The organism is Kribbella monticola (genome assembly GCF_003261635.1).
GTDB lineage: Bacteria > Actinomycetota > Actinomycetes > Propionibacteriales > Kribbellaceae > Kribbella > Kribbella monticola.
Window position 1 is genome coordinate 115,344 of record NZ_QFXK01000004.1, and the last position, 56,130, is coordinate 171,473.

Below are 56,130 nucleotides of genomic sequence, written 5' to 3' on the forward strand. Positions count from 1 at the left end.
GCGCGCGATCAACCGCAGTACGTCGGTCTCGCGTGGAGTCAGACCACCCGCCGTCGCCGGCAGCACAGGCTGCACCTTTGCAAAGTCCTCGACCAGTCGCCGCGTGATCGAAGGAGCAAGCAACGCATCCCCCGCGGCGACGACCCGAACCGCGGCAGTCAATTCATCCGGAGAGGAGTGCTTGAGCAGAAACCCGCTGGCGCCCGCTCGCAACGCGTCGTACACATACTCGTCCAGATCAAAGGTGGTGAGCATGATGACCCGAGGCGTCTCCCCAGGCGCCACGCCGGCAAGGATCTGCCGCGTCGCGGCGAGCCCGTCCAGCACGGGCATCCGGACGTCCATCAGAATCACATCGGGTACGAGCTGTTCGGCCAACTCGACGGCCTCAGCTCCGTTCGACGCCTGGCCGACCACTTCGAGATCCGGCTGCCCATCCAGCAGCGCGATGAACCCGGCCCGGACGATCTCCTGGTCGTCGACCACCAGCACTCTGACCGTCACCGACCAGCCTCCTCGCTCAACGGGATGGCTGCCTCCACCAGGTAGCCACCATCAGCAGTCGACCCGGCGTGAAAGGTCCCGTCCACCAATGCCATTCGCTCACGCATACCGATCATCCCGTGCCCGCTGCCGGGCGCCGTCGGCACCTCAGCACGAGCCGGCCCGTTCACCACCGTCAACCGCAGCTCAGCACCGATCACCCGAACAGCCACCTGTACTACGGCCTTCGGCGCATGCCTCACCGCGTTGCTGACCGCCTCCTGCACGACCCGATAGGCGTTCAACTCCACAGCCGGATCCAGCCCCACCGGCACCTCAGCCTCCAACCGCACATCAGCCCCAGCCCGCCGAGTACTAGCCACCAACTCCCCCAGCTCCCCCAACCCCGGCTGAGGCGCCAACTCCCCCGACCCGACGCTCTCCCCCCACACACCTGCTCCAGCCGAACCGGCCACTCCCTCCGACCTGCCCACTCCCCCCGACCTGCCCGCTTGCCCTGGCCGACCTGCCTTCGCCGAGCTATTTGCTACCGCTGATCCGCCCACTCGCTGTGACCTGTCTGCTCTCGATGAGGCGGCTGCAATTGTTGGGTTGCGGAGGTCAGCTGGGTTGTGTTGCGGCTGGTCTTCGGGAGTTGGCTTCGCCGGGTCTTCGCGGAGCAGGCGTAGTACTCGTCGCATTTCTGTCAGGGAGGAACGAGCGTTCTCGGCGATACCGGCGAACTCCTCGCGCGCGTCATCGGGCAAGCCGGGAAGTCGATGCGGCGCACTGTCGGCACGGACAACGACAACCGAAAGGTGATGGGCAACGACATCATGAAGCTCCCGCGCGATCCGAGCCCGTTCCTGCCACCGCGCCCGCTGCGCCCGCTCTTCCGCGCTGATCCCCTCCTGCGCGGCCAACTGGCGCCGGGTCTCCGCCCGCGATCGCAACAGGTCTCCCACGACGACCGCGACCGCGGAGAAAACCGCCATGGTCACCAGCCCTGGCCAGCTACCGCGATCCGGCGCGACGACCATCGCAACGATTCCAACGACCTGGGTCATGACCCACCAGCCGGCCAGCTCCCGCCGCGACGCACTCCGCGCACCGACGATCGCCAGGACGGCTGCATGCCCGAAGACGCTCGTCACCGGCCACGGCCACGCCTCCTCGGACGAGACCGGGACACTCACCGCCGCAATCAGCGCCGCCACCAGCAAGGAGACCGGCACACTCAACACCGGCCGCAGCCAGGCCAACGCCAACCCGACCCCGCGAGCAACCCCCAGCGCCAGTGCCGCCCCCAACGGGATCCGGTAATGCTGGCCGAGATCAGCAGTCGTCAGAACCAGCAACCCCGCAGTAGCCAGCGCGGCCCACCACCCGCCGCGTCCCTCAGGCCACCCGTCGACCGGCCCGATCCCAGCGTCGATCCGCTGAACCGGGCCGTCCGAGAAGCGCTTATCACTGCTCACAGAGCGAAGCCTAGGGTGCATGCCGCGCGCATCGACATCAGATCTGCCGGGTCCACGAGTAGAAGAACAGCATTCCGCCGACAGCGATGAAAGTGGTTGCCGGAAGCACCCACCACCCGACCGCCGACCCGTACAGCCGCCGGATCGCCGCGGCATGCAAGAGCGCGAGACCACGAAGTACGAACGGAATCAGCACGATGATCGGCAACGCGATCCCGGCATGTACCAACCACGCACCGGCCTTGGTCGGGCCGCCCCACGTCCCCGGTCCGAACGGTCCGTCCTCCACGAACCCGTAGAACGGTCCGCGGACGACCGACAGTACGAAAAGCATCAGCAGGAACAGACTCAGGAACCCGAACACCAAGCTCAGAAGCCCATGAGCAAAGGACTTCACCGCCCCCGGCCGCCGAAGCCGCACAAGTTCCGGAGCCCCTAGATACCCGGCCAGCCTGCGCCACCGCCAGTACACCGACTCCAACCGCCCCACCACTGACTCCCCCATCACCACGAGGCCAACCCCGAGCAACGCAACCCCATACCCCCCACCCCGCACCAACCGGCCCACCCTCCCGGTCAAACCAGCACCGTGGCCCGCACCCCCACCCCTCCCCGCACCACCACCGGCCCCAATCCCGTTCCCCCCACCACTCCACCCGCCGCCCCCACTCCCCACCCGTCGATCCACTCCAACTCCGCTCCCCCGCCGCCCACAACAGCTCCGCTCCCCCGCCGCCCATCCACAACAGCTCCGCTCCCTGGCCGCCCGTCGACACCGGCGCCGCTCTCCCGCCGCCCGTCCACAACAGCTCCGCTCCCCGACCGCCCGTCCACAACAGCTCCGCTTGCCGGCCGTCCGTCGACACGGGCGCCGCTCTCCCGCCGCCCACTCACGCCAGGCCCGTTCCCCAGCCGTTTGTCGGTCCCAGCTCCGCTTCCACGGCGTTCATCCACGCCAGCTCGGTTGCTCGCACCTTCGGCGGCGGCCCCCGGCTGCTGACCGGATTGCGGTTGGTTGGCGTTGGTTGGGCGGGGCCGGATGTTGTCCGTCATGGCTACTCCTCGGTCTCAGGTCTCGAGATTGAGCCTAGGAATCAGCGTGGTCGGGGACGTCGGGCCAGGGAGCCAATTCGGACCCCCTACCGGAGTACCGAGTGTGGTGTGATCTACGTCACAGTGACCACGGTCTGTGCCAAAGCGTTACACGGTCAGTGCCGATTGGTGTCAGCGGCCAACTCACGCCGTAGGCGTCAGCGGCGATGCCGCGCCTGAGAGGGAGGTTCGGACAAATGCGCATTCGGAACCTGGCAGTGACCGCCACGCTAGTCCCGGTCCTGATGCTCGCAGGTTGTGGCAACAACGAGTCGTCCGATGTCGCGGCGGGATCACCTGGCGCGCAGAAGGCGGCCAAGCACGGCCTGGACACGGTCGCCGACGGTTCCGCCCAGGTCGAGGGCTCGCCCGTCTCGGACGACCCGGTCGTCAACGCGTACTACGACTACCGCGTCGCGTTGGACGTGATGATGCGCAGCGGCGGCAAGGCCACCAAGCAACTGGTGCCGGTGATGACGAACAGTCTGTACCGGGCGATCAGCGCGCAAGCGAAGTATTACCGCACCAAGCGCCTCCACAACACCGGAGTCACCACGGTCGTCTGGGCCAAGCGCACGCTGCTGGCCGACGGCGTGATCGTCCGGGCCTGCTACGACACGAAGAAGGCCACCACCGTCGACGCGAAGGGCAAGAGCGCGCTTCCCCCGAAGACCCCGACCCGCTGGCTGGACGAGATGCGAGTCGAACAAGTCCAAGGCCGATGGATCGTCGACGGCGGCCGCACCACCCCCGTGAAGTGCTGACCCAGAGCACTGACCACCCCGGTGACGTGCTGACCCAGAGCACTGACCGCCGTCGGGAAGTGCTGGCGCTCAGCACTGACCGTCTCGGCAAGGGTCATCCCTTGACGACCGCACACGCGACACTCACTGACAGTCAGACCTTGGCGGGGCATGCACCGCACTTGCCTCCGGCGAGTGCGACTGCAGTCCCTTCCTTTGACCCCGGCGACGGGGCTCCAGACGACTCCGGTCCGCTGCCCGCCTAGGGCACACCTCGCGGCTCGGAGCCAACTCGCAGCGCGGAGAGCACACCCCTCGCTCTCCGCGCTGTCTGTTTTCCTCACACCACAGGCCAACTCAAGCCACCCACTCCGAGCGCGTCTAGAGGGCGCATGCTGGCGCCTGGCTAGGAGTGGCGGCTGTCGACGTGGATCGGCGGCTCTTGGGCGGCGCATGCTGGCGGCTGGCTAGGAGTGGCGGCTTTCGATGCGGATCAGGGCTTCTACTGCGGCGTGGAGTTCGGCGTCGTCGGCGGGGCCGGACCAGACGATCACGCGGGCCTTGGCGCCGAGTTTGGCGGCGACCAGTTCGCGGGCGGGGGTCGGATCGCCTTGATTGAGGAGTACGACGAGGCGCCGGCCGTCGCGCTGGAGACGGTCGAGCAGCGGCGGCAACGTCGAGCCGTGGAACAACCCGGGATCGCTCTTCACCTTCGTCTCAATCATCACGCCGCGCCCGCGAACCACGAGCAGAAAGTCCGCGCGGTCCCGAGTGAACTCGCGATCGTGGTACACCCGCGCCTTCGGCCACAACCGTTTCAGTGCGAGATCGACATCGGCGTCGTACCGCGCGGACAGCCGGCTCACTCGCGAACTCGTCCCGCGAGGCCGAAGCTCCTCAGGCGCGCGCCGGCCCCGGCGTCGGCGGCCCAGCAGTGGCAAGAACCAGCGGCGGAACCTGGTGTCGATCATCGGCGGACCCCCTGGACCTAGCCCGGCACTCACCGAAATTCTCTCAGCACCCAAGGTGACTGGCCACTCCAGCACTGACGCCACCCCAGATCGTGACCCCACCGCGACGAACGCCCAACAAACCCGCGATCACCCCGCAGCTGATGACCTGTCCAGACCGCGCTGGCCCTACCGGACGCCGGTCGATTCGACCGCGGGCGCCTGGTGTCGAGCCGAGGGTGCCTGGCGTCGAACCGCAGGGGGCCTGGCGTCGAACCGCGGGGTGCCTGGCGTCGAACCGCGAGGTGCCTAGTGTCGAACCGCGTGGTGTCGAACCGCGGGGTGCCTGGTGTCGAACGGAGGTGAACCGGCTGGGCCCGACAATGGGGTGTGCCGACAGTCGAGGAGGACTTGTGAGTTCGAAGCAGTGGAAGGTCCACTTCAAGTCGGCTCCGAGTGAGGTGTACCGGGCGCTCAGTACGCCGCTCGGCCGGTCGCGATTCTGGGCGGAGTCCGCCAAGGAGACCGACGGGGTGATCCACTTCGTGCTGCCGGGCGATCGCACCGACGACAGCCCGATCGAGAAGACCGTCAAGGACCGGGTGTACGCCGTCCGGTACTTCGGCCGGCTGCTCACCTTCTTCATCACTCTCGACGAAGAATCCAACGGCACCGACCTGACGCTGGCTTACGAGGCCGACGACTCTCAAGACGCCGCAGCCATCGAGGTGGACGCCGCCACCTGGGTCTCCCTCCTCCTACGCCTCAAAGCTTCCGTCGATTTCGGCGTCGACCTCCGCAACCACGACACCACCCGCACCCTCCACTACGCCGACGGCGCCTGAGGCGACAACTGCCCCTCACCGCAACTGTCGACCATACATCCACCGCCGGTAAGAACCGGGCCCACCTCGGCGCCTCGGCGGACAGGATCCATGCCACAGTTGTTGCTGCAGGCAAGGATTTATTCGGTTGCGGCCGGTGAAGCCCAACAGGTTGGGTGGTGTGGTTGATCTAGGGAAGGAACAGTTGTGGACCCGGTGAGTGCCGCGGAGATTCGGGGAGCGTTCGTCAACTCGACGAAGAGTCTGGTGAAGGCGATGACGCTGCCGCGCGACTTCGACGAGTTGCCGTGGGAGTCGCTGGACTACCTCGGCTGGCGGGATCCGAAGGCACCCGCGCGCGCCTACCTCGTCGTACCGCGGGACGATGGGGTGACTGCCATCGCGCTCGGTACTGCGGCGACCGGGAAGCCTCGGCGTGGGACGGGGTTGTGCGACCTGTGCCATACCGCTCATCAGGTCACCGACGTCGCGTTGTTCGCCGCTCGGCGGGCCGGTTCGGCGGGGCGGGCCGGGAACACCGTCGGCACCTACATCTGCGGTGACCTGGCGTGTTCGCTCTACGTCCGCGGCTTGCGCGACCCCGAGGTGCCCCAAGGCGAAACGGTCCCGACCGAAATCCGCGTCGATCGGTTAGGTCAGAGGCTTGATAGTTTCGTCAGCCGGGTACTCGCATAACCGCTGGCGATGACTACGCTTGGCCAAGGGTCTGGGGCAGGCCGCCGAACCGGGAGTGAGACGCGAATGACGGAGTTCAGAATCACGCACGAGATCCACGAGGTCCACCCGGACATCCGCGAGAAGCTCACTGCGACGACGATCGAGGCGATCAACGAGTCCAGCTCGCGGTCGGCCGAGGACGCGGCGCTGGTGCTGCGGCACAAGCTCGGCGAAATCGGCGTCCACATGAGCGATGCGGCGTGTCTGGCGGCGGTCGAGCGGATCCGCTCCGGCAAGACGCTGCGCTTCGAGATCGAGCGTCGCGAGGGTGACGAAGAAGCCGACGACGAGTAGGTACTTCGTCGGCGTCGACCTCGCCTGGGGACAGCGGGGCAGCACGGGTCTGGCCGTGATCGACGACAGCGGCGTACTGCGTGAGGTCGCGACCCGGCAGACCGACGAGGAGATTCTCGCCTGGTTGCGTCCTTGGACCGACGGGCCGTGTTTCGTCGCGTTCGACGCGCCGCTGATCGTGGTGAACCCGTCAGGCAAGCGCTTGTGCGAACGGCTGATCGGTCAGTACTTCGGCCGGTACGGCGCACACTGCCATTCGGCGAACACCGCCAATCCGAGCTTCGCCGACGGATCCCGAGCGCTGCGGCTCGCCGAGGCGCTCGGGCTCGAGGTCGACCCGACGAGCACCTCCGTACGGCGAGCCGCCGAGGTCTACCCGCATCCCGCGCTGGTCGCCTTGTTCGACCTGCCGCGAATCCTGCAATACAAGGCGAAACCAGGACGCGACTTCAATCACCTGTACGCCGAGATGCTCCGGCTGGCCGGCTACCTGGAGTCCCTCGCCGACGCCTCGCCGCCGCTGCACCTCGCCGACAACGCCGACTGGCAGTCGATCCGTAAGAATCTCGACGCGGCGACCCGCAAGGTCGACCTCAAACGCCTCGAAGACGCCATCGACGGAGTCGTCTGCGCCTACATCGCCTGGTACGCGACCATCCACCCCACTCGGACCCGCACCTTCGGCCACCCCGCCACCGGCACGATCCTCACCCCAGTCACGCCCTTCATCCTAAGAAGTGGCCCCGGTGTAGCGCCGTAGCCCCAGTCGCCACAGAAGCAGCGTCCCAGCCGTGAATCCGGTCGCCAGGAGGACAGCCATCAGCAGGGTGCCGAGCTCGGGTCCCTGGACAAGGGTTCGGGCCGGCCAGGTCGTGATGACGGCGACCGGGAAGGCGAACGTGAGGAGCTGCCGGATCCAGCGGCCGTAGATGTCGATCGGGTAGCGACCGAACTCCCAGGCAGCGCCATGGAGCACGCCGAGGTTGAGGCGAGGCGCCCAGAAGGCCAGCTCGTGCGTCTCCTCCGCGAGGGCAACTTCCCGGCGGCGATCATCCGTTCCGCCCTGACCGAGATGCACTCCTCGGCGGACGGCCGTCCGGAGCGGGTTGGTGCCGAACTCAGCCGTCGCGATCTCCACCTGTACGAACGCAGCCTTGGCCGGCTGCGCGCCGACGCCGCTCTCATTGCCTATCTGGACTGGCGAAACGGTCGATCAGATCTGCGGGGTTAGTGCGCTGGCCGTCAGTAGCGAGATGAGGGTCAGGTCAGCGGCTGCGAGGGATTCGGGGCCGCCTTGTTCGCGGTCGATGACGCAGAGGGCTTCGCGGATGTCGGCGCCGAGGGCGCGGAGGTCGGTGGTGGAGAGGACGATCTGGCCGCCGCTGGTGACGACGTCTTCGACGACCAGGACGCGGCGGCCCGCGATGTCGGCGCCTTCGGCCAGGCGGCGGGTGCCGTACGGCTTGGCCTTCTTGCGGACGAAGGCGCACGGTAGACCGGTGTGCCGGCCCAGCGCGGTGACGACCGGGATCCCGCCCATCTCGAGCCCGGCCAGTACCTCGATGTCGGCGGGCACCAGGGGCGCCATGGCTTCCGCGATCGCGTCGAGCAGCACCGGATCGCCCTCGAAGGAGTACTTGTCGAAGTAGTGATCAGTCGTCACACCGGAGCGGAGTACGAACTCCCCGGTCAGATGTGCCGTTCGGTAAATCCGGTCACCCAGCTCAGCGAGATCCACGGCCGCACCCTATCCAGCCTCAGCTCGCCCGCTGAGCGCCAGGGTCTGCCGGCAGCAGACGACGGAAATCCTCGACAGCGATGATCGGTACGCCGTACGCGCGGGCGACCCGGGCTTTGACCGACAAGCTGTCCACGTCGGCCGCCACCACGAAATCCGTGTCCGGCCGAACCGCCTCCTGCGGCACGAAGCCCGCCGCGACGGCCCGGTCCCACCAGATCTCGCGTGGTTCGATCATGTCTCCCGTGAACACCATCGTGCTGCCCGGCGGGAACCCACGCGCTCCCGGCCGCAACGGCACGGCGTACGCACCGCGGCTGGCGGCGACCAACGCCGCATCCACATCGGACGCGCGATGCCCGAGCATCACCGCCACCTTGTCGAGGTCGCTGCGCTGCTCAGCACTCACCTCGCCGGAGCCGTCACCCCATAGTGCCGATGCCAGCCCGGCCACGTAGTACCCATGAAGCTCGTCGACCTGTGGTCGGGTGAGGCCCAGCTCGGTCGCGACGTGGACCAGCTGATCGGCGTCGGCCTGGGTGATCTCGCGATCGGCTAGCACGGTGTCGAGGACGGCCAGGTAGGAGTTGGCTTGGGGTGGATCGGGTACGCGCGGCAATTGGTCGACCAGTCGGCTCATCCAGCCGTGGCGTCCGCCTGCATGGACAGGACGGATCCTGGGGGTGAAGGAGGCGGCCGGGATTGTTGGCCAAGGCAACCTTCGCACTTCCTCATACGCCCACTGCCACGGCGGTGGGCTGGGAAACGCTTGCAGATAGCGCTCGAAGAGCAGCGCCGTCGCCCGGGTGTCGGCCAGCGCCGAATGCCAACCCTCCAAGGGAATCCCGGCCGCTGCGCAACAGGCGCCGAGCGTCCGTTTCGCGCCGGGATACAGATAGCCGGCCAAGGCCATCGTGCACATCGCCCGCTCGGTGATCAGCGGCACGGCATAACCGGCCCGCGCGAACTCGGCCCGCAGGAAGCCCAGATCGAACTCCACGTTGTGACCCACCACCATCCGCCCGGCGAGCAGCCCTGCCAGGTGCGCGGCGACATCCCGGAACTCGGGCGCCGCGAGCACGTCAGCGGTGAGAATGCCGTGGATGTGTTGTGGACCGAGATCGCGCTGTGGATTCAGCAAAGTGACCCACTCGTGCTCCGGCCGGCCCCGCGCATCGAGCAGGACGACGGCGATCTCGATCACCCGATGCCGGTGTCCTGGCAGCAGGCCGGTGGTCTCGGTGTCGATGACGGCATACATCCCCAGCGCCTCCTCCAACGCGAGCCCAGCAGACGAGAACAGCCGGAATCCCAACCCGGCAAGCCGATCCGGACCGTCCGATCCGGCTTACTCCAAGCCAACCAGACCCCACCGACAGTTTCCGCTCGCGCGTCCCGGGAGTTCAGGCCGGCGGTACGTCGACGGCGATCTCCTCCCCGAGCTTCGCCCCACCCGCCAGATCGAGGTCGTCACCACTCCAGAACCGCCCCGGGTCGTACCAGTTGAGCCGTCGCCCATCGGCGAGCAACCCCATCTCCTCGTACGTCATGGCGACTACCTCGGCGCAGTACGCGGTCTCCAGTTCCAGCTCGCGCTCTCCGCGCCGGAACTTCGGGATCCTCCCCCGCACCCAGCGCGACGCGAGTCGAGCCGTGGAGGGGAACGGCGTCCCGTCGAGCCGCGCGACAGTACGCAGTACGGCGTCTTCCATCTCGCGGGTGACGGTGTGGTCGAGCTGGCGCAGCCACGCGTGCTGCCCGTAGCGGTTCGCCCACGTGACCACAGCGTCGCGGAGATCGTGGAGCTGTACGCCGCGCTGGTGGTTGCCGGTCCACATGTCTGGCAGCGAACGGCCGAGCTCGGCGTGCCACATCAACGGCGGCATGTCCTCCAGCACGATCGCCATGCCCACGTGGTTGACCGGGCTGTTGGTGGTCAGCTGGATCGCCCGGTCCGCCGCACTGTCACCCCGGAAAAGCCAAATGTCACCTGTTCGTGTCAGTTCCGTAGCATCATCCAGTGAAATCCGCGTCTCCACGTCGCTAGATTAATGCGCATGAAGGCATGGAAGGTCGTAGGACTGGCGGGGATTGTCGGCGTCGCGGCAACCGGAGTGGTGATCGCTAGGGGCGAGCGCAAGCGTCGCGCCTACACCCCCGAGGAAGTCCGGGACCGGCTCAAGACCCGCGTCAAAGAAGCAGCCAACGCTTGATCCAGCCCGGCGCCCCCCAAGGGCGCCGGAGATCAACCCGTACTGCGAAGTCGCCGCCCAGCCTGTACTGCGAGGCGGTCGGCCGAGCCCGTCTGCGACGCCGCTGGTCGAGCCTCTACTGCGAAGCGGTCGGCAAATGCACTCTGGACCGTTCACGTCGACTCAAAGGTTGTGCAGGGCAACCTTCTCCAGTCGGCCGGCGGTGATTTCGGCCGTTTGGAAAGTGCAGAACGGCTGCCGTCGTCGATCCGTCGGCGACCCTGGATTGAGCAGCCGCAACCCCTTCGGCGTCGTGGTGTCCCACGGAATGTGACTGTGCCCGAACACCAGGAGATCCACTCCCGGGAACGCGCTCTCACACCGTTCTTCGCGACCACGACTGGCGCCCGTCTCGTGCACCACGGCCACTTCCAGCCCGTCGAGCGACGCCCGGGCGACCTCGGGCAACCTGGCTCGTAGTACAGGCCCGTCGTTGTTGCCCCAGCAGCCGATCAACCTCCGCGACCGCGACTCGAGTTCGTCGAGCAGTTCGACGCTCACCCAGTCGCCCGCGTGAATCACCACATCGGCCTCGTCGATCGCGTCCCAGACGGGATCCGGCAGTCGCTTCGCGCGAACGGGCAGATGCGTGTCCGAGATCAGTACCAAACGCATGCGGCTACTCTCCCACGGTCTGTCTCAGGCGTGGGAGGCGTACGTAGTACGGGTGTTCAGTGTCAGTTCGGTAGTGACTTGATCAGCTCTCTCTCGCGCTCGGGACTGAGGCCCGCCTTGCGTTCGCGATCGAGGCCGAGTTCGCGCTCCCAGGCGAGCGTGTCGCGCAACAACTCCGCCCGCGGCCGATGGGTCAGGCCCGCAGCCAGCGCCGCCTGACCGCTGCGGCTCGACCAGCCTTCGTACCCCGGCTCGGTCAGCCACATCGCGAGCGAGTCGGGGCCCATGTACTGCCCGACCTCCTGCGCCTCCAGCCACTCCTGCGGCGCGAGCACGACCGGTCCCGTGTGCCCGCCGACCTCCCGCACCAACGCGATCCACTCCCCGAACGGCACCATCGGCCCGACGGCGTCGAACGTCCCGCTGCGACCGCTCTCCGCACAGTCCAGCAACCAGGAAGCGAGATCCCGTACGTCGATGATCGAGGTCGCCAGGTCGGGAGTGTCGGGCACCAGCAGGGGCTCCTCGGGCGCGCGCGCTGCCCGGGCGACCCAGGCGCCACCCCGGTCGCTGGCATCCCCCGGCCCGCCGATCAGCCCGGCTCGTGCGATCACCAGCCGATCCCCGACGGCATCGATCGAGGCGAGCTCACAGGCCACCTTCGCCTCGCCGTACAGCTCGCGGTCGGCGACGTCTTGATCCGTGGCGGCCCGCAGCGGCGCCGACTCGTCCGCGCCCGGCGTATCGAACTTCTCGTAGGCGTTGCCCGACGAGATGTAGGTCCAGTGTTTCGCCTTGTCGGCAAAGGCATCCAGCGCACTTCTCACGAACCCTGGTTGCCAGGACACTTCGAACACCGCGTCCCAGTCCTGGTCCGGGACCGCGGCGTACGCATCCGGGCGGCTGCGGTCGGCCGTGATCAAGGTCGCACCCGCTGCCACCGCGCCGCTCTCACCGCGGGCGAGGCAGGTGACGGCATGGCCGCGAGCCAGGGCCTGGGTCGCGAGCTCGCGCCCCACGAAGGCTGTCCCACCGAGAATCAGAATGTCCACCAGGACAGCCAAGCAGGCGCCGGGGACAAAACCCATCACCTCTGCGGACAGCAGAACGGACACGCTTCGTGGCTCGCCGCCAGCGTGGTGTCATCCCTGGTCGTCACCCCTTGCGACAGAGGCGGGAGAGGCGCACTGTCAGTTGTAGAAGGCAAGCAACCAGGGGGCGACATGACCGGCTTTGTTCAGATCATCGAGTACCGGACTTCGAAACCGGACGAGGTGCAAGCGCTCAGCGAGGACTACCGCAAGGCGCGTGAGGCCGAGGACGACGGCAGCCCCGCACCCGCCCGCGTGATGGCCTGCGCCGACCGCGACAATCCGGGGCGCTACTTCACGATCGTGGAGTTCGAGTCGGCCGAAGCCGCGATGGCGAACTCGTCGCGGACCGACACCGGCGAGTTCGCCGCGAAGATGATGGAGCTCTGCGACGGGCCGCCGACGTTCTACAACCTCGATCTGCATCAGGTGATGTAGAGGTTTCGAGCGGACCGCTACCGGAGGGAGGAGAAGGTAGCGGCCCGCTCGGCGTCGGACCGGATCCGCGGCGCCGGACCCGGTCGTGGTCCTGTGTCGGTACTACGTGGTCCGCAGCCCCGCGCGGCCCGTACTACGCCCTCTTCCGAGCCCCGTCTGTGCCTTCGGCCCGGGATCGGACAGGAAATCGGCGCGGGCCTTGAAGAGGCGCTCGGACTTGAACCCGGACTTGATCCCGGAGCCACGCGCGCGCTCCGGATCGAACTCGGATTCTGGCCCGCGCTCCGGATCGAACTCGGAGTCGGGATCCGACTTGAGCTCGGGCCGGCGCTCCGGATCGAGGTCGGGCTTGCCTGTCGCGCCGAGCTTGGGCTTGGGCTCGCGCTCAGGTCCGAACTCGGGCTCGGGACCCGGCTCGAGCAAGGGCCGGCGCTCCGGATCGAGGTCGGGCTTGCCTATCGCGCCGAGGTTGGGCGCGCGCTCCGGTTCGAACTCGGGCTCGGCATCCGGCTCGAGCAGGGGCCGGCGTTCCGGATCGAGCTCGGGCTTGCCTGTCGCGCCGAGCTTGGGTTCGAACTCGGGCTTGCCTGTCGCGCCGGGCTCGGGATCCGGTTCGAACTCGGGCTCGGGTGGGGGTTCGGGGGCTGGGTGGAGATTGGGCCAGGGGCGGGGTGGTAGGTCGGAGCGGGGTTTCAGGTTGAGCGCGGGGTCCGGGCCGGGATCGGGGTCGAGCCACTCGACCTCGGTGGCGCCTTGATGGCCGTGGATCGCGATCACCGACTCGATGGCGTCCCAGACGGTCGTGGTCGGGTAGTCGCCGTACCAGCGGAGCGCGACCGCCCCGTCGGTGAACTGGACGCCCTCGGCGACCGGCCCGGTACCGCTGACCCCGGAGACGTCGTGATGGCGGATCAGCCGGAAACGACGAGAACTCATTTCGGCGCGACCTCCCACAACCGCTCCCCCGGCAGCTTGCGCCCCGGTGACGACTCGCTCGGCAGGATCGGCTCGCTCGTCACGCGCAACCCGGCGAACCGGCGCGACATGGCGGCTGCATAGCGGTCTGCCAGCTCGGCCTCCGCCTGGTAGTCCGCGACGACGTGGTCCCCGAACCACACTCGTACGCGGCGTCGTTGGGGTGCCGTCCCGCCTATCGGAACGGGGTCGGTACTGGCATCGTCGCCGGACATCAGTGCACCCTGCGCCCGGTCGGCCTGATCGGCGTCTTGCGGCCGCCTGTCGGTGTTCCCATCAGCGGCATCGAGGACCATCGGTTCACTTCGATCACTTCCACTTCCCTGTGGGGATGGGTTCACTTCAGAGACGACCGCCACCCACAGTCATGACGCAGATCCAGAACTTTTTCTTTTCCGTACGCCGATCGCCCGCTCCTCCAACGCCCGCTCGCCCTGCGCGGTAGCTCGGCTCAGGCCGGCGACCCGGGTGGATGGGACGGTGGGCGCGTGGAGCGGGAACCGGTGGGCGCGGATCGGGCAAAGGGTGGTGTGAACCCGATTCGAGCTCTGGCGTCCGTGCCCGACCTACCCACTGATGCCCCACCCGAACCCACGGCCGTCGACGTACCAGGCGAGCACGCGGACTCCGACGTACCAGCTGAACGCGCGGATGCCGACGTACCGGGTGAACGCGTGGATGCCGACGTAGGTGTCTGCGGTTGCTGATGCGGTGTTGATCGCGGGGTCTCGGGCTTCGCCGGAGTTGTTTGCGGTGGTGTTCGATCGGCATGCGGTCGCGATTCATCGGTACGTCGCGCGTCGGCTCGGCAGCAGCGAGGCCGACGATCTGCTCGGGCAGACGTTCTTGCTGGCGTTCGAGCGCAGGCATCGGTCCGACAAGACGCGGTCGGACGCATTGCCGTCGTTGTACGGGATCGCGACCAACCTGATTCACCGGCGTAGACGTGACGAAGTACGGCAGTACCGCGCCTACGCCCGTACGCCGGCCGCTGGCGACCAGGACGGCTTCGCCAACGAGGTGGCGGACCGACTGGACACAGTACGAGCCAATCGCGTGCTGTCCGAGGTACTGGCCGGTCTGCGGTCCGCTGAGCGTGACGTGCTGCTCCTGTACGCCTGGGAAGAGCTCAGCTATCCAGAGATCGCCCAAGCGCTCGACATCCCACTGGGGACCGTACGGTCCCGCCGACCTCCGCGCCGCGCTCTACCGCGCGGCCCGGCTGATCCCCGGCGTCCACCTGGTCGACGGCATCGTCAACCTCGACGGTGCCCAGGGCCGCGCCGTAACCCGCACCGCCAACGGCCAACGCATCGACCTCATCATCAACCCCACCACCGGCCACTTCATCGGCGAACGCCACCTATCCACCCAAACCACCCCTACGCAACCAAAGGCGCCACAACCTACTGGTCCGCCGTCACCACCCACCTAACCACCACACCCCACCCAAGCCGTAACCGATAGCTCAGCGTTGAAAGACGGCTGGGCTTCAGATCACCCAGGGCTTCCACTGCTCCTGGTCGTCGGCGTCCGGGGTTGTCTCTGGAGCGAGGTCGTGCGTTCCAGCTCCGGGCAGATAGGCCGCGATCAAGAACTCCAGGTTGTGCAGCAGCATTGCCGGAGCGTCCGGCCGCGCCTCGATCAGCTTGTCAAACACGAGGCGCGACTGGCGATGCAGCACTTCCTCGCCACGACTTCGCATACCGATGTCGATCCCGTAGGCATCCGTCGCCTGGACCTCGTCGGGCCCGGCGTCCGGCGATACGTACCCGTTCCGCTGAATCACCACGCTGTACCAGTCGTCGTCATTGGCCAGACGGCCGCGCAAGCCGACCTTGTCCTCACCATCCGGCTGATCGGGGTAACGCTCGATCCCCAGCACCCGCTCCAACCAATCGGCAACTTGTCCAGGCGTCTCATCCAAGCCCAGAAAAATGCTGTCGCTGGTGGACATCACTGCTCCTTCAGGTAGGTGACAAGTCGCCCATCACCAAGATCAATAAACCTGGAGGAGGCTCAGCTGATGACCCAGGGTTGCCATTTTTCGAGGTCTGGTTCGTCGAGGGATGGTGCTGGGTCGAAGTAGTGGGTTCCTTTGCCGGGTAGGTGGGCGGCCGTCAAGGTACTGAGGTTGTGACTCAGCAGGATCGGCGTGTCGGGGCGCGTCTCGACCAGCTCGTCAAAGACCAGACGCGCCTCCATCGTCTGGAGCTCCTCGTCCGTCTGCTCTGCGTACCAGACGTCGATGTCGATCGGGTAGCGGTCGATCGCCTGGGCCTCCTCGTCAGGGTCGGCGTTCACGTAACCATTGGGCCGGACAGTCAGCACCACCGACCCGTCGGCGCTCCGGGCAGGACCTCGCAGGCGTATCAACCGGTTGTCAGGCTCCTCCTCGACCGGCGTCATTTGCAGCGTCTCCGCCAACCATCGCGCCACGTCCGCCACCGGGTCACCGGTAGCAAGAAAGATGTTGTCGTCGTCGGACATCAGTTCTCCTTCGTCAACGTGACCAGACGGCCGTCACCGAGGATGACATGTGCCGCAGCCGAGATGAACGCGCCTGGCTCACCGCAAACCATCCGGAATGCGCGCTGTGCCATGTCCTCGGCCAACCCGACCTTCCGGCCGTCGATGAGCACCTCTCCCGAGGCCCCGGCCTGGCCACTGCCCTTCCGCATGTTCCGCTTCACCGCCGACAGGGTTGCAACATCGAGTGTCTTGAATTCCATGATCCTGCCGGGGTCGCTCTCATTCTTGCGAACCATGGCATCCGGGTTCTTCTGGTGCTTCCTGCTGTGGTCTTCGATCCTCGCGTCGATTCGCCAGCCCTCTTTCACCAGCCGCGACGCGATCTCGATCTCCTTCGGTTTGAAAGTGTTCTGTGGATTGTGAACACCGGGGGCGAAATCGACTCCTAGAGCTCCACGTTGCGTCGCCGGGTCGAAGTTGGGGAGATCGACGTCGATGGCTGCGAATTCGATCGTGTCTGGTGTTGTGGGAGTTGCGGAGGCCGGCGTTGGGAGTTCGATGTTGATGACTGGTGGTGGGGGTTGGGTGGGGAGGTCGGGGTAGGTGAAGGTGGCGGTTACGTGGGTGGGGGTGATGGTGATGGTGGCGGTTTGCCAGGTGTGGTTGGCGTTGGCGGACATTGAGTGGAGGAGGTCGGTGGCGGATTCGTTGAGGTCTACGGCGATTTCGTAGGTGAGGTCCTCGGGAGGGTCCTGGTCCTCGACGACGATTGCGCGGCCGTCGGGGGTGACCATGAGTTCCACCTCGAGTTCTTCGAAGTCTTCGTGGTCTTCTTCGTCTTTTTGTTGTTTCTTGCGGAGTTTCTCGAGTGCTTTGCGGGCGACCTTGATGAGGGGTGGCTCGGGGGCTTCGGGTGCATCCGAGGCCGGTTTGAAAGGGGCGGAGAGGCGTTTGGTGCGGCCGAAGAGGTCGCGTTCGGCGACATCCCCGGTTCCGCCGGTCGTCCTGTCGCGGTCCGCGGAGCTCGCATCGGGGCGTGTGCCGGAACCGCCGCCCACAAGACGTTGAGCCCAAGCCTTGGCTTTCGGGGGCGCCATCGACAAGTAGTGGGCGGCTTCCTCGCAAGCTCGGGCGGCCGCGTCGAGTTGTTGGGCAGCCACGGTCGCCCGGCCTTGCGAAGCGGCGATGGCGAGCGCGGCGTTCTCCCGGCAGCGTTCCGCCGTACGGTGCAGGTGGAGGACCACCTGCGGTACCTCGTCGAGGCACTCGACCAGACCTTGGGCGACTCGCTGCAGGTCGGACGGCATCGAGGGCTCAGATCTGGTCGGCGTAGCTCTTGCAGCCGGCGGACGCGATCTCCAGTGCCTCGGCGGCTTGTTCGACAGCTTTGCCGGCCGCGTCGAGAATCTCTGCGATGTCGCGGTCCACGCCGGTCGCCGTACCGGCGATCAGACTCTCCACCTGGGCGCTGTGCTGGGTGAACCGGAGCTTGAACCCGGCCAGGCCACCAGCAGCTTGCTTGGCCTCCATGGAGACCTGCTGCAGCTGTTCCTTGAGCCGCTGTACGTCGGACACTGACTGCCTCTTCTTCCTAGGGATTGCGCTTCTTCGGCAACACGATCGCCGTTCCGGAGATGATCACCGGTACGGCGATCGCGATCCACCACGGCAGTCCGGCCGCCATCGCGACGACGACCAGCACGGCACCGCCCCAGCCCCACCAGCGCGCGCCGGGCAGGCGCGGCAGGCCTAGTACGCGGGATGCGGCCAGCATGGTGACGGCCTCGATCGCTGCGCCTTCCAGTCCGGCCAGGAAGGATCCGGAGATCACCCAGATCAGTACGAAGCCGACGACGACCAGTGCGGCGCTGATAGTACGGCGCTTGCGGCGCTCCTGCTCTGCCCGGGCCTTCGCGCGCACCTCCTCCAGCTTGTCCACTGTGTCCGCCAGCTGCTTGGTGAGCTTCGCCGCGGCCGCCTCGATGTCGGTGAGTCCCCTGATCGCAGGCATCGGCACGGTCGTCCTCTTGCCGTCCGCAGGCAACCCAGCGCGCTGCAGCGAAGCAGCGGCCTTCTCTGCAAGTGCGTTGAGTCGCAGCTCGAGCTTCCGCCCGCGCTCGGCCATCGCGTCGGCCTCGGCCATCGCTGTGGCCTCTGCCTTGGACCTGTTCGCAGTCAGCCTGTCCTGCGCCTGCTGCGCGTCAGCACGCGCTCCAGCGACCTGTCGCACCGCACGGGCGTACTCGGACCACACCTGCTCTTCGGTCTTCATCGGCGCACCAGCTCTACATAGCGGTCGACCTCGTCCACGCGCAGCGGCGCGAACGGTACGACGACCTGCGCCTCCGGGTGCAGCCCGTCCCACAACAGCCCGCGGTGCGGCTCCGACGCCCACCGCACGAGCGGCCCACACACTGCGCGTACGCCGTCCTGCGGATGCCGCAGGAACAAGTGGGTCGCAACATTGGCCCGCCCGTACCCCAGTTGCTCGGTGCAGACATGCAGACGGTTCCACCAGCCGAACGTCACCAGCCCCTGGGTCGGCCCGTCCCGCACGATGTCCTGCAACGCGTTCGCCGGACTCTCGAAGTACCCGTCGGCGTGGGTCTGCATCTTCGGTACGCCGTGGAAGCCGAACCCGAGCAGGTAGGTCTCCCCACCGATCTGCCCGTCGCGCACAGCGTTCCGCAGCGAGAACAACCGCGGGGCGATGTCCTCGTGCTTGTCGACGGTCTCGACCTCCGACCCGAGCTGTCGCAGCGCCTGAACCAACGCACCCTTGCCCTCGGCAACAGCCGGGGACGAGTCGGTCCCGTCGACGAAGATGAACCGCGGCGGTACTACGGCTGCCGCGGCCGCGGACACCGCCAGCCCCGACAACACCCCGAGCGCATCGGCCGGGCCGTCACCCAGCACCAGTACGCCGGCGCCCGGCTCAGGCCGCACCTCGACGGCCACCGGAGCTTCGGTCACCGCGATCGGCAACCCCGTCCAGGGCCGGCCGAGTTCGGGCTTCACCGAGGCGGCGGTGTCGGCCAACCGGGCCGGCTCCGCGAGATGGAAGACGCGCGGCGGATGCGTAGTACCGGATCTGAGCCACAGTTCGCGGCGCAGGTCGTCGAGCACGGCCTTGTCGGCGAAGCTGACCAGCACGTGCTGGTTGTCGTCTGGCGAGCCGAAGTTCGCGTTCAGCACGGCCTCGCCGCGGAACTGCAGTTCGGCCGCCGCCGTGTTCCCCGTCCGCAGGATCGCCTGCGAGTCGGCCGGAGTGGTCTTCAAGGCAATCCGGTACGGCACCTGCCCGAAGATCGAGTCGCGTCGCGTCGACAACCGCTTGACCCCCTCGATCGTCTGGGTCGCGAGCACCACGTGTACGCCGTACGCGCGGCCGAGGCGAACCAGTCGCTCGAGCAGTCGCGCGGCCTCGTCGGCCAGTTCGTCGTCGTCTTCGAGCAGCACCTGGAACTCGTCCAGTACGGCGAGGATGCGCGGCGGGCGATCCGGTCCCGCAGGCAATTCGGCGATGTCCGCGACGTTGCCGTGCGACTTGAAGATCTCGCTGCGTCGGGCGAGCTCGTCGGAGAGGTGCCGCAGTACGGCCAGCCCGAACGCCCGGTCGCTGTGGATGCCGAGCACGCGCACGTGCGGAAGCCAGTGCTCCCGCTCACCGGCCGGCCCGAGGGCGGAGAACTCCACGCCGTGCTTGAAGTCGAGCAGGTACATCTCCAGATCCACCGGCGCATAACGCGCGGCGAGACCGTGGATCAGCACGAGCAACAGATTCGACTTGCCCTGTCCGACCGCTCCCCCGACCAGTACGTGTGGCAATGCCGGGTTACCGCTGCGCAACCGCACGAGGGCCGGGGTGCGGTCGTCGTACCCGATGACGGTACTGAGCTCGTCGCTGACCGGCTGCCACCAGGTCGAGCGATCCGGCAGCGTCCGGTTGAACTCGATCGTCGGCAGCACCGCGATCTCAGCCAGTTCCGCGATCACGTCACAGATGCCTGCGGCAACATTCGCGTCGAACGGTGGATCGAGCTTGGCCGGAACGTTCTGCAGCTGCGAGATCTCGACCCGGTTGCCGGTGATGGCCACCGGGTCGAGCAGGTCGAGCAGTTGCCGCGGATCGACCTCGTGCTCGCCCGTCGACGCAGGGTCGTGATGGACCAGGAAGCAGATGCCCCGATCCGCCCCGGTGGCCGCCAATCGGACCAGATCGCGCTGCGCCAGGGAATCGATGCCGGAGGGGTAGTCGAAAAGGACGATCAGCCGGTACGGATCGGTGACCCGACCGGTCTCGCGGATCAGTTCCTCGAACCGTTTGTGCCCCAGCTGCGCCTGCCTGCTGGCCCGCAGCGACGACACGTCGACGAGTCCGGACAGCACGGTATGCAGCTGCTCCGCGGTATGTGTTGCCCGCGGCACCAATTGCGGGTACTTCGTGGTCAGGTGCCCGAGCAGCCCCATCATCCCGGTCAGTCGCGGATCGAACGCGTCGATCCGCAGCCGGAACGGTTCGGCCGCCGCGATCAGCCGCAGCGCCACACTCTGCAGGAGCTGCCGGGCGGCCTCGTTGCGGTCGGCCGTCACCTTCCAGCCGTTCGTCCGCAGCAGCGGCGCGACCACCGGCGTACCGGCTTCGAGTTGACCTATCCGCACGTACGACGGTGTGCCCGCGCCGACCAGTTGCCTCGACCTCCAGCGGGCGTCGTTGGGCGGGATCGAGGCCAGCCCTGGCGCCAGGCGGTCCGCCAGCAGGCGAGCCGCCGGCTCGGCCGTCGCCAGTGCTTCCGCGGTCGCGGCCTCTACCAGGCCACGCGATTCGCGCCGCGCCAGCACGGTCTGCTCCTGCAACTGCCGGTGCAGCCGCACGGCACGCTGGTGCTCCCCATGGGTAAGCCGACGCGCGGTCTCGAGGAGCTCCCCGAGCGCGAACTGCAGTCCCCGGACCCGTGCCTCCAGAACTTCCGGAGAAACCGGTCCGGGCATGCTTTCCCCGTCAGGCTTCTCCGTCACGAGCACCGTCCTTCCACCACTGCGACGCGACCTCTCCCGCTGCCTGCGTAAACCATGTCACACCATCAGCCCCGTGTGTCACTTCCGTCATCACAAGTCTCACCTGCCGACTAGTTGTCAGGGCTAGTTGGTCGGGGCCACGATCTCGAGTTCGTAGCCGTCCTCGTTATGCAGGAATGCGGCGTAATGCTGCGGGCCGCCGGCGTACGGATGGCGGTCGGCGAACATCAGCGTCCAGCCGTGCGCGGTCGCTTCGCCGACGATCGCATCGACCTCGGCCCGGCTCGCGGCGTTGAGAGCCAGATGGTTCATCCCCGGCCGCAGCCGGTCGTGATCCGGGGCCGACATCGCGGGGCTCTGCTCGGCGACCAGATAGCTGCCGTCGGGCGCGATCCAGGTGTACCCGCCGGGCCAGCTGTCACCGTCCTTCCAGCCCAGCCGGTTGAGCACCCAGCCCCAACTGGTCAGCGTTCGGGAGAGGTCCGGGACCCAGATCTCGACGTGGTGCACCGCGGCGGCCATCGGAGCATTATCTGTGCTCGTCGAAACGGTTGGACACCGCTACCGCGGCCAGGCCCACGACCACCAGCCAGACCACCGCCGCGGCCAGCCAGGGCCACCAGTCCGAACCCGCGGCCACGGCGGCGACCGCCTTGCCGAACAGGCCACCCGCAGGGGCGAAGACCAGCACCACCAGAACGCGGGCGACAACGGTCTCCTTGGTCATTTCTTCATTGTCCGAGCCCTCGGCCGCCACCGCAGCGACACGGGCGCGCCCTCGTTTCCTGCCCCTGTGGACGGCCCGGCACATTTTGTCCGCGGGGTGGTCTAGCGTCTGGGGTGCATGAACGGCGAGTGGCAGAAGGGAGGCACGGTGAGCGCGACCCGGATCGAGACCACGGCGTACGGCGCGGCCGCGCTGGAAAAACTGCGCGCCGTCGTGGCAGGCCTGAAGGCCGACGATCCGATGAAGCCCGTCACCTTGCTGTTGCCCAACAACCTGGCAGGCGTAGCCGCACGCCGATTCCTGGCCGCCACCGGGATCGCCGGGCTCTATCTCGCCACCCTCCCCCGCCTCGCCGAGCAACTCGCCGCGGGCCTGCTCGCGCCGCGACGTCCGGCGACCCGCCCGATCGTGGCCGCGACCTGGCGTACCGCGCTGTCGAAGGCTCCCGGCGTTTTCGCGGACGTTGCCGATCACCCGGCCACGATCCAAGCGCTTGCTGCAGCACATCGCGAACTGCGCGACCTGAGCGATCCTGCTCTCGACAAAGTGGCCTCGGCCTCACTTCTCGGGCCCGACCTGATTCGCCTGCATCGCCATGTCACCGGCGAGTTGGAGCCGGATTGGTACGACGAGACCGACCTGCTGAAGACCGCTGCCGCCAAGGTCATCGAGAGTCCCGCGACCGTCGCGGAGCTGGGCGCCCTGGTGCTCTACCTGCCGCAGGAGCTGACGCAGGCAGAGGCCGGCTTCGTCGAGGCGCTCGGCAACGCCGCGGCGGATCTGACGGTGATCGTCGGCCTGACCGACGTGAAGCGCGCCGACCGCGCGGTACGGCGATCACTCGACCGCATCGGCATCGACCTGCCGACGTCCATCGCCAAGAACTACCCGGTCGCGACCGAGGTGCTCAACGCATCCGATACCGACGACGAGGTCCGCTGCGTGGTGCGAGATGTCGTCAAGACGCTTGCCCACACGCCGGCGCACCGGATCGCCGTGCTCTACTCGGCCGCCACTCCGTATGCGCGACTCCTGCACGAGCATCTCGCGGCCGCGAAGATCGAGGTGAACGGTCCGGGCACCCGGCCGGTCCACGAGCGGGCGCTCGCGCGGACGTTGTTGGAAGTGCTGGCGCTGGTCGACCACGACCTGCCGCGTGCCGACCTGTTCCGCGCACTGGCGAACGCGCCGACGAAGGACTTCACCGGCGAGCGGATTCCGGTGCCGCAGTGGGAGCGGCTGTCCCGGGCGGCCGCTGTGGTCCGTGGTGACGACTGGGACGAGCGGCTCGCCAGGTATGCGGAGTCGGAACGGCGTACGGCTGACCAAGAGGCGGCTGCCGAGGACGCCCGGCCTGCCGCAGTACGGCGTGCGCAGGCGAGCGCTGAGACGGCGGAGCGGCTGCACCAGTTCGCCTCGGAGCTGCGGCGGCGCCTGCAGGCGACGGCGTTGCTGGAGACCTGGTCGGAGTTGGCCGCGGCGGTGCTCAAACTGTTCCAGGATCTTTTGGGGGACACCGACTCGCTGCCGATCGAAGAGCAGTATGCGGCCGTTGCGGTCGAGGGATCGCTGCGAGGGCTGTCGACGCTGGACGAGCTCGGGACGCCGGCCAGCCTGGCGGTGTTGCGAGACGTTCTCGATCTGGAGTTGCAGCAGTCGCTGCCTCGCGTGGGCACGTTCGGCATCGGCGTACTGGTGGCGCCGTTGTCCACGAGCATCGGACTCTCGGTCGACGTCGTTTTCGTGGTCGGGCTGTCGGAAGACCTTTATCCAGGGCGGGTTCACGAAGACGCGCTGCTTCCGCATCGGGTCCGGGAGGCGGCCGCGCCGGAGCTGGCGTCGTTCCGCGACCGGCTGGACGAGAAGCAGCGACATCTGCTGGCGGCGTTCTCGGCCGGTTCGCAGCGGGTGGTCGCGTCGTTCCCGCGCGGCGATCTCCGTCGATCCAGCCGCCGGCTACCGACGCGCTGGTTGCTCGGCACGTTGCGCGAGTTGACCGGCGATCACGCGCTGGCGGCGACGGAGTGGGACCGCGCCGAGTACGGCGACCGGCTGACCACCTCGGCGTCGTACGCCGGTTCGTTGACCACGGCAACCATGGCGGCCACCGAGCAGGACTGGCGGGTGCGGGCCTTGTCGGCCGGCCTTGCGCTGCCCGACCAGGTGATCGAGCGGGCCCGCGTGCTGCTGCGAGCGCGGTCAAGTGATGAGTTCACGCGCTTCGACGGGAACCTGTCGGGGGTCGCCGGCCTGCCCGACTACGCGTCGGAGGATCGCGTCGCGTCACCGACGTCGCTGGAGTCCTTTGCGACCTGTCCCCACGCGTACTTCGTGGAGCGGTTGCTGCAGGTGGAGCCGCTCGAGGCGCCTGAGGATCTCTTGGTGATTTCGCCTTTGCAGGTGGGGAATCTGATCCACAACAGCCTTGACGCCTTTGTGACCCGGCTGGCCGGATCGCTGCCCGGCTACGGCGAGGCTTGGACAGCGGAGCAGCGATCGCTGTTGCTCGCGATCGGCGCGGATCTCGCCGACCGGTTCGAAGCCGAGGGGCTGACCGGCCATCCCCGGTTGTGGCAGCGGGAGCGGCTGCGGATCCTGGGCGATCTGCTGGTGCTGCTGAGCGACGACGAGCGCTGGCGGCTCGAGCACGACGCGTCGGTGGTCGCGAGCGAGCTGCGGTTCGGGTTCGACGGGGAGCCGCCGGTGGAGATCCCGATTCCGTCGGGTCGGGTGCTGTTGCGTGGCTCGGCCGACAAGGTCGATCTCGGCCGGGACGGCACGATCTACGTCACCGACGTGAAGACCGGCGGCTTCTCGCGGTACGAGGCGATCGAGTCGGATCCGGTCGCGGCGGGGACGAAGTTGCAGTTGCCGGTGTACGCGTATGCGGCGCGGATGCGGTTGGGTGACGAGTCGACGCCGGTCGAGGCGGCGTACTGGTTCGTCCGCAAGGGTGGTCGGCGGATTCCGGTGCCGCTGACCGACGAGGTCGAGGCCAGGTATGTGGACACGCTGGAGGTGATCGTGTCGTCGATCGCTTCTGGGCAATTCCCGGCGAAGGCTCCCGAAGTACCGGATTTCCTTTGGGTGCAGTGCCCGTACTGCAACCCGGACGGCATCGGGCACAGCGAGGTCAGGACGCGGTGGGAGCGCAAGCGGCACGATCCCGAGCTGGAGCGGCTGGTGCGGTTGATCGACCCCGGTGCGCTGCCTGCGTTCGAGGAGGTGGCCCTCGATGAGTGAGGAGCTGCTGGACGCGGAGGCACGCGAGCAGATCCGGTCGGATACCGGCGAGACGTTGTTCGTCGAGGCCGGCGCGGGGTCGGGGAAGACGCACGCGCTGGTGGACCGGGTGACCACCTTGGTACTGCGCGACGAGATCCCGCTGAGCTCGATCGCGGCCGTCACGTTCACCGAGAAGGCCGGCGCGGAGCTGCGCGACCGGTTGCGGGTGGAGTTCGAGAAGGCGCGGCGCGGGCCTGACCGCCGGCTGGCCGATGCGGCGCTCGATGACCTGGATTCGGCATCGATCGGGACGCTGCACTCGTTCGCTCAGCAGATTCTGCTCGCGCATCCGATCGAGGCCGGGCTACCGCCGCTGATCGACGTACTGGACGAGGTCGGTTCGTCGGTCGCGTTCGAGGAACGCTGGTCGGAACTGCAGCAGCAGTTGCTCGACGACGACACCATCGCGGAACCGTTGCTGCTGGCGATGGCCGTCGGGGTCGAGCTGAAGCACCTGCGATCGCTGGCGCGGCTGTTCGGCAACGACTGGGACCTGATCGGCGACCGGGTGCTGGTGGATCCACCCGAGCTGGTGTCGATGCCGGACCTGGAGGGGCTGGTCGCTGCGACCGCCCGGATCGGAGCGGTCGCGGAGCACTGCATGGCCGACGACGACCGGCTGCTGCCGAAGGTGCACGAGATTCGCGAGCTCGGGCTGATGCTGGGGACCGCGACCGACCAGGAGACGCAACTGGCGGTCCTGCACAAACTTCGCGGGCTGAAGGTCGGGCGGATCGGTCGCAAGGAGAACTGGCCCGACATCACCAAGGTGCGGGGGGACTGCGCCGAGGTGGTCGAGGTCGCCGGTTCGCTGGTCGAGCTGCTACTCGATGCTTGCCTACGGCACCTTTCGCACTGGGTCGCGGTGCGGGTGCTGGAGTCGGCCGAGTTGCGCCGGGCCGAGGGGCGGCTGGAGTTCCATGACCTGCTCGTGCTGGCCAGGGACCTGCTTCGGCGGGAGCCCTCGGTGCGGTCGGCGTTGCAGGAGCGGTACCAGCGGTTGCTGCTGGACGAGTTCCAGGACACCGATCCGATCCAGATCGAGCTCGCCGTGCGGATCGCCGGTGGAGCGGCCGCCGACGCGCCCGACTGGCGCGACGTGGAGGTGCCGCCCGGGCGGTTGTTCGTGGTCGGCGACCCGAAACAGTCGATCTACCGCTTCCGGCGCGCCAACATCGCGACGTACCTGACCGCCCAGGACCTGCTCGGTGAGACGGTCGAGCTGACCACCAACTTCCGCACCGTCCCTCAGGTCCTCGACTGGGTCAACCACGTCTTCGCCACCCTCATCCAGCCACAGGAAAACGCCCAGCCCAGCTACCAATCCCTGAGCCCGCACCGCTCCCCCGCCCCCACCACCCGTCACCTCACGTCGACCTCCGCCCCACCGGAGCCGACGGCAGTCAGTGGCGATCAACTCTCCCTCCTCGATGAGGACGAGCCGGCCGAGGACGAGCCCGATCTCGCCACCGTCATTCCACTGCGTCGCGGTTTCGCCGTCTCCGTCCCGGCTCTCACCACCGACGGCGCGGCTCCCGCCGGCGACCTCGTCGCACCCGGCGACGCATCACCACCTGGCGGTCCCGCGGTCACCGTGCTCGGCGCTCAACCCCATGAGAATCTTCCCCGCGCCCAGGCGACGGCCCTGCGCGAATTCGAGGCAGCCGATGTCGCCGCCGTGGTGGAGCGCGCCTTGCGCGAAGGCTGGCAGGTCTACGACGAGAAGGCGGAGACCTGGCGCGCAGCCGGTGCCGGCGACATCGCAGTACTGGTTCCTGCCCGTACGTCGTTGCCGTTCCTCGAGGATGCGTTCGACCGGGCCGACATCCCGTACCGCGCCGAGGCCAGTTCGCTCGTCTACCAGACCGCCGAGGTCCGCGACCTGCTGGCCTGTGCTCGCGCGCTGGGTGATCCGAGCGACCAACTCGCGCTGGTGACCGCGCTGCGTTCCCCGTTGTTCGGTTGCGGCGACGACGACCTGTTCGTCTGGAAGAAGTCGGGCGGCTCGTTCACCCTCACCGCACCCGTTCCCGATTCGCTGCTGGCCCACCCGGTCGGCGAGGCGATGGAGTGGCTGCGCCGCACGTACTACGCTGCGCGCTGGCTGACGCCGAGCGAGGTGCTGGCGAAGATCGTCGCGGATCGCCGCATGCTCGAGGTCGCCGCGACCGGCCCGCGGGCGCGCGACGCGTGGCGACGAGTGCGGTTCGTTGTCGATCAGGCGCGCGCGTGGTCCGAGGTCGAGCACGGTGGCCTCCGCTCGTACCTGGCGTGGGCCGCTCACCAAGGCGAGGAGGCCTCGCGGGTCGCCGAGGCCGTGCTGCCCGAGACCGACGCCGACGCCGTACGGGTGATGACGATCCATGCTGCGAAGGGGCTCGAGTTCCCGATCGTGATCCTCTCCGGGATGACGGCCGCGCCCAACCGTCAACGCGGCGTCCAGGTGTTGTGGCCGCCCGACGGCGGGTACGCGGTGAAGCTCAAGGCGTCGGTGCAGACCGAGGACTTCGATCTGGTCCAGCCGGTCGACGAGCAGATGGACGACTTCGAGCGACGACGCCTGCTGTACGTCGCGGCGACCCGTGCGCGCGATCACCTGGTCGTGTCGCTGCACCGCTCCGGTAGCCGGCGCCACTCCAGCAACGCCGAGTTGCTGACCAGCGCGGGCGCTGCGGAAGCACCTCACACGGCGTTCTTCGACGGCCCACCGGTCGAAGCGGCTCCGGACAGTGCACGCGCCTCGGCGGAGGTCGCTCCACCGGTCAACCGGCAGGAGTGGGAAGCGAAGATCGCCGACGCTCGGCAGGCGAGCCGGCGTCGGTCGGCTCAGAGCGCGTCGGGTCTGGAAGGCACCGGTCCGGACGTCGCCTTGCACGGCGTGGACCCGGGCAGCGCCAAGGCTGCCCGCGACATCGAGCTGCCGCCCTGGTCGAAGGGCCGCTACGGCACGGCGATCGGCCGCGCGGTTCATGGCGTACTGCAAGTGGTCGATCTCGCGACCGGCGCCGGCCTCGACGACGCTGTCGCCGGGCAGTGCCTGGCCGAGGGAGTAGTCGAGTACGCCGAGGTCGTGACGGCTCTGGTGCGCTCAGCGCTCGCTTCGGACGTCGTACGCCGGGCCGCCGCGCGCGAGCACTGGCGCGAGTCGTACATCGGCACCCTGCAACCCGACGGCACCGTGCTGGAAGGTTTCGTCGACCTGATCTACCGCGAGGACGACGGCACCCTGATCATCGTCGACTACAAAACCGACGCCGTACCAACTGCCGCGCTGGACGCCCGGGTCGCCTACTACGCCCCTCAACTGACGGCCTACACCGACATGCTGCCCAACAGCGGCCGGCCGGTCCTACTCTTCCTCGCCCCCACCACCGCCGTCGCCCACACCCTCTAAAAGGGGCCTCAGGCAATCATTAATTGGCTTGCGGGGCGCGGTCACGAGGCGGAACATTCCGGTATGATCACGACCGGAACCGTTCTCCTGTTGACCTCTGCCGTCCGTACGGCGCGGGTTCAGCAGCAGGCCGGCCTGGTGCGGAGGTCTACTCACTCGCGATCGTGATCGCCGCCTTCATGGCGGGGCTGCTCGCGGGCTATGGCATCGCCATACCCGTCGGCGCTGTCGGGACCTACCTCGTCGCACTCACCGCGCGTACCTCCCTGAAGAACGGCGCGTACGCCGCCCTCGGCGTAGCCACCGCCGACGGCCTCTACGCCCTCATCGCCACCCTCGGCGGCTCGGCCATCGCGCCCCTCATCACGCCCATCAGCAGCCCCCTGCGCCTGATCTCCGCCCTGGTGCTCCTCCTGCTGGCCCTCCGCTGCGCCGCCACCGCACTAGCGGCTCACCGCCGCCACCAGACCTCCAACCACGCTCCAGAAACCACCCCAGCCCGCGCCTACTTCACCCTTCTTGGCATGACCGTCCTCAACCCCACCACCGTCATCTACTTCACCGCCCTCGTGCTGGGCGGCCGCACCACTCCAACCCTCCTCGACCAGGTCGTCTTCGTCCTGGCCGCCTTCCTCGCCTCCACCAGCTGGCAACTCCTGCTGGCATCCGGCGGCGCGCTCCTGGGCCGAGCCCTCACCACCCCGCGAGCCCGGCTGACCACAGCTCTGCTCTCCTCCTCCCTCATCACCGCCCTGGCCATCCACCTCCTCACCAACCCCTGACCCGGCACCCATGCCTGATATGTCAGCGATCGGGTGATTCGAGGTTCGTATGGGGTGGGTGGTTACGTGGGGTGGGTGAGCGGGCATGTCACCCTGTGGCGGGAGTCACTGGGTCGTCCCCTACGATGCACCGCATCCGGATGTTGCTCGGATTCGGAGTCGGATGGCCCAATCCGGCTGGCGGGTCTGCCACGAAGAGTGTGAGGGTGTGGCCATGATTATCGGCAGTAGGAAGATCGTCGTGGACGAGGCAATCGCGCAGCTGCGGCTGTACGCCGAGACCAACGGTGCGGTGCTCAAGTACTACGACGGTCTCCCCGGCCCGACGACCATCGGCGGCTCCGACCCGGACCGGATCACGCTCGAGGATCTGGCCCGGACGATGGTGGCCGGCTCGGACCTGCGGGCACTCGACTTCCCCTGGCTACTCGAGGTCGAGGCGGAGAAGGAGTTCGCGGCGGTGCCGGTCGACGCGCGGCTCGAGGACGCGGCGCCCGGCAGCCCCCTGTTCGAGGCGGCGACCGCGCTGGATGAGAAGTTCTCCGGGCACCGTGGCTTCGGTCACGCGAAGAAGTCGAAGCTGCTGCACCTCAAGCGGCCATATCTCTTCCCGGTCAGCGACAGCTTCATCCGGATGACCTACAGCGACGCCTCGGCCGGCCCAGACTTCCTCGCCGCCGTCCACCGCGACCTGGTCAACCCGGCGAACGTCCGCGACTTCAAGCTGCTCCAGGTCCGCCTGATCGCCGAGCCGGCCACCTCAGCGGCCCGCCTCCTGTCAGAGGCACCCACCCTGCGCCTGCTCGACATCCTCGCCTCACTCCTGGGCGAGGCGAAGTAAGTAGTCCTAGCCACTCGACGCCCTGAACCGTCGCGGCCGCCTACAGGACGCCGAGGCGTGCGATAGGCTCCACCAGTTCGCGCTCCTCGTACGAGAGGTGCGACAGGAGCGTGTCGTCGAGGAGGTCCATGGCGGTCCGCAAGTCGGCCACGTCGCCGGATCCGTCGACCAGCGCAACCAGGGCCTTGTCGACGCCTTCCAGTACGTCGTGAATGACCAGGTGCTCCTCCTGGAGCCGGTCCACCACCGGAGCGAGCGCCGGATCAGCTCGGCGGAGCTGGGGAAACATGGAGGCGTCCTCGATCGAGTGATGCGTGGTCACCAGGCGGCAGTACGACTCGCAGTACACGCCGAGGGTCCAGTTGTTCTGCCGCATCGTCATCGTGTTGATGTGCGATCGCGCCGCACCGACGCCGAGCGAACCCGCCGCAACCTGCCCGACGAGGTCCCGCACCTGCTCGAGCTCGGCGCGCAGGTGATCGTGTACGTCGATCAGGTGCTGCCCGGACGCGAGCTGACGAGGCGAGTAGCTGCGACTCGGGTCCAGCGCGGGCCCGGTCGGCCGGTCCGACTCGTCCCAGGGGAGGGCAGCACTACGCCGTACGACGGGAGGCGGCGTCGGCACGACGCTGAACGCACCAGACGTCCCCGCAGCAGACTCCACGACGACAGCTGGGCGCGCCTCGACGTCACCAGCGGGCACTTCGGCAGCTACAGCTCCTGAGCGCTCAGCCGCCACAGCCTCCCGTACTCCGGCGGCGACGTCGGCGAAGCGGCGGATGTCGTCCGGATCGTCCGACGCCAGCACGTACGTACTCATCCCCTCCGTGATGGTCAGCTCGGCCAACTGCTCGATCCACACCGCCTCCGGCCCCTGCAGGAACCCGCCACCGCGCCCAAACTGTCCGCCGACGTTGTACAGCCGCCGTACGTCGGAGGGCGAACGGCCGGCCTCCACAGCAGCCTCGTCGATGATCTTGTTCATCCCCGCGAGCGCTTCAGGCGGCGTGTAGCCGCTGCTCGGCAGCCAGCCATCGGCAAGGCGCCCCGTTACGGCCAGCATCCGCGGCTTGTACGCACCGAGCCAGATCTCCACGTCGTGCGCCGGTGCCGGCCCGCGCTTCGCCCCGGACATCTCGTAGTGCTTGCCGGCCAGCCGGATCCCACCGCCTTCCGGCGTCCACACCTCGCGAATGATCGCCAGCGCCTCCTCCAGCGCCTCGACGCTCTCCCCCGCCGTCAGCCGCGGCCCCGCATTGGCCGCGACCGCGTCCCGGAAACCACCGGCGCCAAGGCCGAGCTCGACCCGGCCACCGGTGATCAGGTCGAGCGTGGCGACGCTCCGAGCCAGTACTACGGGATGCCGGAGCGGGAGATTCGCCACGTTCGTCGCGACCTTGACGGACTGGGTGTGCGAGGCGATCACCGACAGCAGTGTCCACGCGTCGAGCAACCGCGGCTGGTACGGATGGTCCTGCACGGTGACCAGGTCGAGCCCGACCTGCTCGGTCAGCTGCGCCAGTGCGATCACCCGCTCCGGGGCCTGTACCGCCGGGGTCAGGAACGTGCCGAAGGCCAGCTCGTGCCCGTAGTCCGTCATTCGTTGCTCCAGATCCTTCGTGCCACGTAATATTGCCCTGACGAACAAATTACTTCGTGCCACGAACAATCACAAGCGGAGACAGCGTGAAGCAGACTCTCGGCGCGGCGAGCGGCCTGGTCCGGCTGACCTTCCTGGTGCAGAACCTGTACGCCGAGGTCGGCCGCGGCTGTGATCTCACGGTCGCGCAGGCCCAGATGCTGTGCGCGCTTACCGAGGAGTCCCTCGGCATGGCCGAGCTGTCCGGCGTACTGGGGCTCGAGCGCTCCAGCCTGACCGGGCTGGTCGACCGCGCCGAGCACCGCGGCCTCGTAGTACGGGAGGGTGATCCGCGGGATCGGCGGGTGGTCAAGGTGACGCTGACCGCGGCTGGTGCCGATGCGGTGCACAGGTTCCACCAGCAGTTGACCGAACGGCTGGAGCAGTTGCTGGAGGATCTGCCCGCGACCGAACGCGAGCGGTTCGCCCGCAGCCTCGGTCGCCTGGTCGCCGACGTACCGGCGGTCTTCACCGACTAGGGAGCAGAGCGAACGCCCCTTCCAGCGACAACTCACCGCCGCGCGCATAAGCGGCCTCGAAGCCTTCCGCCCGCGCTCTGGCTCGTTCGATGTCCACAGCCTCCGCAGGAGTCACCACATAACCCTCAGCGGCTCGTACCTTGGCCGCGGCACCGAGCAGACAGGCCGCGACCTCAGGCTCGTCCACAAGCGCCGCGGCAAGCCCCTCCAGTGCCCAGCACATGCCACGCCCGGACTCGTAGTCCTGCGAGATCCGGAATGCCTCCGTATGCAGGTCGAGCGCCTTCGCATACGACCCACGCAGCTCGTACGTGTAACCGAGCTCCTCCAAAACGATCGACAGATAGAGGACCGGCTGGTCCTGCCGCCGCGCGGCGTCCACCAAGGCCTGCAAGCGCACCTCTGCTTCGTCCAGCTCACCAGTACGCCGAGCCGCGAACCCCAGCACGAGTTCGGTCAACGCCTGCGACGACCGGTGCCCCTGTTCGGTCGCCAACCGCAGCCCCCGTACGCCGTACTCGCGCGCCGCCTCGTAGTCACCCAGCCGGATCGCCGTCCACCCGAGCCAGCCGAGCTCACCAGCGACCTCCGGCCACGACCCGAGCTCCTCCGCCATCCGCAGGCCTTCCGTGTGGAGCCGCGCAGCCTTCTCGAGGTCGCCGACCAGCTCCGCGTGCGCACCTAGCCAGCCGGTTGCCTGCAGCAGGCCCCACCGATCGCCCAGCGACCGGAAGATCGCCGCACTTTCCATGGCGTCGCTCTCCAGCGCCTTCAGCTCGTCCCGAACGTGCGCATGCTTCGCGCGAGCCACCAGCACCGCAGCGACTCCCCACTGGTCGCCCTCGGCAGTGAACGTCTTCAGCGCGTGCTCGAGCAACTCCAGACACCGAACGAGGTCACCCACGTCGCTGGCAGTGAAGGCCAACCACCACTCCGCCCGCGCATCCGTGGAGACCAAGCGGTCCCGGACACCAGCGGCGTCCGGATCGCCCTGCAGATACATGAACCCGGCCAACCACGCTGTGACCGCAGGCGATTCAGGCAGAGCCTCCAGCGAGCGCCTGGCCTCGGCAAACCGACCGCGAAGGAACCAGTACCAAGCAAGCGACTCCACCAGTCGCGTAGCCACCTGGTGGTCACCGTCGGCTATGGCACCGTCCAGCGCACTCCGCAGATTGGCCGACTCATCGTCCAACCGCTGCAGCCACACACGCTGCTCAGCGCCGTACAGCTGAGGCCGGGCCAGCTCTGCGAGCTCTGCGTAGTACTGCCGGTGCAGGAGTCGAGTCTGCTCGAGTTCGCCGGCCTCACGAAGCTTGTCGACGCAGTACGCCGCTACCGACTCCAGCAGCCGGTAACGACCACCTGCCTGTACTACGAGCGACCGGTCGACCAGTCGGATGAGTACGTCGAGCGCGGCCGGCTCTGAGCAGACCCGCTCGGCCGCGTCCGCAGTACAGCCATCTACATGTACTGCGAGTCGCCGGAGCACCATCTGTTCTTCTGGAGACAGCAGGTCCCAGCTCCAGTCGATCATCGCCATCAGGGTCTGCTGGCGCGGTGCAGCACCGCGGTGCCCGGTCGCCAGCAAGCGAAAGCGGTCGTCGAGTCTTGCGACCAGACCGTCGACGCCCAGCGCGCGTACGCGGGTCGCGGCCAGTTCCAGCGCCAGCGGAATGCCGTCGAGCCGTCGACAGAGCACCGAGACAGCAGGAGCGGACGCGGCATCGAGTACGAAGCTCCGATCCGCAGCAGCCGCACGGGCGACGAACAACTGCACGGCACTGAGCTCTGCGAGCCCCTCCAGATCAGTAGCGACCTCCGGGACCTCCAGCGTCGGAACACTCCAGACCGCTTCTCCAGCAAGGCCCAGCGGTTCACGACTCGTCGCGAGCACTCGCAGCCCAGGTGCTGCGGCCAGTAGCTCGTCGACGAGCGCAGCGGCCTCCTCGATGACGTGCTCGCAGTTGTCGAGCACCAGCAACCGCTCCCCCAGCACAGCCGCCAACCGCGCCACCACGGATTCCCCCGAGCCACCTGCATCCCGCAACTCCAGAGCAGCCTGTACTGCGTCGGTCAGCGACCCGGCGACGTCCAGTGCATCCGGTGCCACTGCAGCCAGCTCGACGAGCACCACGCCGTCCGGAAACCTGTCGACCACTCCAGCGGCCGCAGCCAGAGCCAGCCGAGTCTTACCGACCCCGCCGGGACCCGTGAGGGTCAACAGCCGGTCGCCGGACAACCGTGACCTGATCTCCTCTATCGCGTCGGCCCGTCCGATCAGTTCCGTCAACTGCGCCGGGAGATTCGTCCGGGCCGTCGACCGACGCGCCGGCCGAGTCAGCGGCAGGTCTTGCGCCAGAATCGACTGTTGCAGAGCCACTAGCTCAGGGCATGGGTCCAGGCCTAGTTCTTCGGCCAGCAGCCGGCGTACCTGTTCGTAGCTTTCCAGTGCCTCGCTCTGCCTACCCGCCCGGTACAGCGCCTTCATGTGCGTTGCCCGGAGTCGCTCCCGTAGCGGGTGTTGCGTCAGGAGGTCCGCCAACTCGCTGACGGCGTAGTCGCCAGATTCCAGCCGTGCCTCGAAGTAATCCTCCTGAGCGGTCAGCCGTTGCTCGTGCAGTCTGGCGACAGCCGTCTCCACGAACGCCTCGTCCGCGAAGTCGGCATAGGCAGGACCTCGCCAGAGCTTCAAGGCCTCCGCGAGGCGGCCATGCTCCAGACAGTCCGCGAACTGCAGCGCGTCATAACCGGCCCTGTCGATCTTCAGTGAGTAGCCGGCCGGTCCCGAGACCACCAGAGCACGGCTGCCGGGCTCGGCGTCCTCGAAGGCCCGGCGGAGCTGTGACACCTTCGCGGACAGCGTCCCGGCCGGGTTGCCAGGCAGGTCGTCGCCCCAGAGATCGTCGATCAACCGGTCAGCCGGTACCGGCCGCCCCTCGTGCACGAGGAGATCGGCCAGCAGAGCCCGCACCTTGAGTCCCGGTACCACGACGGCGACCCCGTCGTCGGTCCAGGCGGTCACCGGTCCGAGCACACCGAAACGCATGGCCGCACCCTATCTTTCGGCCGCTCCACGGCCGACCGGAAAGAAACCGTAAACCCCGTCGGCCACAGTCAGGGACAACAGCAAGAAGAAAGTGGTGGAGGGCGGAGGAGGAGGGCGAAGCGGATGAAGTTGCGGTTGGTCGTGATCGTTGGGAGTACTCGCAGTGGGCGGTTCGGACCGACTGTGGCTCGCTGGTTCGTGCAGCAGGCTGCCAAGCGGGCCGAGCTCGTCGTCGACGTCATCGACCTCGCTGCTGCCGACCTGCCGCCCACGCTGACCGACACCGACGAGCCGACGCCTGCCACGGTCGCAGTACTGGCTCCGCGTCTTGCTGCTGCGGATGCGTTCGCTGTGGTGACACCGGAGTACAACTGCAGCTTTCCTGCGTCGCTGAAGACCGCGCTCGACTGGTACTACGACGAGTGGCACGCGAAGCCGGTGGCGATCGTTGCCTACGGCCGCGAAAGCGGTGGCCTGTACGCCGTCGCGCAGCTTCGGCAGGTGTTCGCCGAACTGCAGGCGGTCACCATCCGCAACACCGTCACCTTGCCCTGCTACTGGGAACAGTTCGCCGCCGACGGCAGCTGGCCTCGTAAAGGCACCGGCTACGACGCCGCCGCCAAGCTCTTGCTCGACCAGCTCGTCTGGTGGGGCCAGGCGCTGAGGGATGCGCGCACCAAGCATCCCTACCAACCCTAAAACCCAACTCTGGAAAGGTTCTGCATCATGAGGAAGTTGCTCGAGTCCACCTTCGTCACCCTGGACGGCGTCATCTCCGACCCGCATGTGTACAGCCCGCCGTACTGGGACGACGAGCACACTGCGTACTCCGTGTCTCTGATGGAAGGCGTCGACGCGCAAGTACTCGGCCGCCGTACGTACGAAGGCTTTGCCGAGGCGTGGTCGCAGCGCAGCGGTGACCCGTTCACCGACCACTTCAACGCGATGCCGAAGTACGTGGCGTCCCGGACGCTCACCGAGCTGACCTGGAACGCACAGCTGCTGGAAGGTGACGCGGTGGAGGCAGTACGCCGGCTCAAGGAGCAGGAGGGTGGGACGCTGATCAAGTACGGCACCGGCGAGTTCTCCAAGGCTCTGCTCGACGCGAAGCTGGTCGACGAGTACCACTTCTGGGTGTTCCCGGTGGTCGCCGGTAGTGGTGACCGCTTGTTCGACGGCCAGCCGTTGACCCACCTGGAGCTGCTCGGCTCGACCACGTTCAAGTCCGGCATCGTCGTGCACAAGCTGGCACCGAAAGCCTGAGCCTGTAGCGGACGTCCGGAGACCCTCGGGGTGCTCCGGACGTTTCGCATTCCGTACAGCGACGGCTTGTGGGGGTTCGGCCTGGGTACTGGGGGATGTACGGGGACGAACGGCGTACCGGAAACGGTGGCCGGATCAGAGGTCCTCGCGATCCGCCCCAGATCGCAGGCCTGCCACACGTCGGACTGGAGGTCTGATGGGAACCGTCATCACCATCATCGTCATCGTCGCGGTCGTGATCGTCGCCGCCGCGGCGTTCTACGCCTTCCAGCGGAGAAGGTCGGGCCAACTGCAGGAGCGGTTCGGGCCGGAGTACGACCGCACGCTGGAGCAGTCGGGTGACCGCCGGGCTGCGGAGCGCGACCTGCGCGAGCGTGAGCACCGGCGGGCCAAGCTCGACCTGAAGCCGCTGAGTGCCGAGTCGACAGCGCAGTACCGCGCTGAGTGGGACCAGCTGCAGGGCGGCTTCGTCGACGCACCAGGAGACTCGGTAGCCAAGGCCGATCGCCTTGTCCTGCGGATGATGCGCGAATCGGGTTACCCGGTCGACGACTTCGAACAGCGTGCCGACGACATCTCCGTCGATCACCCGGAGGTCGCGCAGAACTATCGGCAGGCTCACCGCATCGCGGTCGAACAGAGCCGCGGCCAGGCCGACACCGAAGATCTGCGCCAGGCCGTCACGGCGTACCGGCGACTGGTCTCCGTACTGCTCGACCACGGGGACGAACGGCACACCACGGGATCGACGGACAGCAGGGAGCAAGCATGACCACGCCCGACAACGAACGCACACCGACCTCGCAGGCAGTCGACGACGACCGTACTGCGTACTCCGGTGACGCGGACCGTACTTCCGACTACGCAGCCGAAGGGGACCGCGCTGCCTACGGCAACGACGACCGCCTCGGCGACGCCAACTCCACCGAAACCCGCGACGACGCCTTCGACCGGTCGACCGACGACCGCGGCGACGCGCTGGGCGGCACTGCGCGGGACGACGCGCTGGGCAACGGCTCGCGCGACGATTCCCTGGGTGGCGACACATCCCGTGGCGACGCTCTGGACGCTACGCCGGGGAGCGGTGGTGGCGGTCTGGGTGGACCGGCTGACAACCGGGACGACGACTCGTACAACCGGCCGACCGCCGGCCCGGTGGACGACGCCCTCGACAGCGACCGCGGCCTGGACGACAGCAACGCTCAGCGTGGGCTGGACGACAGCACCGCCAACGAGCGTGGGCTGGACGACAGCAGTGGCAACGAGCGTGGGCTGGGCGACAGCGGCGGGCAGCGAGGAACAGGGCAGTCCGACAACGAGCCGGACGTGAGCCCTGAGGACCCGCTGGTACCTGACGATGTCGTCGTGGACTTCCGGGCCCGCTGGGACGTCATCCAGCAAGGCTTCGTCGACGATCCGCGCTCCGCGGTGACCGACGCGGACAAACTGGTCGGCGACGTGCTGCAGCGCTTGTCGAACACCTTCGACAAGCAGCACCAGAGCCTCGAAGGCCAATGGGCCGACGGCGAACCGTCGACCGAGGACCTCCGCGGCGCGTTGCAGCGCTACCGCGCCTTCTTCGACCGCCTGCTGACCCTGTAGCCCTGTAGTCACCTCCGAACCGGCCGCCGCAGCCCGCTCTCGAGCTCGCTGCGGCGGCCGCTGTACGCCGTACCGGCACACGCGACACGACGTACGCAGTACCTAGGGAACGATGTTCTGGTTGAGGTGGAACAGGTTGTCCGGGTCGTACTTGCGCTTGACCTCGACGAGCCGGTCGTAGTTGCCCTTGTAGTTGTCGGCGACGCGTCCCTGATCGTCGTCCGCCATGAAGTTGACGTACCCGCCGGACTCCGAATGCGGCGCGACGGCGTCGTAGTAGTTCCGCACCCACTCGATCCCCGCGTCGTTCGTCGCCGGGTCGGGCCACATCCCGGCGATCACCGTCGCGAAGTTGGCGTCCCGGTAGGCGAAGGCCGTCGCGTCGGCCGCCACTCGATGGCACGCACCGTTGATCGGATAGATGTGCACGGTCGAGTTGACGGCCGGCAGCCCGGGCGCGTGTTCCAGATGCGCCTGGATCGCGTCGTCGGTCAACTCGGTGACGAAGTTCGCCTTCCAGTAGTGCTGCAGCCCCGCCGGTACCAGCCCGTCGAACGCGGCGTTCAGCGCCGGGTACGGCATCGGGCCGACGTGCTCGGCGACAACCGGCGCGAACTCGCGAAACTGCGCGATCTGCTGCTCACCCTGGTCCGGGCTGCCGGCCCAGCAGCCGACGATCAGCGCGAACGGATCGCCGTGCCGGTCCTCGGGGATGAACGGCAGCGGCGGCGCGAGCTGGAACGCCGGGAAACCACCGAGTTGCTCCGGCGCGTCCTTGATCAGATCCCGGAATCCAGCCAGTACCGCGGCGGCGTCCGACATCTCGAACAGCATCGGTCCGCCGTAGATCGTGTCGACCGGCTCGAGCCGGAACTCCAGCGCCGTCACGACACCGAAGTTGCCGCCGCCACCACGCAGGGCCCAGAACAGATCGTCGTTCTCCTTCTCGCTGGCGATCAGGAACCGTCCGTCGGCCGTCACCACGTCCGCCGAGATCAGGTTGTCGCAGGACAGACCCAGCCCGCGCGCGAGGTACCCGATCCCGCCGCCCAGCGTCAGCCCACCGACCCCGGTCGTCGAGATGATGCCACCGGTCGTCGCCAGCCCGAACGCGTGCGTGGCCGCGTTGAAGTCGCCCCAGGTCGCTCCCCCGCCGGCGCGAGCCGTTCTGGTGTAGGGATCGACGCGGACCTGCCGCATCCGGCTCAGATCGACGACCACGCCGTCGTCGACGGTCCCGAATCCGGGCACGCTGTGCGAACCACCGCGAACGGCCAGTTCCAATCCGTTGCCGGCGGCAAATTTCACCGCGGCCATCACGTCGCCGGCGTTCTCGCAGCTGACGACCACTCGCGGACGCTTGTCGTGCATCGCGTTGTAGACCTTGCGCGCCTCGTCGTACCCGTCGTCCCCGGCGGCGTACACCGATCCCCTGGTGCGCTCTCTCAAGTCCTCGATCGTGCCTTCGCCCATGACTCCTCCAAAGCCGAGCGGGCCTGCACCTCTCGACCGGCATGCGTCGCGGGCACGCCGACCAGACCGGCGAGCCACCGTCGGCAACGGCGCGGATCCCTCCCCAGAGAGCGCCAGTTCCCCCGACGGCCGCCAGACCTCCCCCTGACAACCTCGTTCCCCCCGACCTTCCCCCCGCTAAACGGTTTAGTCAATCCCTTCGTACTACGGGGTTCTCGACCCGTCCGCTGAAGAAAGTGCCGAGCTCGATGTCAAACAAGCGCGACCGGTTCCGACTCATCGGCGAGAGCGGCCGACAGGGCCCCGGAGATCAGGAGCGACTCATGCGCAAGATCATGTACTACGTCCACCAGTCGGTCGACGGTTTCGTCGAGGGACCCAACGGGGAGTTCGACTGGGCCTCGCTCGGGCCGGAGCTGTCCGACTACTCGTTGAGCCTGGCCGAGCGCGCCGACCTGTTCCTGTACGGGCGGACCGTCTGGGAAATGATGTCCTCGTACTGGCCGAACGCGGAGTCGATCGGGACCGACGAGCACGGGCTCGCCTTCGCACCGATCTGGCGAGAGATGCCGAAGGTCGTGCTGTCGACCACCTTGGAAAGCGCCGACTGGAACACAGAGATCATCCGCGACGCCGAGGCGCTCCGCGAGATCAAGGCCCGGCCCGGCAAGGACATCCTGCTCACCGGCAGCTCGACCGTCGCCGCGGCGCTGACCGACCTCGGCCTGCTCGACGAGTACCACCTGATCGTCCACCCGGTCGCCCTCGGCGGCGGCAAGCCGGCGTACCACCCGGTCAAGGAGCGCCTCGCGCTGAAGCTGGCCGAATCCCGGACGTTCGACAACCGCACCGTCCTGCTCCGTCACGACCTCGCCACCGCCTGACGGCCCGCGCTCGGCTGTCGGCGGCTGGTCGATGAACCGGGCTCGTCCCCTCAAGCGAGCCCGGTCCGGCGACTGGCCGTCAGACTTCGGTGTCGGGCCGTTGGACGATCGCCCAGCCCACGGCGGCGAACCCGACTGCCTGCAGTCCCCAGCCGACCAGGTCGATCGTGTGGTTGGGCACGATCACGGCGGCGAAGAAGTGGATCGGCTGCGAGGCGATCACCGCCACCGCCGCCCAGCGCGCGACCACTCGCGTCCGCCACAGCGCGATACCGAGCAGGATCGTCCCCACGACATGCCCGAGGACGAAGAACACCCCGGCCACCGCACCCGACGAATGCAAGTGGTCAACCAGCCGCGTGATCGCGCCGGCGTCCAGGCCTGCCTTCGCACCCGCGAACATCAGCTGATCCTCGGCGATCAGCCAGCCCAGTGCGAGATAGCCCGGAACCAGAAGCAGCATCGCGACCAGGGTCAGGCGCGGCGCCCGCTGCCGGGTCACCCGGCTGACGGCGTACGCGGCGGGCACCAACGTCAGTACTGCGATGAAGCCGAGCCAGAGGACGAGCGACATTCGCCCGGTCGCTGCGATCACCTTGTTCGCCATGGCTGTCGAGTCGTCGACCGTGTAATACGGCAAGGCATACCGCAGTACTGCGACCGCGGCGGGGCCGATCGGGAGCAGGAGCGCGACGGCGTAGCTCGACACGCCGCGGCCGCCGACGCTGTTCGTAGTACGAGCTGCTGTTGTTGTCATCGCGCACCTGCGAACTCGCGCGCCGGGACGAGAACCAGCGCGGTCCCGGCGACAGCAAGCACAACCGTCACGCCGGCGGCGACCAGCGCTGCAGCAGGTACGTCACCGACGAAGAACGCCGGGAGAGCGCTCGCTGCGGACAGCACCCGCAGCACGATCAGCGGTACTACGACCCGCCGCTCGCCACGCCAGGCGAGCACTACCATCACCAGGCTGATCAGCCCGAGAACAGCCCCGATCAGCGCGATCGACATCGGCGGGTGCTCGCCGTCGGTCAGCAACGGACCGGCCAGATCGCCGACCGACAGCAGCCCGAACAAGATCAGACCGGCCCGAAAAGTACGAGACATCAGAACCTCCCCTGTGGAACCCGGTGCTGACGCTCTCTGGAGCTGCCACCGGGGTCGCCCCGAAGCGGGCGTAACACCACCGTCGCCTCCCGGCACGCCCGGCGCCTGGGCAGCGGTTCACCGGGCAGCGGGAGCTTGCCCGGAACATCCGGGAACGCGTTCCCGGGACGCCGGGAGCACTGGAGGAGCACACTGATTCCCATGACGGAAGGCGAGGCCCAGTCGCCCCACCAGACCAGCCGGCACCCGGCGGTCCGTCACCGCCTGACCTGGCGACCGTCAGCCCGCCGACGGGCGGCCCAGAGCGCAGCGGCCCAGCGGACCGCGATCCAGAGCTCCCCGGCCCAGGGCGGAGCGATCCAGAGCGTCCCGGCCCGGAGCACGGTTCAGCGGGCGGAGGCCCAGCAGCCGACGGTCCAGCGATGGCGGGTGTGGCGGTGGATCGGGTGGCGGTGGGTGGCCGTTGGGTTGGCGGCGTTCGGGGTGGCGGAGGTGATCGCTGGGATCGCGCTCTCTCGTGCCGCCGGCTGGTCGGTGCAGGAGGCGATCGACAGTTTCACCGTCACGAACGGTCTGATGGGGCTGAGCTTCGCGATCTGCGGCGCGCTGATCGCGTGGTACCGCCCGCACAACCCGATCGGCTGGCTGTTCGTGGCCGACGGCATCGGTCACGCCACCACCGCCGTCGGAGCACCGCTCACCGAAGTACTGCACGACGCATCGGCCCCGATCGGCCTGCAGCGCGTCCTCTCCACCGTGATCTCCTACTCCTGGCCGTGGTCGATCGCGCTCTTCCTGCCTCTGGCCCTCCTGCTCTTCCCCGATGGCAAGCTGGCCTCGCCGCGCTGGCGCATCGCCGCGATCGCCGTCGTCGTGACCGCCCCGCTGTTCGCGCTGGAGATGGGCGCCGGCCCCACACCCGCCTTCGAGGGCGGCGTCACGGGGTACCTGACCATCTCCTGGTACGACTCCCTGCAACCGTTGTGGACGGCAACCGAACTCCGCGGCCTCCTCGCCTACGCCCTCGCGATCGCGAGTCTCGTCGTCCGCTTCCGCCGATCGGACGAGACCCGTCGCCGCCAGCTCCTCTGGCTGCTCCTGGCCGCGGTGATCGTGCTGATCTTCATGACACCGTGGGCCTTGGTCGCCGGTACGCCGATCCTCGTCCTGCTCGCCTTCCCGCTGGTCCCGATCGCCGTCGCCGTCGCGATCGTGCGGCACCAGCTGCTCGACATCCGCCTCGTCGTCTCGCGCGCATTGACCTGGGCGCTGCTGTCGATCGTTGCCATGGGCGCCTATGCCGCGCTGGTCGCGATGACGGACTCGTTCATCTCCTCCCGGTTCGGCCGCTCGGCCGCGGTCACGGTGATCGTCGCTCTCCTGATCGCGCCGGTACTCCCGCAACTCCAACGCCTGGTCGACCGAGCGATGTACGGCGACCGTCGCGATCCCGCCCGCGTCGCCTCCCGCGTGGGAGAACAACTGGCGACCAACCCGGCCGGAGGGATGCCGGGTGTGGTCGGCGCGGTCCGCTCCGCCTTGAGACTCCCGTACGTCGGAATCACCGTCGACGGAGTACTCCTCGCGTCGGCCGGAGCCGCGGCAAACGTCGTACCGGTTGACCTTTCGTACGGCGGAACCACGGTCGGGTCGCTCCTCGTCGGGCTCCGCTCCGGCGAGTCGGCGTTGTCCCCGGCCGATCGGAACGTGCTCGCGTTGGTCGCCGTACCGCTGGCGGTCGCCGTTCACGCGACCAGGTTGTCGGCGGAGCTCCAGACTTCGCGCGAGAAGCTGGTTGCTGCCCGCGAGGAGGAGCGGCGCCGACTACGGCGAGACCTCCACGACGGACTCGGACCGACCTTGACCGGGGTCGCGTTCACCGCCGACGCCGCGGCCAATCTGGTGTCGATCGATGCCACGCGCGCCTCGGAGTTGCTGAGCGACCTGCGAAGAGACACGCGTACGGCGATCGGCGACGTACGCAGGCTGGTCGACGATCTGCGGCCGCCGGCGCTCGACGAACTCGGTTTGGTCGGGGCGTTGCGGCAACGGGCGGATCAACTGTCCTGGCGGGCGGACGGGGCAGCTGTCTCGGTTTCGGTGTCGGCCGAGGGATTGCCCGCGTTGCCGGCGGCGCTCGAGGTAGCGGCGTACCGGATCGCCACGGAGGCGCTCACCAACGTCGTCCGGCATTCGCGTGCGAGAGTCGCAGTACTGGCGTTGCGGTGCGGAACGGAACTGGAGATCGAGGTGACGGACGACGGACCGCCGAACGGAGCCTGGCAACCAGGCGTCGGCCTGCAAGCAATGCGTGAACGAGCCGCCGAACTAGGCGGCGCCTTCGAAGCCGGCCCCTCCCCCACCGGCGGCCGAGTCCACGCCACCTTCCCCCTGGCCACGCCATGATTCGCGTTGTGCTGGCCGACGATCATCCCGTCGTACGGGCGGGGCTGGCCGCGTTGCTCACTTCGCTACCCGGGATCGAGGTCGTCGGAGTGGCAGCGAATGGACGAGAAGCCGTGCGCGAAGTCGTCACCTCGCGCCCGGACGTCGCAGTACTCGATCTGCAGATGCCCGACCTCGACGGCTTCGCCGCCACCCGCGAGATCACCCGGTGTGCGCCGGATGTAGCCGTCTTGGTGCTCACCATGTTCGAGGACGACGACTCGGTCTTCGCCGCCATGCGCGCCGGAGCCCGCGGCTACCTGGTCAAAGGCGCCGAGCAGGAAGACATCGCCCGCGCCATCCAGGCCGTCGCCGCCGGCGAAGCGATCTTCGGCCCCGGCGTCGCCCGCCGGATGCTGTCGTTCTTCTCCGCGCCCCCGCCCGCCCCGGACCCGTTCCCCGAACTCACCACCCGGGAACGCGAGATCCTCGATCTCCTGGCCGCCGGCCTGTCCAACGCCGCCATCGGCACCCACCTCAACCTGGCCGCCAAAACCGTCGCCAACAACGTCTCCACCATCTTCACCAAACTCGCCGTAGCCGACCGCGCCACCGCCATCATCCAAGCCCGCAACGCCGGCCTCGGGAACAGCTAGCGTCACTCGATGGCGCGGAGATAGCGCTCTCCGATGATCTTGAGGTGTGCGACCAGGGCGGGTGGGGCGGTGACGTGGAAGTCGAGGCCGAGCATGCCGATGTAGACGGCGACGACTTCGAGGCTTTCGGCGCCGGTGATCAGGATGCAGGTGTTCTCGTCGACCGACTCCACGATGCCGACGGCTGCGTGGATGCGGGACAGCACCTCCTCGGCCGAGGCGAAGACGGTGATGGTCGCGTGCACCTTCCAGCCGGTGGTGGCGACATCTCGTAGTACGAAGTCTGTGTAGTCGTCCTCGGGCATCGGGCGCGGCTTGTACCGCCGGCCGGTCGCCATCCGGAGGTCCATCCAGTCCACCCGATACGTGTGCCACTCACCGGCTTCGTCCCGCGCCACCAGATACCAGTACCGCTGCCAACTCACCAGCCGATAGGGCTCGACCAGAATCGGAAACGAGGGAGCGCTCTGCGGTACGGCGTACTCGAAGCGCAGGTAGTGCTCATCGCGAATCGCCGCCGCGATCGTGCTCACCACGGCCGGATCCACCTCGGGATCCTGCACGTTGGACCCGGTGTTGTCCGGCCCCTTCGACAGCGTCGTGTGGATCGCGTTCACCTGCCGGCGAAGGCGATGCGGCAACACCTGCTCGAGCTTGGCCAACGCGCGAGAACTGCTCTCCGCCATCCCGCTCACCCCGGCGCCCGTCCGCAAGCCGACGGCGACGGCGACCGCCTCCTCGTCGTCCAGCAGCAGCGGCGGCAACTTGGCCCCGACGCCCAACTGGTAGTAGCCCGCCGGCCCGCGCGTCGCGTCGACGGGATAGCCGAGCTCGCGGAGTCGGTCGATGTCGTTGCGGATGGTCCGCGTACTGACGCCCAACCGCTCGGCCAACTCCGACCCCGGCCAGGCCGGCCGCGACTGCATCAGGGCCAGCAACGACAGCAGTCTCGACGAGGTTTCGCGCATGCAGAAAATAGTACTTTGAATAGGAATCTATCGTTCCTATACAGCTTCTACGGTAGAGCCATGAACAACAACGGAAACTCCCCCGCAGACATCCGTCCCTTCACCGTCGACGTGGCCCAGGCGGACCTCGACGACCTGCTCGCCCGCCTCGCCAACACCCGCCTCCCGCAACCGGCGCCCGGTGACGACTGGGACCTCGGTACGCCGAACCACTACCTCGCCGAGATGGTCGACCACTGGCAGAACGGGTTCGACTGGCGCGAGCAGGAAGCCCGGATGAACGAGTTCCCGCACTACCTGACCGAGATCGACGGCCAGACCGTGCACTTCATCCACGTGCCGTCCGCCGAGGAGTCGGCGACTCCGCTGCTCCTGCTGCACACCTACCCGGGTTCGTTCGTCGACTTCCTCGACATGATCGGCCCGCTGACCGACCCGGTCGCCCACGGCGGTCAGGCTTCGGACGCGTTCTCCGTCGTGGTTCCGTCGATCCCCGGCTTCGGATTCAGTACTCCGCTCGTCGACCGCGGCTGGACGATGGCCCGCGTCGCCCGCACCTTCGACAAGCTGATGCGCAAGCTCGGCTACGACTCGTACGGCGCGCACGGCAGCGACGGCGGCGCGATGATCTCCCGCGAGCTCGGCCTGCTGAACCCTCCCGGATTCCTCGGCCTGCACGTCCTCCAGCTGTTCTCGTTCCCGTCGGGCGACCCGGCCGAGTTCGAGAAGTTCACCCCGGAGGACTACGCCGCGCTCGAACACCTCAAGTGGTTCCAGTCCGTCGGCGGCTACAACGCGATCAACTCGACCCGCCCGCAGACCGTTGCCGTCGGCATCTCCGACTCCCCGGTCGGCCAACTCGCCTGGAACGAACTCTTCAACAGCTTCGGGAACGGCACCAGCCTGGTCACCCGCGACCAGATCCTCACCGAGGTCACCCTCTACTGGTTCACCAACACCAGCGCCGCCGCCGGCCGTTACCACTACGAAGAAGCCCACGCCGAGCACGACACCGCTCCCAACACCGCCCCCACCGGCGTCGCCGTCTTCGCCGACGACTTCAAGACGATCCGCCCATTGGCGGAACGCGACAACACCAACATCGTCCACTGGTCCACCTTCGAAAAGGGCGGCCACTTCGCCTCCCTCGAACGCCCCGAAGACGTCACCACCGACCTCCGCACCTTCTTCGGCAGCCTCCGCTCCAACTGACGACACCCGAAGGCCGGCTCCCGCTCCCCGCGGCGAGCCGGCCTTGGTTCGTGCTATCGCGCCAAGCGGATGGTGCCGACGGGCTTGAGGGCGACGGCATCGATGATCACGATGCCGTCCGAGAAGCCGGACAGGTAGATGCGCTGACCGTCGTTGCTGACCGCGAGCCTGATGGTCACACCGAAGTCATCGGTGAGCGAACCGACGACGTCGTCGTTCTTCGTGTCGATGGCAGTGATTGTCGCCTTCTGCAGCGATGAGTCCGCGCCCAGCACGAAGAGACGGCTGTCATCGGCGGTCAGTACGGCCGAATTGGATCCGGCCGGGAGTGGCTTCGAACTCGGTCGCGGGTTGGCCACGGTTGTGTTGATCACCCGGTACGAACCTTCGCCGACGACGTACAGCTGACCCGTCGAACTCATGCTGAGATCGCGCGGCTTGTCGTCGAGCTTGAACGGCGTACGGGCCGGGCGCATCGTGTTCGTGTCCAGCACAGACACCGATTGCGTTTCGTGGTCGGCGAGGAACAGGCGATCTCCCGAAGGACTGACGGCAAGATCCCAAGGACTTCCACTCGCGCTGATCGGTCCGCCCACCGTCGTCAGCTTGGTCGTGTCGACGACAGTGATCGTCTGCGCCTCGGGACTGAGGACGAACAATCGGTGGGTGGCTGCGTTGAGCGCGAGGCCGACCGGTTTCGGGGCCACGGGGATCGGCTTACCGATGATCCGCCAGTCGGCCACGTCGATCACTGTCACGGAGTTGGCAAGACCACTCGCCACATACAGCCGCTTGCCGTCCGGAGCCAGGACCAGTCCGGTCGGCTGCCCACCGACCGGCAACGCATCCCCTTCCTGCTCACGAGTCGTCGTACTGATCTTGAGTACCTTGCCGTTGGCGAAATCTGCCGCGTACAGATGGTCGTTGGTCAAGCTGACCGCCAGTCCGATCGGAACCGGCGCACTGGCAGCGTGAGGTCCGACGACCGACGCAGCTCCGCCGAGTACCGCGGGCAGAACAAGCATCGCCGCGATCGCCACCACGAGTCGCCTGCCCGGACGACTTCCTCCCGCGCCGTCAGCACCGGCTGCCGCCTCTTCATCAGCACCGAGCTGCCCGTCAGTGCGACCCTCTTCGTCAGCGTCGGCCTGCTCGCTGGGCCTCAGCCCGACGATCACCTGCACCGCGAGAAGCAGCCATGCCACGAACAACGCGACCACAGCAGCCAGCGGCGGCAGGAATCCGTCAGGACGCCGGAACATCCCGAGCCACAAGGCGAATCCGCCCAGCACCCACCCGCCCAGGAACGCCCTCCGACGCCCGGCCGGCGACGTCATCGCCGCGAGCAGTGGCCCTACGATCGCCAGTTCTACCGCGAGGATGCCGACGACGATCGGGTACGACCACTTCCACTGAAACTCGATCGCCGAGCTCCCGCGGAACGCGAGCGGTGACTCGTAGTGGACATAAGCACGGATCACCAACTGCGCAGCGGCCGCGGCAACCCCCAGCCCGATGACCAGCCACGCCCACCGGCCGGCAATTCGCCGTACGCTCCAGCTCGCACGGCCACCGCGAAGCCGAAGTATCGCGAAGACACCGGCCGCGATCCACGCCAGGTGTGCGATGACCGCAAGCGCCGCCACGAGAGGCGTTCCGGAAAGGTCGCCGCCGATGAACGGGCGCATCCAGTCGGTCAGCCAGCCCACGATCAAGGCCCCGCCCAGCAAGCCCGTCGGCGCTAGACCCACCACGAAGGCGACAGCGTCGTCCGGACCGACGCGGCTCTGGATCAGCAAAGAGGCGACCATCACGCCAGTGGCTGCCACGAGGTACCACGAGGCGCCGCCGGACCAACGATCGCCGGTGAGCCCGACGACAACGCCGGCGACCAGCGCTGCGGTCGCAACCAGATTGAGCCCGCTGATCAGTCTGGACCCGGTCGGCACCGCGAGCCGTTCGAGCTGAGTCAGTCGACGCCGCATCGATGCGCGGACCGCTGAACCGATCGAGATCGCCTCGGCTGCCGATGCCCGGGGCTGTCTGGGCGGAATCGAAGCGACCGGCATCGGCGCCGGCGCCGGTGAGCTCAGGATCGCTTGGGCCGCATCGGACACCGCTCGGCTGTCGTCGTCGAGGAGTAGCTCCAAGTGGTGGCGCGCCGTACGGCGTACCAGCTCGTTGTTTGCCCAGAGCAACCGTCCGAGCGGCTCGACGGCAGCCAACCGCGCGGCGGGGAGCGGACTCGCCAGCGCATCGCCGAGGTGGCTCGGCAGGCTCCAGTTGACGTTCGCCGCGATGACCGTGCGGCCCTCGACCTGGTCCAGCTTCTTCGGCCGCTGGTTCGGCTGCTCGGCCGTGACCCGGTCGAAGACGTAGTTGTACAACTCGTCGACGGTGATGTCGCCGTCATGATCGAGATCCGCGGTGCCTTCGCGGAGACCCTGCACGAGATGGCGCGTGAAGACCGACTGGGCAGCCTCACCGTGAATCGTGCTGCCCTCGAAGGCGTACTGCGTCGAGTCGGATGCCGTCAGCACCGTACGCCCGCGGCCACCCAACGTTTCCAGCGTGTGCACCGCGGAGTCGGCTTTGGCGAACTGCTGAGTCGCGTAGGCACCGCTGTAGCAGCAGTCGAGGATGAGGATCTTCTGCCGGGACAGACTCTCCGTCATCGCCTCGTCCACCAACTGCGCGGACAGCGCCGTGAACCGCAACCGGTCCCGCTTGGTGTTGGACATCGCCAGGTGGAGCCGTCCGTTGTCGTCCTTCAGCCCGTGACCGGTGAAGTACAGCAAAGTGAGATCATCTCGCCGGCTGTCCGCGTAGAACTCGGCGATCGCCTCGCCGACCTCGTGCGTGGGCGCGTTGACAAGCGTTCGTACTTCGAATCCCGCGATCTGCGGATCTTCCAGTACTGCGGCCAGCGCCTCCGCGTCCTGCGCGGGGGTGGTCAACCGCCGCAGCCCGGTGTCCGCGTACTCGTAGGTGGCGATCAGCAACGCCAGCCGACGACCCATTGGCTAGCCGCCCGTGTGCTTGGCGAGAAAGGCCTCCAGCAGTCGCTCCCGCTCAGTGAACGAGGGCCGATCCAGCTCGATCGAGTCGGCTCCGATCGTGACCGTGATCCGCTGCGGATCCGCGCGCCGGCCGAGCCAGTCGCGGAGTACGAGGATCAGCGTCGGGATCATGCCGCCGGCACCCACCAGCGCTACCGCGACCGCCCCTACGACCGCACCATCACCCTTGGCCCCCTCTGGCATCGCTGCCTGGACGGCACGCGTCTCGAACTCGTGCTCCCCGAGCTCTTCACGCAGCCGCCGAACGGCCCGCTCCACCTCTTCGGGCTCGCCGCCCATCACCTGAATCTCAGCCCACTCCGCCACAAATCCCCCACCGGTCAGCCAACTCTCCGGCCATATCATCCCCGGCCGGTCGCCCACCCACAAGCACCTCTTGCTAACAGTGCGTAGCCGACCGCCCGGGAATTCTCGCAGGTCTGGATCAGGCGGGTTTCAGGGCGAGGCCGTCGGGGGTGAGATACACCGGCATCGGGTCGCTGATGGCGCCGATGAAGCCGTCTGGGCCTTCGTTGTGGAAGGCAAGCATCACCCAGGCGCCGTCGACGTCGCGCACCAGGCGTCCGACGTACAGGGAATCGTCGGTCAGCGGGGTCGCCTTGCTGATGTCGAAGTGGCCGGTCGCGCTGTCGGCGGTCAGAGACCAGACGCCTCCGCTGCCCGATGTCGTCTTCTTCGCGGCCGAGAGCTCGTTTCGCAGGCAGTTGAACAGCAGGACGATCTGTCCCTCGACTACCTCGACCTGGAACACCTCGAGATGCCCGAAGCCCGCGCCCGGCTCGCTCAACGGCGGTTGAACTTCCCAGTGCAGCAGGTCGCGCGATCGCGCATGACCCACGACACCGCGATCGTCGACCGGCCCATGGTTCGCCCGGCCGGTGATCAACATGTGCCACCCGTCACCGCCGGGATCCTCGAAGACCCACGGATCCCGCCAGGCCTCGTCGAACCACGCCGAGCCGTCATACTTCTCGTACCAGCGCGGATCCGCCGCCACGATCGGATTGCCCTCGTACTTCTCCCACGTGAAGAGATCACGAGACCTGGCCACCCCGATGCTCTGGATCAACACCCCGTCGCGCTCACTCGCACCGGTGTAGAACATGTGCCACGTACCGTCAGGCCCCTGTACTACGGACCCGGTCCAGGTCGCCGCGTCGTCAAAGGCCGGCCGATCCCCGTGGACAAGGGCATCCGCCACCCGCGTCCAACTCCGCAAGTCGTCCGAGACGGCGTGCCCGATGGACGCCCGGCCGTGGCGCCGGCCCGGGTCGTGCAGGGCACGCGAGGCGTACAGGAAGAAGAGGTGGTACCGGTCGCCGTCGCGAGCGAACCAGAAGTCCCACACCCACGAGTCGGGCAGTTCGAGCATCAGCCCTTCACCCCCGCCGAGGCGATGCTGCCGATGAAGGCGCGCTGGAACGCGACGAACAGGACGAGTACCGGCACGGTGATCATCGAGGCGTAGGCCATGATCTGCCCCCAGGAGACGTTGAGCTGGAAGAAGTACTGGATGCCGACCATCACCGGTCGTAGGTCCTCGCTCTGCACCACCATCAGCGGCCACAGGTAAGAGTTCCAGGCGGGCAGGAAGGTCAGGATGGCGACGGTCGCGATCGCGGGGCCGGACAGCGGCATCACCACCCGGCGGTAGATGCCGAACCAGCCGGCGCCGTCCATCCGCGCGGCTTCGTCGAGCTCGACCGGAATGCTGCTGAAGTACTGGAAGAACAGGTAGATCGAGAACGCGTTGGCCACGAACGGCAGGATCTGCACGTGGTACGTGTCCAGCCATCCCGAGGTCAGGGTGAGGTGGAACCCGTGCACCTCCAACCAGGGCAGCTTGTTGACCCACCACACCAACGGCAGCGCGAAGGTCTCGAACGGCACGATCAACGTCGCGATGATGGCAGCCAGTACTACGCGCCGCCCGCGCCACCGCATCCGGGCCAGCGCGAACGCCGCCATACTGTTGATCAAGATGCCCAAGGCAACCGTCACCAGCGAGATGCCGACCGAGTTGAGCAGCAGCCGCTCAGCCGGCACCCGGTCGAAGACGCCGCGGTAGTTGTCCAGCGAGATGTCGCCGACCGGCAGGATCGCCTTGAGCGAGGTCAGATCGGCGAAGATCTGCGCGTCCGGTTTGAACGACGAGATCAGCATGAACACGATCGGGAACGCGAAGAAGATCACCAGCACCGATCGCCCCAACTGCAGAGGCAGTACGCGTTTCATGTCAGGCCTTCTCTCTGGTCAGGAAGCGCTGGACCCCCGAGACAGTCAGCACGAGGACGAAGAACACCAGCGAAACCGCCGCCGCATAGCCGGTGGACTGCTGTTCGTACCCAGCCCGGACCGCCATGAAGACCACCGTGGTCGTCCGGTCGAGCGGCCCGCCCTGGGTCATCACGCTGATTTGGGTGAACAGGCTCAGCGCCCCGATCGTGATGGTGATCAGAATGAAGGTCCGCGTCGCCCGCAGACTCGGCCAGGTGACGTGGGTGAACGTCTTCCACGCCGACGCGCCGTCGAGGGACGCGGCCTCGTACAGGTCGCGCGGGATGGTCTGCAGGCCCGCCAGCCAGATGATCATGTGGAACCCGACGGCCTGCCAGACCGACATGAACATGATCGCCGGCATCGCCGTGGTCGGATTGTTCAGCCAGTCGGTCCCGTGCGAGTGCCCGAAGGTGACCGCCGAGATGATCTGGTTCAGCAACCCGTCCGGCTGGTAGATGAACCGCCACAGCAGGGAGATCACCACCATCGACGTGACCACGGGAGCGAAGTACACGGTCCGGAAGAAGTTCGTACCGCGGACTTTCGCGTTGGCCAGCAGCGCCAGGACCAGCGCGAGTCCAGCCTGGACGGGGACGACGACCACCGCGAAGTACGCCGTGTTGCGCAGCGATGCCCAGAAGAAGCTGTCGCCGAAGAGCCTGATGAAGTTGTCCGCGCCGACGAAGTGCGGCGGTCTCGGCGAGATCAACCGGGCGTTGGTGAAGGCCAGCCCGAAGGCGAGCGCAACGGGTACGAGGAAGAAGACGGCCAGCAGGATGACGGCAGGCGACGCCATCGCGGCGCCGATCAGCGTCTCGCGCGACCGGGCGTTCGCCGTACGGACCTGTCGTGGAATCGCTTGTTCGGCGACTCGTCGGGGAGCTGTGGTGGCGGACATGTCAGTACGCGTAGTTGCCGTTGGACTTGATGTTGCTGTCGATGTCGGCGGCTGCCTTGTCGAGGATCTTCTGCGGGTCTCCACCGGCCAAGATGTCCGAGACGGCCTTCTGGAACGTCGAGGAGATGAACGGGTACGCCGGCGTGACCGGTCGCACCTCGGCGTACTTCTGCGACAGTTCGAGGAAGATCCGGTACTTGCCGCCCGGTGCGTACGCCGGTACCTGCGCCGCCGCGTCGGTGTTCGCCGGGATCAGGCCGAGCGCCTTCGCGTAGTCGACGTAGTACTCCGGCTTGGCCGAGAACTTGAGGTATTCCAGTGCGCCGTCCTTGGCCGCGCACGCCGACGACATGCCCCACTGCCAGGACGCGCCACCGATCTTCGGGCCCTTGCCGAAGTCCGGCGGCGGCAGGAAGACGACGTCGGCGCCGTACTTCTTGGTGACCGTGTCCGCGGCCCAACTGCCGTTCCACATGATCGCGCTCTTGCCGTTGACGAAGTCGACAGCCGAGTCCTTGCCGGACTTCTGCTGGGCATAGCCCTTGGTGATCATGCTGCGGAACCAGGTCGCCCACTTGAGGGCGTCCGGCCCGTTGAGGACACCCTTCGCCGTCTGGTAGCCGTCGCGGTTCACCAGGTCACCGCCAAAGCTCTGCAACATCGGCGAGTAGGCGTACGGAATCCACTCGCCGGTCCCTGCCGTGCCGAGGTCGAGCGGGTACGTGTACTTCCCGCCCGCCTTGATCTTCCCCACCGCGGCGTCGAACTCCTCGCCCGTCCACGGCTTGTCGATCGTCGGGATCCTGATGCCGTACTGCGTCAGGACGGACTTGCGAGCGGTCAGGTTCATCGCGACGTCGTAGTGACCGAAGGAGTAGATCTTGTTGTCCACCTTGCCGAGCGTGCTCGGCAGCTGCTTGTCGAAGAATCCCCTGGGCACGTCGAGCGGCTGGAGGTAGCCGGCCCAGGCCCAGTTCGGCACGTTCGGGCCGTCGATGTCCATCACGCAGGGCAGCTTCTTCGCGGCCGCGGCTGCGGTGACCGCATCGTTGTAGGCGGCCTGCGGGAAGGACTGGAGCTTCACCTTGTACTTGCTCTGGCTTGCGTTGAACGCATCGACCACCTTCTTGTTGACCGCCAGCTCGACGGGGTTGCCGCCGTTGTGCGTCCAGAGTTCGAGGGTGGTCACACCGCCTTCGGTGGTCGAACCGCTGCTCGACGATCCTGACGAGCAAGCCTGCAGCCCGACGGCAGCGGCACAAACCAGGGCTACTGCGCCGATACTCCGCTTGGTGATTTGTTGCATGGTCTTTCCCCTTCGTTTTCGGGCAGGCCGAAGCAAGGCATCGTCTGCCGGTACTGCGTGTCTGTGGCAGCGGTGGGCGTCGATGGCCCCGCTGTTAGGTGGTGATCAGGCGGGTCGGTCTACCGACTTGCGGACCACCAGCGGACAGTCCAGAGCCGCGTGCTCCGCACCATCGCTTTCTCGTCCCTCGATTCGTGCGATCAGGGCATCAACGGCCCAGGCGCCCATCTCGTAGTGAGGCAGCGCGACTGTGGTCAGCCCGGGTCGGAGTCCATCGGCGATGAGCTCCTGGTTGTCGAACCCCACCACCGAAAGATCCTGGGGTATGCGCAGACCGAGCTCGGCCGCGGCGTGATAGACACCCATGGCCATCCGGTCGTTGAAGCAGAAAACCGCCGTCGGCCTGTTAGTTGCTTTTAGCAACTGTTGTGCAGCCTGAAACCCACCTTCGGTGTCCGACCTGCCGGCCACTACCAGCCGCGGGTCGAACGTCAGGCCGGCCGCCTGCAAAGCCTGCTGGTATCCCTTGAGCCGGCCGTGCGTGGCAGGGATGTCGTCGATGTTGTTGAGATAGCCGATCCTGGTATGCCCGTGGCGGATCAGCTCCTCGGTAGCCGTCCTTCCGCCGGCGACCTCGTCAGGCACGACCGAAGGCACAGCGTGGTCCGAAGAACGCGCGTCGAGCAGGACGGTTGGTACGTCGCCCACCGCCTCCGGGATCTCGACCTCTTGGTGGTACATCGTCGCGTAGAGAAAGCCGTCGACCTGCCGCTGCCGAAGCGCCCGGATCTCGGCCGCCTCGAACTCGCTGTCCGAGCCGGTGTTGACCAGCATCAACAACCACCCGGCCTTCGACGCGGCCTCCTGAGCGCCAAGGATCATCCGCCCGGCGTACGGCGTCGTCGCGATCTCATCACTAACCAAGGCCAGCATCTGCGACCGCTGAAGCCGCAGATTCCGCGCCATACTGCTCGGCGCATAACCCAACTCAGCCGCAGACTCGCGAACCCGATCCCGCGTGCTCTCGGTGATCCGCTTCCCAGGCGTGTCGTTGAGGACATGCGACACCGTCGTTACCGACACCCCGGCGTGCGCCGCCACATCCTTGATCGACACCTTGGCCTGCGACATCTCTTTGCCCAATCGTTTTTCCAACTGTTGAGGACTACAGTCGCCGCCTCTCTGCGGGCTGTCAAGATGTCGTGCCAAATCGTTTTTCCAGATCTCTTGGCGCCTGGCCCTGCCGCAGCGGCTGTTCATGGTGTTTCCTCATGACGAGGGAGACAGCCATGACACAGAACGGCCGCTCGGCAGGCTCGCGGCGCCCGGCGACGATCGTCGCTGCCGCCGTACTGATCACGGCGTTCTCCGCGGTACTGGCCGGACTCGCCGTCGTGTTTCTCAGAGGCCCGTCGACCTCCAGCCAGCCCGCGCTCCCGCTGCCGGCATCCAGTACTCCGGCCACCACGCCCACCTCGACACCCGGCGTCCCAGTATCGACTCCGCCCGCGTCTGTCTCGGCCACGCCTTTTCGATACCAGCCACTGTGGCCCTTCACCTCGACAGCCGCAGCCGCCGCCTGGCAACGCACCTACCGCGAAGGCGGACAGCAGCCGTG

56 protein-coding genes (2 of these 56 running past the window's edge) are annotated in these 56,130 nt (G+C 67.6%); 23 read left to right on the top strand and 33 right to left on the bottom strand.

From position 1 onward, the window contains the following. The 3 genes in view from DIZ26_RS02905 to DIZ26_RS02915 are tightly spaced (at most 37 nt apart) and all read right to left on the bottom strand, a layout consistent with a single transcriptional unit that may run on beyond the window. On the bottom strand, positions 1–504 hold the 5' portion of the coding sequence (locus DIZ26_RS02905; RefSeq protein ID WP_112237393.1) for a response regulator. 162 nt of this gene lie to the left of the window's left edge; 504 of the gene's 666 nt are visible here — the first part of the coding sequence; the start codon lies at positions 502–504; the stop codon falls past the left edge of the window. Continuing rightward, the gene (locus DIZ26_RS02910) at positions 501–1,961 is read right to left on the bottom strand and encodes a sensor histidine kinase (protein ID WP_112237395.1); all 1,461 of its coding nucleotides are present in this window, start codon (positions 1,959–1,961) and stop codon (positions 501–503) included. Before DIZ26_RS02910 ends, DIZ26_RS02905 begins: the two co-directional genes overlap by 4 nt. A 37-nt stretch (positions 1,962–1,998) precedes the next feature. Further along, the gene (locus tag DIZ26_RS02915; protein ID WP_198675859.1) at positions 1,999–2,328 is read right to left on the bottom strand and encodes a hypothetical protein; all 330 of its coding nucleotides are present in this window, start codon (positions 2,326–2,328) and stop codon (positions 1,999–2,001) included. A gap of 922 nt (positions 2,329–3,250) precedes the next feature. On the opposite strand from DIZ26_RS02915, the gene DIZ26_RS02920 reads away from it, so the two are divergent. Beyond that, a complete protein-coding gene (locus DIZ26_RS02920) occupies positions 3,251–3,817 on the top strand; it encodes a hypothetical protein (RefSeq protein WP_112237399.1) in 567 nt (188 codons plus the stop codon). Positions 3,818–4,263: 446 nt separating this feature from the next. On the opposite strand, the gene DIZ26_RS02925 is transcribed toward DIZ26_RS02920, so the two are convergent. Then, positions 4,264–4,767 carry a hypothetical protein gene (locus tag DIZ26_RS02925; protein ID WP_112237401.1) on the bottom strand — a complete coding sequence of 168 codons (504 nt, stop codon included), beginning with the start codon at positions 4,765–4,767 and terminating at the stop codon, positions 4,264–4,266. 392 nt (positions 4,768–5,159) lie between these two features. Here DIZ26_RS02925 and DIZ26_RS02930 point away from each other — a divergent pair, with 392 nt between their 5' ends. The 4 genes from DIZ26_RS02930 to DIZ26_RS02945 all read left to right on the top strand — a co-directional run bounded on the left by DIZ26_RS02930 (position 5,160) and on the right by DIZ26_RS02945 (position 7,362). Then, positions 5,160–5,591 carry an SRPBCC family protein gene (locus tag DIZ26_RS02930; RefSeq protein ID WP_112237404.1) on the top strand — a complete coding sequence of 144 codons (432 nt, stop codon included), beginning with the start codon at positions 5,160–5,162 and terminating at the stop codon, positions 5,589–5,591. A gap of 186 nt (positions 5,592–5,777) precedes the next feature. Further along, a complete protein-coding gene (locus tag DIZ26_RS02935) occupies positions 5,778–6,266 on the top strand; it encodes an FBP domain-containing protein (RefSeq protein WP_112237406.1) in 489 nt (162 codons plus the stop codon). Between the two features lie 66 nt (positions 6,267–6,332). Beyond that, complete coding sequence (locus DIZ26_RS02940; protein ID WP_112237408.1) at positions 6,333–6,602, top strand: hypothetical protein; 270 nt, start codon at positions 6,333–6,335, stop codon at positions 6,600–6,602. Then, on the top strand, positions 6,577–7,362 hold the full coding sequence (locus DIZ26_RS02945) for a DUF429 domain-containing protein (RefSeq protein WP_198675860.1): 786 nt from the start codon (positions 6,577–6,579) through the stop codon (positions 7,360–7,362). The genes DIZ26_RS02940 and DIZ26_RS02945 overlap by 26 nt, the downstream gene beginning before the upstream one ends. Here DIZ26_RS02945 and DIZ26_RS02950 read toward each other — a convergent pair. From DIZ26_RS02950 to DIZ26_RS02965, 4 genes are all read right to left on the bottom strand, one after another. Next, positions 7,333–7,740, bottom strand: coding sequence for an ABC-2 family transporter protein (locus tag DIZ26_RS02950; protein ID WP_157979557.1), 408 nt, complete (start codon positions 7,738–7,740; stop codon positions 7,333–7,335). The two genes, DIZ26_RS02945 and DIZ26_RS02950, sit on opposite strands and share 30 nt — an antisense overlap. Before the next feature lie 75 nt (positions 7,741–7,815). Beyond that, on the bottom strand, positions 7,816–8,340 hold the full coding sequence (pyrE, locus tag DIZ26_RS02955) for an orotate phosphoribosyltransferase (protein ID WP_112237414.1): 525 nt from the start codon (positions 8,338–8,340) through the stop codon (positions 7,816–7,818). Between the two features lie 19 nt (positions 8,341–8,359). Continuing rightward, entirely contained in the window at positions 8,360–9,601 is a 1,242-nt protein-coding gene (locus DIZ26_RS02960; protein ID WP_112237416.1) for an exonuclease domain-containing protein, read from the bottom strand. Between the two features lie 142 nt (positions 9,602–9,743). Continuing rightward, positions 9,744–10,247 carry a hypothetical protein gene (locus DIZ26_RS02965; RefSeq protein ID WP_232828110.1) on the bottom strand — a complete coding sequence of 168 codons (504 nt, stop codon included), beginning with the start codon at positions 10,245–10,247 and terminating at the stop codon, positions 9,744–9,746. Between the two features lie 150 nt (positions 10,248–10,397). On the opposite strand from DIZ26_RS02965, the gene DIZ26_RS37755 reads away from it, so the two are divergent. Further along, positions 10,398–10,553 carry a hypothetical protein gene (locus tag DIZ26_RS37755; protein WP_198675861.1) on the top strand — a complete coding sequence of 52 codons (156 nt, stop codon included), beginning with the start codon at positions 10,398–10,400 and terminating at the stop codon, positions 10,551–10,553. Positions 10,554–10,715: 162 nt separating this feature from the next. On the opposite strand, the gene DIZ26_RS02970 is transcribed toward DIZ26_RS37755, so the two are convergent. Further along, on the bottom strand, positions 10,716–11,207 hold the full coding sequence (locus DIZ26_RS02970; RefSeq protein ID WP_112237420.1) for a metallophosphoesterase family protein: 492 nt from the start codon (positions 11,205–11,207) through the stop codon (positions 10,716–10,718). Between the two features lie 62 nt (positions 11,208–11,269). Further along, a complete protein-coding gene (locus tag DIZ26_RS02975; protein WP_112237595.1) occupies positions 11,270–12,259 on the bottom strand; it encodes an NAD-dependent epimerase/dehydratase family protein in 990 nt (329 codons plus the stop codon). Between the two features lie 171 nt (positions 12,260–12,430). Between DIZ26_RS02975 and DIZ26_RS02980 the strand changes: the two genes are divergently transcribed. Beyond that, positions 12,431–12,736 (top strand): hypothetical protein, encoded by a 306-nt coding sequence (locus DIZ26_RS02980; protein ID WP_112237422.1) that lies wholly within the window; start codon positions 12,431–12,433, stop codon positions 12,734–12,736. Positions 12,737–12,838: 102 nt separating this feature from the next. Here DIZ26_RS02980 and DIZ26_RS38120 read toward each other — a convergent pair whose 3' ends face one another. Next, a complete protein-coding gene (locus DIZ26_RS38120) occupies positions 12,839–13,672 on the bottom strand; it encodes a hypothetical protein (protein WP_232828111.1) in 834 nt (277 codons plus the stop codon). Beyond that, entirely contained in the window at positions 13,669–13,926 is a 258-nt protein-coding gene (locus DIZ26_RS02990) for a hypothetical protein (RefSeq protein ID WP_112237597.1), read from the bottom strand. Before DIZ26_RS02990 ends, DIZ26_RS38120 begins: the two co-directional genes overlap by 4 nt. Before the next feature lie 273 nt (positions 13,927–14,199). Here DIZ26_RS02990 and DIZ26_RS37320 point away from each other — a divergent pair, with 273 nt between their 5' ends. Both DIZ26_RS37320 and DIZ26_RS02995 read left to right on the top strand, forming a co-directional pair. After that, positions 14,200–14,418, top strand: a complete 219-nt coding sequence (locus tag DIZ26_RS37320; protein WP_157979558.1) for a hypothetical protein — start codon at positions 14,200–14,202, stop codon at positions 14,416–14,418. 49 nt (positions 14,419–14,467) lie between these two features. Next, positions 14,468–15,178 carry an RNA polymerase sigma factor gene (locus tag DIZ26_RS02995; protein ID WP_232828125.1) on the top strand — a complete coding sequence of 237 codons (711 nt, stop codon included), beginning with the start codon at positions 14,468–14,470 and terminating at the stop codon, positions 15,176–15,178. Between the two features lie 25 nt (positions 15,179–15,203). Here the strand turns inward: DIZ26_RS02995 and DIZ26_RS03000 are convergent, their stop codons facing one another. The 8 genes from DIZ26_RS03000 to DIZ26_RS03035 all read right to left on the bottom strand — a co-directional run bounded on the left by DIZ26_RS03000 (position 15,204) and on the right by DIZ26_RS03035 (position 21,929). Next, positions 15,204–15,668 carry a hypothetical protein gene (locus tag DIZ26_RS03000; protein ID WP_157979559.1) on the bottom strand — a complete coding sequence of 155 codons (465 nt, stop codon included), beginning with the start codon at positions 15,666–15,668 and terminating at the stop codon, positions 15,204–15,206. A gap of 62 nt (positions 15,669–15,730) precedes the next feature. Further along, positions 15,731–16,201 carry a hypothetical protein gene (locus tag DIZ26_RS03005; RefSeq protein WP_112237428.1) on the bottom strand — a complete coding sequence of 157 codons (471 nt, stop codon included), beginning with the start codon at positions 16,199–16,201 and terminating at the stop codon, positions 15,731–15,733. Beyond that, positions 16,201–17,490, bottom strand: coding sequence for a hypothetical protein (locus tag DIZ26_RS03010; protein ID WP_112237430.1), 1,290 nt, complete (start codon positions 17,488–17,490; stop codon positions 16,201–16,203). The genes DIZ26_RS03005 and DIZ26_RS03010 overlap by 1 nt, the downstream gene beginning before the upstream one ends. A 7-nt stretch (positions 17,491–17,497) precedes the next feature. Next, on the bottom strand, positions 17,498–17,758 hold the full coding sequence (locus tag DIZ26_RS03015) for a hypothetical protein (RefSeq protein ID WP_112237432.1): 261 nt from the start codon (positions 17,756–17,758) through the stop codon (positions 17,498–17,500). Between the two features lie 16 nt (positions 17,759–17,774). Further along, complete coding sequence (locus tag DIZ26_RS03020) at positions 17,775–18,455, bottom strand: hypothetical protein (RefSeq protein ID WP_112237434.1); 681 nt, start codon at positions 18,453–18,455, stop codon at positions 17,775–17,777. Further along, complete coding sequence (locus DIZ26_RS03025; protein WP_232828112.1) at positions 18,452–21,202, bottom strand: FtsK/SpoIIIE domain-containing protein; 2,751 nt, start codon at positions 21,200–21,202, stop codon at positions 18,452–18,454. Before DIZ26_RS03025 ends, DIZ26_RS03020 begins: the two co-directional genes overlap by 4 nt. 123 nt (positions 21,203–21,325) lie before the next feature. Then, positions 21,326–21,724: a VOC family protein gene (locus DIZ26_RS03030; RefSeq protein WP_112237438.1), complete on the bottom strand. Its 399-nt coding sequence runs from the start codon at positions 21,722–21,724 to the stop codon at positions 21,326–21,328. 7 nt (positions 21,725–21,731) lie between these two features. After that, positions 21,732–21,929, bottom strand: coding sequence for a hypothetical protein (locus tag DIZ26_RS03035; RefSeq protein ID WP_112237440.1), 198 nt, complete (start codon positions 21,927–21,929; stop codon positions 21,732–21,734). 147 nt (positions 21,930–22,076) lie between these two features. Here DIZ26_RS03035 and DIZ26_RS03040 point away from each other — a divergent pair, with 147 nt between their 5' ends. The 4 genes from DIZ26_RS03040 to DIZ26_RS03055 all read left to right on the top strand — a co-directional run bounded on the left by DIZ26_RS03040 (position 22,077) and on the right by DIZ26_RS03055 (position 30,231). After that, entirely contained in the window at positions 22,077–25,172 is a 3,096-nt protein-coding gene (locus DIZ26_RS03040; protein WP_112237599.1) for a PD-(D/E)XK nuclease family protein, read from the top strand. Continuing rightward, the gene (locus tag DIZ26_RS03045; protein ID WP_112237442.1) at positions 25,165–28,608 is read left to right on the top strand and encodes a UvrD-helicase domain-containing protein; all 3,444 of its coding nucleotides are present in this window, start codon (positions 25,165–25,167) and stop codon (positions 28,606–28,608) included. The genes DIZ26_RS03040 and DIZ26_RS03045 overlap by 8 nt, the downstream gene beginning before the upstream one ends. 164 nt (positions 28,609–28,772) lie before the next feature. Continuing rightward, positions 28,773–29,390, top strand: a complete 618-nt coding sequence (locus tag DIZ26_RS03050; protein ID WP_232828113.1) for a LysE family transporter — start codon at positions 28,773–28,775, stop codon at positions 29,388–29,390. A 214-nt stretch (positions 29,391–29,604) separates the two neighbouring features. Next, positions 29,605–30,231 carry a DUF6308 family protein gene (locus DIZ26_RS03055; protein WP_112237444.1) on the top strand — a complete coding sequence of 209 codons (627 nt, stop codon included), beginning with the start codon at positions 29,605–29,607 and terminating at the stop codon, positions 30,229–30,231. A gap of 40 nt (positions 30,232–30,271) precedes the next feature. Here the strand turns inward: DIZ26_RS03055 and DIZ26_RS03060 are convergent, their stop codons facing one another. Beyond that, positions 30,272–31,831: an LLM class flavin-dependent oxidoreductase gene (locus DIZ26_RS03060; RefSeq protein WP_112237446.1), complete on the bottom strand. Its 1,560-nt coding sequence runs from the start codon at positions 31,829–31,831 to the stop codon at positions 30,272–30,274. Between the two features lie 86 nt (positions 31,832–31,917). Between DIZ26_RS03060 and DIZ26_RS03065 the strand changes: the two genes are divergently transcribed. Further along, a complete protein-coding gene (locus tag DIZ26_RS03065; protein WP_112237448.1) occupies positions 31,918–32,349 on the top strand; it encodes a MarR family winged helix-turn-helix transcriptional regulator in 432 nt (143 codons plus the stop codon). Here the strand turns inward: DIZ26_RS03065 and DIZ26_RS03070 are convergent. Next, positions 32,339–35,398, bottom strand: a complete 3,060-nt coding sequence (locus tag DIZ26_RS03070) for a BTAD domain-containing putative transcriptional regulator (protein ID WP_112237450.1) — start codon at positions 35,396–35,398, stop codon at positions 32,339–32,341. The genes DIZ26_RS03065 and DIZ26_RS03070 overlap by 11 nt on opposite strands. Positions 35,399–35,521: 123 nt before the next feature. On the opposite strand from DIZ26_RS03070, the gene DIZ26_RS03075 reads away from it, so the two are divergent. From DIZ26_RS03075 to DIZ26_RS03090, 4 genes are all read left to right on the top strand, one after another. Then, complete coding sequence (locus DIZ26_RS03075) at positions 35,522–36,097, top strand: NADPH-dependent FMN reductase (RefSeq protein ID WP_112237452.1); 576 nt, start codon at positions 35,522–35,524, stop codon at positions 36,095–36,097. A gap of 27 nt (positions 36,098–36,124) precedes the next feature. Then, positions 36,125–36,661 carry a dihydrofolate reductase family protein gene (locus tag DIZ26_RS03080; RefSeq protein WP_112237454.1) on the top strand — a complete coding sequence of 179 codons (537 nt, stop codon included), beginning with the start codon at positions 36,125–36,127 and terminating at the stop codon, positions 36,659–36,661. 196 nt (positions 36,662–36,857) lie between these two features. Beyond that, complete coding sequence (locus DIZ26_RS03085) at positions 36,858–37,433, top strand: hypothetical protein (protein ID WP_112237456.1); 576 nt, start codon at positions 36,858–36,860, stop codon at positions 37,431–37,433. Beyond that, positions 37,430–38,263: a hypothetical protein gene (locus DIZ26_RS03090; protein ID WP_112237458.1), complete on the top strand. Its 834-nt coding sequence runs from the start codon at positions 37,430–37,432 to the stop codon at positions 38,261–38,263. The genes DIZ26_RS03085 and DIZ26_RS03090 overlap by 4 nt, the downstream gene beginning before the upstream one ends. Positions 38,264–38,365: 102 nt before the next feature. On the opposite strand, the gene DIZ26_RS03095 is transcribed toward DIZ26_RS03090, so the two are convergent. Continuing rightward, positions 38,366–39,736 (bottom strand): FAD-binding oxidoreductase, encoded by a 1,371-nt coding sequence (locus DIZ26_RS03095; RefSeq protein WP_112237460.1) that lies wholly within the window; start codon positions 39,734–39,736, stop codon positions 38,366–38,368. Between the two features lie 323 nt (positions 39,737–40,059). On the opposite strand from DIZ26_RS03095, the gene DIZ26_RS03100 reads away from it, so the two are divergent. After that, positions 40,060–40,620: a dihydrofolate reductase family protein gene (locus tag DIZ26_RS03100; protein WP_112237462.1), complete on the top strand. Its 561-nt coding sequence runs from the start codon at positions 40,060–40,062 to the stop codon at positions 40,618–40,620. 79 nt (positions 40,621–40,699) lie between these two features. Here DIZ26_RS03100 and DIZ26_RS03105 read toward each other — a convergent pair whose 3' ends face one another. Beyond that, the gene (locus tag DIZ26_RS03105; protein ID WP_157979560.1) at positions 40,700–41,377 is read right to left on the bottom strand and encodes a hypothetical protein; all 678 of its coding nucleotides are present in this window, start codon (positions 41,375–41,377) and stop codon (positions 40,700–40,702) included. Further along, positions 41,374–41,727, bottom strand: coding sequence for a hypothetical protein (locus tag DIZ26_RS03110; RefSeq protein WP_112237466.1), 354 nt, complete (start codon positions 41,725–41,727; stop codon positions 41,374–41,376). The genes DIZ26_RS03105 and DIZ26_RS03110 overlap by 4 nt, the downstream gene beginning before the upstream one ends. Positions 41,728–41,928: 201 nt before the next feature. Between DIZ26_RS03110 and DIZ26_RS03115 the strand changes: the two genes are divergently transcribed. Then, on the top strand, positions 41,929–44,133 hold the full coding sequence (locus DIZ26_RS03115) for a sensor histidine kinase (protein WP_232828114.1): 2,205 nt from the start codon (positions 41,929–41,931) through the stop codon (positions 44,131–44,133). A gap of 8 nt (positions 44,134–44,141) precedes the next feature. Further along, the gene (locus tag DIZ26_RS03120) at positions 44,142–44,768 is read left to right on the top strand and encodes a response regulator transcription factor (RefSeq protein WP_232828115.1); all 627 of its coding nucleotides are present in this window, start codon (positions 44,142–44,144) and stop codon (positions 44,766–44,768) included. Positions 44,769–44,770: 2 nt separating this feature from the next. Here the strand turns inward: DIZ26_RS03120 and DIZ26_RS03125 are convergent, their stop codons facing one another. Continuing rightward, positions 44,771–45,736 (bottom strand): helix-turn-helix transcriptional regulator, encoded by a 966-nt coding sequence (locus DIZ26_RS03125; protein WP_112237470.1) that lies wholly within the window; start codon positions 45,734–45,736, stop codon positions 44,771–44,773. A 60-nt stretch (positions 45,737–45,796) separates the two neighbouring features. Here DIZ26_RS03125 and DIZ26_RS03130 point away from each other — a divergent pair, with 60 nt between their 5' ends. Further along, entirely contained in the window at positions 45,797–46,948 is a 1,152-nt protein-coding gene (locus DIZ26_RS03130; RefSeq protein ID WP_112237472.1) for an epoxide hydrolase family protein, read from the top strand. Positions 46,949–47,001: 53 nt separating this feature from the next. Here the strand turns inward: DIZ26_RS03130 and DIZ26_RS03135 are convergent, their stop codons facing one another. The 7 genes from DIZ26_RS03135 to DIZ26_RS03165 form a co-directional block, all read right to left on the bottom strand. Beyond that, the gene (locus DIZ26_RS03135) at positions 47,002–49,968 is read right to left on the bottom strand and encodes a caspase, EACC1-associated type (RefSeq protein WP_112237474.1); all 2,967 of its coding nucleotides are present in this window, start codon (positions 49,966–49,968) and stop codon (positions 47,002–47,004) included. Positions 49,969–49,971: 3 nt separating this feature from the next. Beyond that, on the bottom strand, positions 49,972–50,334 hold the full coding sequence (locus DIZ26_RS03140) for an effector-associated constant component EACC1 (protein ID WP_112237476.1): 363 nt from the start codon (positions 50,332–50,334) through the stop codon (positions 49,972–49,974). Positions 50,335–50,452: 118 nt separating this feature from the next. Then, positions 50,453–51,400, bottom strand: a complete 948-nt coding sequence (locus DIZ26_RS03145) for a glycoside hydrolase family protein (protein ID WP_112237478.1) — start codon at positions 51,398–51,400, stop codon at positions 50,453–50,455. Continuing rightward, entirely contained in the window at positions 51,400–52,263 is an 864-nt protein-coding gene (locus DIZ26_RS03150; protein WP_112237480.1) for a carbohydrate ABC transporter permease, read from the bottom strand. The genes DIZ26_RS03145 and DIZ26_RS03150 overlap by 1 nt, the downstream gene beginning before the upstream one ends. A gap of 1 nt (position 52,264) precedes the next feature. Continuing rightward, a complete protein-coding gene (locus DIZ26_RS03155; protein WP_112237482.1) occupies positions 52,265–53,206 on the bottom strand; it encodes a carbohydrate ABC transporter permease in 942 nt (313 codons plus the stop codon). A gap of 1 nt (position 53,207) precedes the next feature. After that, entirely contained in the window at positions 53,208–54,512 is a 1,305-nt protein-coding gene (locus tag DIZ26_RS03160) for an extracellular solute-binding protein (RefSeq protein ID WP_112237484.1), read from the bottom strand. A gap of 105 nt (positions 54,513–54,617) precedes the next feature. Further along, positions 54,618–55,772, bottom strand: coding sequence for a LacI family DNA-binding transcriptional regulator (locus DIZ26_RS03165; protein ID WP_198675862.1), 1,155 nt, complete (start codon positions 55,770–55,772; stop codon positions 54,618–54,620). A gap of 29 nt (positions 55,773–55,801) precedes the next feature. On the opposite strand from DIZ26_RS03165, the gene DIZ26_RS03170 reads away from it, so the two are divergent. After that, positions 55,802–56,130: the start of a hypothetical protein gene (locus DIZ26_RS03170; RefSeq protein ID WP_198675863.1), read on the top strand. Its footprint extends 502 nt past the window's final position; the window shows 329 of its 831 coding nt (coding positions 1–329); its start codon is at positions 55,802–55,804; its stop codon lies beyond the right edge, outside the window.

Bases quoted from the DNA above. Each gene is read 5' to 3' on its own strand.
- DIZ26_RS02920 (WP_112237399.1), top strand. From the start codon at position 3,251: ATGCGCATTCGGAACCTGGCAGTGACCGCCACGCTAGTCCCGGTCCTG.
- DIZ26_RS02925 (WP_112237401.1), bottom strand. From the start codon at position 4,767: ATGATCGACACCAGGTTCCGCCGCTGGTTCTTGCCACTGCTGGGCCGC.
- DIZ26_RS02940 (WP_112237408.1), top strand. From the start codon at position 6,333: ATGACGGAGTTCAGAATCACGCACGAGATCCACGAGGTCCACCCGGAC.
- DIZ26_RS02960 (WP_112237416.1), bottom strand. From the start codon at position 9,601: ATGTATGCCGTCATCGACACCGAGACCACCGGCCTGCTGCCAGGACAC.
- DIZ26_RS02965 (WP_232828110.1), bottom strand. From the start codon at position 10,247: ATGGCGATCGTGCTGGAGGACATGCCGCCGTTGATGTGGCACGCCGAG.
- DIZ26_RS37755 (WP_198675861.1), top strand. From the start codon at position 10,398: ATGAAGGCATGGAAGGTCGTAGGACTGGCGGGGATTGTCGGCGTCGCG.
- DIZ26_RS02970 (WP_112237420.1), bottom strand. From the start codon at position 11,207: ATGCGTTTGGTACTGATCTCGGACACGCATCTGCCCGTTCGCGCGAAG.
- DIZ26_RS02980 (WP_112237422.1), top strand. From the start codon at position 12,431: ATGACCGGCTTTGTTCAGATCATCGAGTACCGGACTTCGAAACCGGAC.
- DIZ26_RS38120 (WP_232828111.1), bottom strand. From the start codon at position 13,672: ATGAGTTCTCGTCGTTTCCGGCTGATCCGCCATCACGACGTCTCCGGG.
- DIZ26_RS02990 (WP_112237597.1), bottom strand. From the start codon at position 13,926: ATGTCCGGCGACGATGCCAGTACCGACCCCGTTCCGATAGGCGGGACG.
- DIZ26_RS03000 (WP_157979559.1), bottom strand. From the start codon at position 15,668: ATGTCCACCAGCGACAGCATTTTTCTGGGCTTGGATGAGACGCCTGGA.
- DIZ26_RS03005 (WP_112237428.1), bottom strand. From the start codon at position 16,201: ATGTCCGACGACGACAACATCTTTCTTGCTACCGGTGACCCGGTGGCG.
- DIZ26_RS03010 (WP_112237430.1), bottom strand. From the start codon at position 17,490: ATGCCGTCCGACCTGCAGCGAGTCGCCCAAGGTCTGGTCGAGTGCCTC.
- DIZ26_RS03020 (WP_112237434.1), bottom strand. From the start codon at position 18,455: ATGAAGACCGAAGAGCAGGTGTGGTCCGAGTACGCCCGTGCGGTGCGA.
- DIZ26_RS03030 (WP_112237438.1), bottom strand. From the start codon at position 21,724: ATGGCCGCCGCGGTGCACCACGTCGAGATCTGGGTCCCGGACCTCTCC.
- DIZ26_RS03035 (WP_112237440.1), bottom strand. From the start codon at position 21,929: ATGACCAAGGAGACCGTTGTCGCCCGCGTTCTGGTGGTGCTGGTCTTC.
- DIZ26_RS03045 (WP_112237442.1), top strand. From the start codon at position 25,165: ATGAGTGAGGAGCTGCTGGACGCGGAGGCACGCGAGCAGATCCGGTCG.
- DIZ26_RS03055 (WP_112237444.1), top strand. From the start codon at position 29,605: ATGATTATCGGCAGTAGGAAGATCGTCGTGGACGAGGCAATCGCGCAG.
- DIZ26_RS03060 (WP_112237446.1), bottom strand. From the start codon at position 31,831: ATGACGGACTACGGGCACGAGCTGGCCTTCGGCACGTTCCTGACCCCG.
- DIZ26_RS03070 (WP_112237450.1), bottom strand. From the start codon at position 35,398: ATGCGTTTCGGTGTGCTCGGACCGGTGACCGCCTGGACCGACGACGGG.
- DIZ26_RS03075 (WP_112237452.1), top strand. From the start codon at position 35,522: ATGAAGTTGCGGTTGGTCGTGATCGTTGGGAGTACTCGCAGTGGGCGG.
- DIZ26_RS03080 (WP_112237454.1), top strand. From the start codon at position 36,125: ATGAGGAAGTTGCTCGAGTCCACCTTCGTCACCCTGGACGGCGTCATC.
- DIZ26_RS03085 (WP_112237456.1), top strand. From the start codon at position 36,858: ATGGGAACCGTCATCACCATCATCGTCATCGTCGCGGTCGTGATCGTC.
- DIZ26_RS03090 (WP_112237458.1), top strand. From the start codon at position 37,430: ATGACCACGCCCGACAACGAACGCACACCGACCTCGCAGGCAGTCGAC.
- DIZ26_RS03095 (WP_112237460.1), bottom strand. From the start codon at position 39,736: ATGGGCGAAGGCACGATCGAGGACTTGAGAGAGCGCACCAGGGGATCG.
- DIZ26_RS03100 (WP_112237462.1), top strand. From the start codon at position 40,060: ATGCGCAAGATCATGTACTACGTCCACCAGTCGGTCGACGGTTTCGTC.
- DIZ26_RS03105 (WP_157979560.1), bottom strand. From the start codon at position 41,377: ATGACAACAACAGCAGCTCGTACTACGAACAGCGTCGGCGGCCGCGGC.
- DIZ26_RS03110 (WP_112237466.1), bottom strand. From the start codon at position 41,727: ATGTCTCGTACTTTTCGGGCCGGTCTGATCTTGTTCGGGCTGCTGTCG.
- DIZ26_RS03115 (WP_232828114.1), top strand. From the start codon at position 41,929: ATGACGGAAGGCGAGGCCCAGTCGCCCCACCAGACCAGCCGGCACCCG.
- DIZ26_RS03125 (WP_112237470.1), bottom strand. From the start codon at position 45,736: ATGCGCGAAACCTCGTCGAGACTGCTGTCGTTGCTGGCCCTGATGCAG.
- DIZ26_RS03130 (WP_112237472.1), top strand. From the start codon at position 45,797: ATGAACAACAACGGAAACTCCCCCGCAGACATCCGTCCCTTCACCGTC.
- DIZ26_RS03135 (WP_112237474.1), bottom strand. From the start codon at position 49,968: ATGGGTCGTCGGCTGGCGTTGCTGATCGCCACCTACGAGTACGCGGAC.
- DIZ26_RS03145 (WP_112237478.1), bottom strand. From the start codon at position 51,400: ATGCTCGAACTGCCCGACTCGTGGGTGTGGGACTTCTGGTTCGCTCGC.
- DIZ26_RS03150 (WP_112237480.1), bottom strand. From the start codon at position 52,263: ATGAAACGCGTACTGCCTCTGCAGTTGGGGCGATCGGTGCTGGTGATC.
- DIZ26_RS03155 (WP_112237482.1), bottom strand. From the start codon at position 53,206: ATGTCCGCCACCACAGCTCCCCGACGAGTCGCCGAACAAGCGATTCCA.
- DIZ26_RS03160 (WP_112237484.1), bottom strand. From the start codon at position 54,512: ATGCAACAAATCACCAAGCGGAGTATCGGCGCAGTAGCCCTGGTTTGT.
- DIZ26_RS03165 (WP_198675862.1), bottom strand. From the start codon at position 55,772: ATGAACAGCCGCTGCGGCAGGGCCAGGCGCCAAGAGATCTGGAAAAAC.